Source organism: Paenibacillus sp. J45TS6, assembly GCF_018403285.1.
GTDB lineage: Bacteria > Bacillota > Bacilli > Paenibacillales > Paenibacillaceae > Paenibacillus.
In genome coordinates, this window is the sequence record NZ_BOSJ01000001.1 from 519042 (window position 1) to 573295 (window position 54254).

The 54254-nt window shown below is 43.7% G+C and carries 49 protein-coding genes, 2 pseudogenes and 1 other annotated feature (1 of these 52 only partly in view); of the genes and pseudogenes, 6 read left to right on the top strand and 45 right to left on the bottom strand.

Going from position 1 to position 54254, the window contains the following annotated elements; genetic code table 11:
• Both addB and KJS58_RS02535 read right to left on the bottom strand, forming a co-directional pair.
• Positions 1-800 carry the 5' end (the start) of a helicase-exonuclease AddAB subunit AddB gene (gene addB / locus KJS58_RS02530; protein WP_213530129.1) on the bottom strand. Its footprint begins 2713 nt before the window's first position, so the window shows 800 of its 3513 coding nt (coding positions 1-800); the start codon lies at positions 798-800; its stop codon lies off the left edge, out of view.
• Between the two features lie 291 nt (positions 801-1091).
• On the bottom strand, positions 1092-2456 hold the full coding sequence (locus KJS58_RS02535; RefSeq protein ID WP_213530131.1) for a class I SAM-dependent rRNA methyltransferase: 1365 nt from the start codon (positions 2454-2456) through the stop codon (positions 1092-1094).
• Positions 2457-2586: 130 nt separating this feature from the next.
• Between KJS58_RS02535 and KJS58_RS02540 the strand changes: the two genes are divergently transcribed.
• Complete coding sequence (locus tag KJS58_RS02540; protein ID WP_213530133.1) at positions 2587-3552, top strand: Na/Pi cotransporter family protein; 966 nt, start codon at positions 2587-2589, stop codon at positions 3550-3552.
• A 55-nt stretch (positions 3553-3607) separates the two neighbouring features.
• Here KJS58_RS02540 and KJS58_RS02545 read toward each other — a convergent pair whose 3' ends face one another.
• The 18 genes from KJS58_RS02545 to gpr all read right to left on the bottom strand — a co-directional run bounded on the left by KJS58_RS02545 (position 3608) and on the right by gpr (position 21640).
• Entirely contained in the window at positions 3608-4045 is a 438-nt protein-coding gene (locus KJS58_RS02545) for an NUDIX hydrolase (protein WP_213530282.1), read from the bottom strand.
• A gap of 94 nt (positions 4046-4139) precedes the next feature.
• A complete protein-coding gene (mtaB, locus tag KJS58_RS02550) occupies positions 4140-5483 on the bottom strand; it encodes a tRNA (N(6)-L-threonylcarbamoyladenosine(37)-C(2))-methylthiotransferase MtaB (RefSeq protein WP_213530135.1) in 1344 nt (447 codons plus the stop codon).
• A gap of 2 nt (positions 5484-5485) precedes the next feature.
• Positions 5486-6256 carry a 16S rRNA (uracil(1498)-N(3))-methyltransferase gene (locus KJS58_RS02555; RefSeq protein ID WP_213530137.1) on the bottom strand — a complete coding sequence of 257 codons (771 nt, stop codon included), beginning with the start codon at positions 6254-6256 and terminating at the stop codon, positions 5486-5488.
• Positions 6257-6436: 180 nt separating this feature from the next.
• A complete protein-coding gene (locus tag KJS58_RS02560) occupies positions 6437-7114 on the bottom strand; it encodes a site-2 protease family protein (protein ID WP_213530139.1) in 678 nt (225 codons plus the stop codon).
• A 3-nt stretch (positions 7115-7117) separates the two neighbouring features.
• Positions 7118-8080 (bottom strand): 50S ribosomal protein L11 methyltransferase, encoded by a 963-nt coding sequence (gene prmA, locus KJS58_RS02565; protein WP_213530141.1) that lies wholly within the window; start codon positions 8078-8080, stop codon positions 7118-7120.
• 165 nt (positions 8081-8245) lie between these two features.
• Positions 8246-8443, bottom strand: a complete 198-nt coding sequence (locus KJS58_RS02570) for a YfhD family protein (RefSeq protein WP_213530143.1) — start codon at positions 8441-8443, stop codon at positions 8246-8248.
• 31 nt (positions 8444-8474) lie between these two features.
• On the bottom strand, positions 8475-8837 hold the full coding sequence (locus KJS58_RS02575) for a hypothetical protein (protein WP_213530145.1): 363 nt from the start codon (positions 8835-8837) through the stop codon (positions 8475-8477).
• A 139-nt stretch (positions 8838-8976) separates the two neighbouring features.
• Positions 8977-10101, bottom strand: a complete 1125-nt coding sequence (dnaJ, locus tag KJS58_RS02580; RefSeq protein ID WP_160034082.1) for a molecular chaperone DnaJ — start codon at positions 10099-10101, stop codon at positions 8977-8979.
• A 149-nt stretch (positions 10102-10250) separates the two neighbouring features.
• Positions 10251-12092 (bottom strand): molecular chaperone DnaK, encoded by a 1842-nt coding sequence (gene dnaK, locus KJS58_RS02585; RefSeq protein WP_213530147.1) that lies wholly within the window; start codon positions 12090-12092, stop codon positions 10251-10253.
• A gap of 398 nt (positions 12093-12490) precedes the next feature.
• Positions 12491-13087 carry a nucleotide exchange factor GrpE gene (gene grpE / locus KJS58_RS02590; protein WP_213530149.1) on the bottom strand — a complete coding sequence of 199 codons (597 nt, stop codon included), beginning with the start codon at positions 13085-13087 and terminating at the stop codon, positions 12491-12493.
• Between the two features lie 196 nt (positions 13088-13283).
• Positions 13284-14315: a heat-inducible transcriptional repressor HrcA gene (gene hrcA / locus KJS58_RS02595; RefSeq protein ID WP_213530151.1), complete on the bottom strand. Its 1032-nt coding sequence runs from the start codon at positions 14313-14315 to the stop codon at positions 13284-13286.
• A 132-nt stretch (positions 14316-14447) separates the two neighbouring features.
• Positions 14448-14609 (bottom strand): hypothetical protein, encoded by a 162-nt coding sequence (locus tag KJS58_RS02600; RefSeq protein WP_213530153.1) that lies wholly within the window; start codon positions 14607-14609, stop codon positions 14448-14450.
• Between the two features lie 187 nt (positions 14610-14796).
• Positions 14797-15261: an N-acetyltransferase gene (locus KJS58_RS02605; protein WP_213530155.1), complete on the bottom strand. Its 465-nt coding sequence runs from the start codon at positions 15259-15261 to the stop codon at positions 14797-14799.
• A 75-nt stretch (positions 15262-15336) separates the two neighbouring features.
• Positions 15337-16518, bottom strand: a complete 1182-nt coding sequence (hemW, locus tag KJS58_RS02610; protein ID WP_213530157.1) for a radical SAM family heme chaperone HemW — start codon at positions 16516-16518, stop codon at positions 15337-15339.
• A 294-nt stretch (positions 16519-16812) separates the two neighbouring features.
• Positions 16813-18627 (bottom strand): translation elongation factor 4, encoded by a 1815-nt coding sequence (lepA, locus tag KJS58_RS02615; RefSeq protein WP_213530159.1) that lies wholly within the window; start codon positions 18625-18627, stop codon positions 16813-16815.
• 124 nt (positions 18628-18751) lie between these two features.
• Positions 18752-19111 carry a DUF3679 domain-containing protein gene (locus KJS58_RS02620; RefSeq protein WP_213530161.1) on the bottom strand — a complete coding sequence of 120 codons (360 nt, stop codon included), beginning with the start codon at positions 19109-19111 and terminating at the stop codon, positions 18752-18754.
• Positions 19112-19140: 29 nt separating this feature from the next.
• On the bottom strand, positions 19141-20427 hold the full coding sequence (locus KJS58_RS02625; RefSeq protein ID WP_213530163.1) for a stage II sporulation protein P: 1287 nt from the start codon (positions 20425-20427) through the stop codon (positions 19141-19143).
• 211 nt (positions 20428-20638) lie between these two features.
• Positions 20639-21640, bottom strand: coding sequence for a GPR endopeptidase (gpr, locus tag KJS58_RS02630; protein WP_213530165.1), 1002 nt, complete (start codon positions 21638-21640; stop codon positions 20639-20641).
• Positions 21641-21838: 198 nt separating this feature from the next.
• Here gpr and rpsT point away from each other — a divergent pair, with 198 nt between their 5' ends.
• A complete protein-coding gene (rpsT, locus tag KJS58_RS02635; RefSeq protein WP_160034046.1) occupies positions 21839-22108 on the top strand; it encodes a 30S ribosomal protein S20 in 270 nt (89 codons plus the stop codon).
• 230 nt (positions 22109-22338) lie between these two features.
• Here rpsT and holA read toward each other — a convergent pair whose 3' ends face one another.
• The 6 genes from holA to KJS58_RS02665 all read right to left on the bottom strand — a co-directional run bounded on the left by holA (position 22339) and on the right by KJS58_RS02665 (position 30504).
• Positions 22339-23361 (bottom strand): DNA polymerase III subunit delta, encoded by a 1023-nt coding sequence (holA, locus tag KJS58_RS02640; RefSeq protein WP_213530167.1) that lies wholly within the window; start codon positions 23359-23361, stop codon positions 22339-22341.
• Positions 23362-23664: 303 nt separating this feature from the next.
• A complete protein-coding gene (locus KJS58_RS02645) occupies positions 23665-25023 on the bottom strand; it encodes a zf-HC2 domain-containing protein (protein WP_213530169.1) in 1359 nt (452 codons plus the stop codon).
• Positions 25024-25569 (bottom strand): RNA polymerase sigma factor, encoded by a 546-nt coding sequence (locus tag KJS58_RS02650; protein WP_213530171.1) that lies wholly within the window; start codon positions 25567-25569, stop codon positions 25024-25026.
• Positions 25570-26137: 568 nt separating this feature from the next.
• Positions 26138-26842: a DUF1961 family protein gene (locus tag KJS58_RS02655; RefSeq protein ID WP_213530173.1), complete on the bottom strand. Its 705-nt coding sequence runs from the start codon at positions 26840-26842 to the stop codon at positions 26138-26140.
• Positions 26843-26851: 9 nt separating this feature from the next.
• Positions 26852-29473, bottom strand: coding sequence for an exo-rhamnogalacturonan lyase family protein (locus tag KJS58_RS02660; RefSeq protein ID WP_283771231.1), 2622 nt, complete (start codon positions 29471-29473; stop codon positions 26852-26854).
• Positions 29474-29526: 53 nt separating this feature from the next.
• Positions 29527-30504, bottom strand: a complete 978-nt coding sequence (locus tag KJS58_RS02665; RefSeq protein WP_213530175.1) for a helix-turn-helix transcriptional regulator — start codon at positions 30502-30504, stop codon at positions 29527-29529.
• A 117-nt stretch (positions 30505-30621) separates the two neighbouring features.
• Here KJS58_RS02665 and KJS58_RS02670 point away from each other — a divergent pair, with 117 nt between their 5' ends.
• Together KJS58_RS02670 and KJS58_RS02675 are read left to right on the top strand one after the other, a co-directional pair.
• Positions 30622-31533 (top strand): SDR family oxidoreductase, encoded by a 912-nt coding sequence (locus tag KJS58_RS02670; protein WP_213530177.1) that lies wholly within the window; start codon positions 30622-30624, stop codon positions 31531-31533.
• Positions 31534-31780: 247 nt separating this feature from the next.
• Positions 31781-32230, top strand: a complete 450-nt coding sequence (locus tag KJS58_RS02675) for a hypothetical protein (RefSeq protein ID WP_213530179.1) — start codon at positions 31781-31783, stop codon at positions 32228-32230.
• Between the two features lie 104 nt (positions 32231-32334).
• On the opposite strand, the gene KJS58_RS02680 is transcribed toward KJS58_RS02675, so the two are convergent.
• From KJS58_RS02680 to KJS58_RS02690, 3 genes are all read right to left on the bottom strand, one after another.
• Entirely contained in the window at positions 32335-35196 is a 2862-nt protein-coding gene (locus KJS58_RS02680; RefSeq protein ID WP_213530181.1) for a ComEC/Rec2 family competence protein, read from the bottom strand.
• Between the two features lie 120 nt (positions 35197-35316).
• A complete protein-coding gene (locus tag KJS58_RS02685; protein ID WP_213530183.1) occupies positions 35317-35835 on the bottom strand; it encodes a deoxycytidylate deaminase in 519 nt (172 codons plus the stop codon).
• An 81-nt stretch (positions 35836-35916) separates the two neighbouring features.
• Positions 35917-36501, bottom strand: coding sequence for a ComEA family DNA-binding protein (locus tag KJS58_RS02690; protein ID WP_249716846.1), 585 nt, complete (start codon positions 36499-36501; stop codon positions 35917-35919).
• A 117-nt stretch (positions 36502-36618) separates the two neighbouring features.
• Here KJS58_RS02690 and comER point away from each other — a divergent pair.
• Positions 36619-37482 (top strand): annotated as a pseudogene (gene comER, locus KJS58_RS02695) (late competence protein ComER); the annotation flags it as partial.
• Here comER and leuS read toward each other — a convergent pair.
• The 16 genes from leuS to KJS58_RS02775 all read right to left on the bottom strand — a co-directional run bounded on the left by leuS (position 37463) and on the right by KJS58_RS02775 (position 53649).
• The gene (gene leuS, locus KJS58_RS02700; RefSeq protein ID WP_213530189.1) at positions 37463-39901 is read right to left on the bottom strand and encodes a leucine--tRNA ligase; all 2439 of its coding nucleotides are present in this window, start codon (positions 39899-39901) and stop codon (positions 37463-37465) included. The pseudogene comER and the gene leuS sit on opposite strands and share 20 nt — an antisense overlap.
• Positions 39902-40019: 118 nt before the next feature.
• Positions 40020-40257, bottom strand: a binding site (T-box leader).
• Between the two features lie 131 nt (positions 40258-40388).
• On the bottom strand, positions 40389-42083 hold the full coding sequence (locus KJS58_RS02705; RefSeq protein ID WP_213530191.1) for a M3 family oligoendopeptidase: 1695 nt from the start codon (positions 42081-42083) through the stop codon (positions 40389-40391).
• 144 nt (positions 42084-42227) lie between these two features.
• Positions 42228-43001: a class I SAM-dependent DNA methyltransferase gene (locus KJS58_RS02710; protein WP_213530193.1), complete on the bottom strand. Its 774-nt coding sequence runs from the start codon at positions 42999-43001 to the stop codon at positions 42228-42230.
• A gap of 74 nt (positions 43002-43075) precedes the next feature.
• Positions 43076-43249 (bottom strand): hypothetical protein, encoded by a 174-nt coding sequence (locus KJS58_RS02715; RefSeq protein WP_213530195.1) that lies wholly within the window; start codon positions 43247-43249, stop codon positions 43076-43078.
• Positions 43250-43486: 237 nt separating this feature from the next.
• Positions 43487-43672, bottom strand: a complete 186-nt coding sequence (locus tag KJS58_RS02720) for a hypothetical protein (RefSeq protein WP_213530197.1) — start codon at positions 43670-43672, stop codon at positions 43487-43489.
• 58 nt (positions 43673-43730) lie between these two features.
• Positions 43731-44627: a CvfB family protein gene (locus tag KJS58_RS02725; RefSeq protein ID WP_213530199.1), complete on the bottom strand. Its 897-nt coding sequence runs from the start codon at positions 44625-44627 to the stop codon at positions 43731-43733.
• Positions 44624-44971, bottom strand: a complete 348-nt coding sequence (gene rsfS, locus KJS58_RS02730; protein WP_213530201.1) for a ribosome silencing factor — start codon at positions 44969-44971, stop codon at positions 44624-44626. Before rsfS ends, KJS58_RS02725 begins: the two co-directional genes overlap by 4 nt.
• Before the next feature lie 3 nt (positions 44972-44974).
• Positions 44975-45580, bottom strand: coding sequence for a bis(5'-nucleosyl)-tetraphosphatase (symmetrical) YqeK (gene yqeK, locus KJS58_RS02735; RefSeq protein ID WP_213530203.1), 606 nt, complete (start codon positions 45578-45580; stop codon positions 44975-44977).
• Positions 45561-46154, bottom strand: coding sequence for a nicotinate-nucleotide adenylyltransferase (locus KJS58_RS02740; protein WP_213530205.1), 594 nt, complete (start codon positions 46152-46154; stop codon positions 45561-45563). Before KJS58_RS02740 ends, yqeK begins: the two co-directional genes overlap by 20 nt.
• 39 nt (positions 46155-46193) lie before the next feature.
• A complete protein-coding gene (gene yhbY / locus KJS58_RS02745; protein WP_213530207.1) occupies positions 46194-46490 on the bottom strand; it encodes a ribosome assembly RNA-binding protein YhbY in 297 nt (98 codons plus the stop codon).
• Between the two features lie 100 nt (positions 46491-46590).
• Entirely contained in the window at positions 46591-47451 is an 861-nt protein-coding gene (aroE, locus tag KJS58_RS02750) for a shikimate dehydrogenase (protein WP_213530209.1), read from the bottom strand.
• A gap of 41 nt (positions 47452-47492) precedes the next feature.
• Positions 47493-48617: a ribosome biogenesis GTPase YqeH gene (yqeH, locus tag KJS58_RS02755; RefSeq protein ID WP_213530211.1), complete on the bottom strand. Its 1125-nt coding sequence runs from the start codon at positions 48615-48617 to the stop codon at positions 47493-47495.
• Positions 48614-49141: a YqeG family HAD IIIA-type phosphatase gene (locus KJS58_RS02760; protein ID WP_213530212.1), complete on the bottom strand. Its 528-nt coding sequence runs from the start codon at positions 49139-49141 to the stop codon at positions 48614-48616. Before KJS58_RS02760 ends, yqeH begins: the two co-directional genes overlap by 4 nt.
• Before the next feature lie 81 nt (positions 49142-49222).
• Entirely contained in the window at positions 49223-51442 is a 2220-nt protein-coding gene (locus KJS58_RS02765) for a DUF4129 domain-containing transglutaminase family protein (RefSeq protein ID WP_213530214.1), read from the bottom strand.
• Positions 51439-52650: a DUF58 domain-containing protein gene (locus KJS58_RS02770; protein WP_374705772.1), complete on the bottom strand. Its 1212-nt coding sequence runs from the start codon at positions 52648-52650 to the stop codon at positions 51439-51441. The genes KJS58_RS02765 and KJS58_RS02770 overlap by 4 nt, the downstream gene beginning before the upstream one ends.
• 42 nt (positions 52651-52692) lie before the next feature.
• On the bottom strand, positions 52693-53649 hold the full coding sequence (locus KJS58_RS02775) for an AAA family ATPase (protein WP_213530218.1): 957 nt from the start codon (positions 53647-53649) through the stop codon (positions 52693-52695).
• 370 nt (positions 53650-54019) lie between these two features.
• On the opposite strand from KJS58_RS02775, the pseudogene KJS58_RS02780 reads away from it, so the two are divergent.
• A pseudogene (locus KJS58_RS02780) lies at positions 54020-54254 on the top strand (IS3-like element ISBsp3 family transposase); the annotation flags it as partial.

Consider the following 54254-nt stretch of genomic DNA (forward strand, 5'->3'; position numbering starts at 1 on the left):
GATGCTATCCCATTCAGCTTGATATAAGCCGAAGCCGACTGATAGAACAAATTTAACTCTTGTGGTTGTTCCCCTTCCCCGTAAGGACGGTCCAGTGTTAAGGCAATGGTTACGGATCTAGCATGAATAATAAGCTGCCGAATCACCGCAAGTTCCTGCGGAGTAAAACTGCGAAACCCATCAATCCATATATCTGCCTCTTTCACATAATCCGACTCAGGAAGCTGACCAGCAAGTTTCACGAGTGTATCCTCTTCGTCCATATGAAAACGAGAGACTTCTGCTTCAAAATCACGATAGATGGCAGCAATATCATGCATTTTATGACGTAAAATCGTTCCTGCTCCCGGAAGCTGTTCTGCATTTTCAAGCTCTTCTTTGATGGCCCGTTCCGGTTCTCCGTAGCGTTTCAGTTCGGCAAACAGATTGTTTAAATGCCCTACAAACCCCATCTGACCACCTGATGCGGAGAAAATTTTCAGTTCATCTTTGCGCCGTTGTACAATTTTGTACAGCAGCATTTTTTTACCTTCCGAACCAACGGGAATCAGCGCAGAACCGCTCGTTTCCTGCATAATCCGGTAACTAAGTCTTCGGAAATCGAGTACCTGAGCCCGAACTGAACCTTTAATCTCCCCAGAGCGAATCAGCGCTGTCTCCGTCTGAAAGGAGGCTTGTTCTGGAACAATCAAAATGATGGGTTTCCCTCCAGGATTCTGACGAAGTTCTTCCGTGATCTCCTTGATGATCGAACTGCTTTTTCCAGTGCCTGCACGGCCTATAAGCATATGAAGAGGCAATGGTCACCCCTCGCTTTCTCTCATTTTTTATGTGTAAAATAACTATTGTTCATCTATGAACTAGCTATAAAATATCTATGAAAACATCTATGAAAACAGGAGAATATCTCTCGATATGCTCTCTTAACATTCTGTCCTTCAGTATACCATACCTCTGCGAATAGGAACATGCGTTTGGTAATAGAAGCCAATGAAGCAGGCTCCATGCAAAAAAGCACCTGCTGCTCTTAGAAATGAAGAGTAGACAGATGCTTTTTTCTAATCTAACCGCTTGCGGCTGATTCTTATTTATTATTTTGAACGCACTTCAAAAATGGCGAATTTCAGATAATGCCCTTCTTCTACACCTAAAATTTGTGGATGATCTTTACCTGCTGCGCGCCATTCGAGCAGACGCAAAATTTTACCCGCATCTGCAGCTGCATCTTGAATGGTTTCAAGAAACAGATCAGGACGCATATGATAAGAACAACTTGCGGTGACAAGATATCCGCCTTCGTTAACAAGCTTCATCCCATGCAGGTTAATATCCTTGTATCCACGAACAGCTCCTTTTACTGCGCCTCGTGTTTTCGCAAAAGCTGGAGGATCGAGAATAACAACATCAAAAGTTCGTCCGCCTCCTGCGGTCATTGCTTTGGAAGTGTCGACTTTTTTATCACCTTTCGCACGTTCCGCACGTTCTTCAAGCCCTTTTACTTGATTTCTCAAATACTGGAACGCATCGTCCACAACGAATTCAACACGGTCTTCAAAGCCATTCAGCTTCACATTCTCACGTGCACTCTCAATGGCATGTTCCGATATATCAAGACAAGTCACTTGTTTGGCACCATATTTACAAGCATTCAGCGTAAAGCTGCCTGTATGGGAGAAACATTCGAGAACCGTAGCTCCGTCCCAATAAGGGAAGGTGACTTCTTTTCCACTTTTATTAACAGGTACGCGTGTCATTTCTCCGTCTTTTTCTACTTCTTGCAAGGTAATTCCACTTCGATGACCCCAGCCCTTCATCAGCGGCTGAATGGCAGCTCTATTTTCGCGTTGATCAAAGAAATAACCTGTCTTCTGTCCTTGCTCGATATCGACTTTGATAAGCAGTCCATTCTCAGTTACAGTTACATGCCGCGGACATTCCCCGTAGAGCAGCCCTTTGACTTGCTCCAATCCTTCCAGCTCTCTAACACCTACATCGCTGCGCTCGTAAATCCCTTTTGGCTTCACTACTTCCACCAAAGCTTCTACGATTACGTCACGGCACTGATCCATAGCGAGCGTCAGCAGCTGTACAACAAGCACATCTCCAAATCGATCAACGGTCAAGCCGGGCACAAAATCAGCTTCGCCATAAATCAAGCGATATGCGTCGCCGCCCGTTACAAAACGTTCCCGGTGCTGTAGTGCCTGCTCAAATCTACTTACAAAGAAGGCTTTGTCCATCGCTGTAATGGGTTCATAAGACACTACCCTCACTGTAATTTGTGAAGCCGGATTATAATAACCGGTAGCAAGATAACGGCCTTGATGATTCTTCACTTCTACCAGTTCGCCTGGCTGAGGCTGGCCTTCTACCGACTCTATCTCATTTTTAAATATCCAGGGATGTCCCTGTTCAATACGTTTCTTACGGCTTTTCGTAAGGACTACAGATGCCAAAATACGTACAACTCCTTTTATCAATCAAAACTAGATCTCATGGGAGGTCCCCCTGCTTGTCATGGTCGTCCCTTTTTGCACATAAGATGGAAGAAGAGACAAGTCGTGCGAGAGAAGGTGCATACCCCCTATGATTAGATCTGTTGTGTTTCCACTCATTTATGGTCTTATCCTGTTCTTCGCAGGGATGAAACTAATGGAAGCCTCCCTCCATAAGGCAGGCGGACGTTCTCTTGCCACTTCTTTGGAACGGGCTACTTCCACTCCCCTTAAGGGTATGTTGTTCAGTACAGGCATTACGGCTGTGCTTCAAAGCAGTACAGCTGTCACGGTGCTGACCATTGGTTTAGTTAACGCGAGACTCCTTAGTTACGCAAGAACACTCAGCATTATTCTCGGCAGTAATATTGGTACCTGTATTACCACAGAACTGCTAAGTCTCCAGATTGGAAAATACGCTTTACCGATGTTACTTTTCTTTTTGGGAGCATGGGCAATAACCGTCATGCTAGGAGAAACAAAGGCAGCTAGCCGCGTTTCTGCTTCGATATGGAACATCCAGTACGTGCTTCTTGCAGGGGCAGGTTTTTCTCTTGTTATGTTAGGTATATTCATCATGCAAAAAGCAGGCCCCGCCTTGGAACAAGGAGGGCTTTTCCCTTGGTTTATTCACCAAGCGAGTCACAGCGTCTGGTGGGGCGTGATCGCGGGGGCATGTCTTACCGCCATTGTTCACAGCAGTGCGGCAGTGATCGGCATGGCCATTGGACTTGCCAGCTCTGGTGTACTCCCCCCAGAAGTGGGAATCGCGATTGTACTCGGTTCCAATGTCGGAACCTGTGTTACCGCGGTCATGGCCGCAGCCGGTGGAAGCAGAGCCGGTCATTTTGTCGCTTGGTCTCACGTCTTACTAAACGTCTCAGGAGCGCTGCTGTTTATCCCAATGATTCACTGGCTTTATGAAGCAGCTGCTTATTTCACCAGTGATCCCGGTGCACAGATTGCCCATGCACAGACCATTTTTAATATCGTATGTTCCCTGCTCGCCCTACCGCTCTGTTATCTTAAAATATGGGATCGTTTAGAGCAAAGATAAACACACCTGGAATTATTTTTGCATCGAAATCACTACGCATACTAAAAAATACAGCCTACTTTACTTCAACACCAAGCTTTTGAAGTGCCTGTTTCAAAATTTTATCGTTGTTATCATAGCCATTTTGCTTTTGCTTTTCCCAAGCTTCCAGCGGTTTATACCATGCGACACCTTTAATTTCTTCAATCTGTGGCTGCAAATCTCCACTCAGTGCTTCTACGAGGTAATAGTGAACTTCTTTATCGACGGTTCCAAGTGAAGAATGTTCATACGTATATTTAATAACATCTACGGGTTCAATGATTTTGCCGATCATTCCTGTTTCTTCCTGAATTTCACGCAGTGCCGTTTCTTCAATCGTTTCCCCTGGCTCCATTTTACCTTTTGCAAGTGAGATTTTTGCATATCTGTCTACGATCAATTGGATTTCAAGGCCTTCTTCTGTATTTCGGTATACGACTCCACCCGCTGAAATTTCTTTAGCTGCCATAATGTCGATTCCCCTCTCTTTGGACAAACAAGGATTTCAGCAACCTAGGGATTGAGGTGGTTCCTCTTCCTAAGCAGTGAAATCCTTGCCATCTTTTTTATATTATAATCTTAGCTTGGTTTTCCAACACACGTACAAGTTGTCCTTCGCTTGCGTCCACACCAGCCTTCGTCATTTTGACACGGCACAGCTGACCTACTAATTCTTCGGAACCGTCAAACTCCATTTGGATGTAGTTATCACTATATCCATGCAGTCTGCCGCTGACTCTGCCTTCTTTTGCGTTTCCTTCCGGAATGACTTCCAGCACCTCGCCCACAAATTTCTGAGCATAAGCCAGCTTCATGGAGTCAGATAATTGCAAAAGTTCCTGAACGCGTGCATTCTTCACATCTTCATCTACTTGATCTTCCATGCGCGCTGCCGGAGTACCTGTACGTTTGGAATAAGGGAACACATGCATTTCTGAGAAATTGATGGCTTTCATGAGTTCGTAACCATTTCTGTACATCTCATCTGTTTCCCCCGGGAACCCAACGATTACATCCGTTGTAATCCCTACATCCGGCATTGCTTCACGGATACGCAGCATTTTGTTATAGAACTGTTCTGTCGTATACTTACGGCGCATCCGTTTCAGGACGTTATCATCCCCCGCTTGGAGCGGAATATGAAAATGACGGCACATTTTTGATGAGCGGTTTAGCACATCGAGCATACGATCGTCAATTTGGCTAGCCTCAATGGAACTGATCCGAATACGTTCTAGACCATCTACACGGTCTAAATCCCATAAGAGGCTCGACAAGTCATAATTGTCCAAATCATCGCCATAACCGCCTGTATGAATACCAGTTAATACAATCTCCTTGTATCCGGCTTCTACGAGCTGATGAGCCTGCGTAATAATACTCTGCGAATCACGGCTGCGAGATAACCCTCTTGCCCATGGAATAATGCAGAACGTACAGAAATTGTTGCATCCATCTTGAATTTTCAAGAATGCCCGCGTACGGTCTGCAAAATCAGGTACGTCCATTTCTTCAAACACACGTGTCTTCATAATATTCCGTACTGCATTAACCGGCTCACGAGTTTGCTTGATTTGGTTGACGTACGGGATGATTTTATCACGGTCCTGGTTACCTACAACAAGGTCTACTCCGGGAATATCCATAATCTCAGCTGGTGAAGTTTGTGCATAGCAACCTGTTACTGCAATAATAGCATTAGGATTACGGCGAACAGCGCGGCGAATAATCTGCCGACTCTTTTTGTCGCCTGTGTTCGTAACCGTACAAGTGTTAATCAGATAGACATCGGCTGTCTGAGAATCAAAATCTACTTGCTCGTATCCTGCATCTTTAAATTGTTGCCAAATGGCTTCAGTATCATAAAAGTTAACTTTACAACCCAAGGTGTAAAACGCCACGGATGGCATAATTACATTCCTCCCATTTCCTCAGTTTCATATAAGATACATGTTAAAGCCAGCATCCCGGCCGTTTCTGCTCGCAAAATTCGCTTACCTAGTCCAACTGACTTTGCTCCCGCTGCTTCCGCTGCTTCTGACTCCCCTGTAGTAAACCCACCTTCTGGACCCACGATCACAAGAACACGGGGATCTATACTTGGATCTGCTTTCAGTTTGTCAGCAAATGGCTTCACCACATCGCGCAGCTGCAATCCTTGTTCTTTTTCATAACAATAACATACGAGATCATAGTCTTCAAAAGAAGCCAAAAGTTCTTTCCATGACTTTGATTCCGTGATTTCTGGAACTTTGTTACGATGGCTTTGCTCGGCTGCTTCCTTGGCAATCTTCCGCCAGCGCTCCAGACGTTTGCCTTCTTTCTTGGCATCATACTGCACGATGGTTCGCTCCGAGACGAAAGGAACAAACACGGCAGCTCCAATTTCAGTGCATTTCTGGATAACAAGTTCCATCTTGTCCCCTTTAGGCAAGCTTTGGGCGATGGTTACCGAAACTTTAGGTTCATGGTCCATAGGCAGCCACTCTATGATAGACACCGTTACTTGTGAAGCTTCGATCTCCGAAATTTCAGCCAGCGCTTCCCGGGAAACTCCGTCGCTTACGATCAGCTTATCCCCTGGCTTGCCGCGCATCACCTTCGTAATATGTCTTACATCGTCGCCAGTAATGGTTGCTTTATGTTCTTCTAGCTGACTTGGTTCAATAAAATAACGCTGCATGGATCTATGATCACCTGTCTTTTCATATCAATGGTTTAGATTAAAATACAGTGCTTGTCATGAAATGACCACATTACATGTTACAACTTTTCATGCCTTCTGACTACCCTTAAAAGACTGGCAGCAGTGACTTCCTGGGCTGTGTGCCCATCCATCCCTGCCACCCCTTCTTATCTATGATCAAGCAAAAATCGTCATGATCATATGTGCGATTCCCACATACCAACTCATTGACAACTCATATAGCGGAGTAATGGTGTAACGGCTCAGCGGGGTAATGACGAGAATCAAGAAAATCAACATAGACCATTGTTCCAATTTGTGCAGACTCATTCGCGCGGAAGGAGACACAAGTTCCTCGACAATTCGGTACCCGTCAAGCGGAGGGAGAGGAATAAGGTTAAAGAAAAACAAGAAAAAGTTCGTTACATTAAAAATAGAGAAAAAAGTGGAAATAGCAAAAACAATTCTTTGATTCTCGATGGATTCCATAACTCCAAACTGAACAAGAAGTGCATAAGTAATCGTACCGAGAACAGCAAGAAGCAAGTTGCTCAGAGGTCCAGCCGCTGACACAACCACACTCATCATACGGCGTTTCTCAAAGTTATCCCGATTTACTGGGATGGGACGTGCCCATCCAAATCCGGCAATGACAAGCAGCAACAGTCCAAAAAGATCAAAATGAACTGCTGGATTGAGTGTCATACGTCCGAGCAATCTTGCGGTTGGATCCCCAAATTTATTAGCAAAATACGCATGAGAAAACTCATGGACCGTAAATGCAATAATAATCGTCAGAATAAAGAAAGGAAGACGATCCAGGTCGTAGAAGAAAAACTGATTAAGAAAGTCCATTCTTTATTTCCTCGACACAAAAGCAAGCCAATCATCTTCACGGTGAATATCGATGATGTCGAAACCGGCTTCTTTCAGTGCTTTCTCTACAATTTCTTCTTTGTTTTTCCAGATACCCGAAGCGATATATAAACCGCCTGGTTTCAAGCCCTGATACACATCTCCGACAAAGAGCAAAATCACTTCAGCAAGAATGTTAGCAACAACCACATCAACAGGCATGCTTACTCCAAGTGCATTATCCTGTTTGTCCAGTATGGACAGCAGGTCACTTTCATAGACTGTAATGTCGCGTTCGAGTCCGTTCAGGCGGCTGTTTTCTTCGGCACTTTGCACGGCAACCGGATCAAGATCAAGCGCTAGCACATGTTTCGCTCCAAGTTTTACTGCACCAATCGCCAGAATTCCCGATCCCGTTCCTACGTCGATAATTTCCTCCCCGCCTTGGAGATATTGCTCAAGCGCACGCAGACATAGAGAAGTCGTTGGATGTGCTCCTGTTCCAAAAGCCATTCCTGGGTCAATCTCGATAATTTTCTCAGCAGGGCTTGCAGGTACGTATTCCTCCCATGTAGGCTTAATGACCAACTGATTTGATACTTTTAGTGGTTTGAAATATTGTTTCCACGCATTTGCCCAGCTGTCTTCATCTACTTGCTGTACCAAAATATCTGCCTTCCCAGCATCAATATTAAACTCCTTCAGTTCTTCGATCCGAGGATGAATGGTGTTCGTTACTTCTGTCATATCCACTGTATCTGCAAAATACCCTTTAATCACAGCTTCGCCTTCAGGAATATCGTTCAGCGGTTGATCATAAAGTTCTCCATACTCCGTTGATCTCTTTTTGTTCAGTGTCCCTGATTCTTCAATGGATACACCGCCTGCACCTGCTTCGTGCAGAAAATTGGAGATCATCTCCACGGCTTCTTCCGTTGTATGTATTGTTATTTCATTCCAGATCATAAGTTTATAATTTCCTCCCCTATCTTCATCTTTCTCATTGTACTATATATCCTGCAAAGAGCACAAAGACTCTATGTTCATCATGTTCACAGTTATGTCCAGGTGCTTATCAGATTATAGCAGCACATAAAAAAGCACCGGCCTTGAGCCGATGCTTCGCTTCTTCTATTTCTGTTTGAATCTGAAATCATGTAAATCTTTCGTTTGACGACGGTCCGCTGCCGCACTGCGGTTCAAAGCTTCAATATCTTCCATATCCGCTTCTACACTGCTGAATTCCACATCTTCAACCTTCGAGGATTGTAGTTCTTTTATTTTTTCTGTTTTTGTCATCACTTTATCAATCCGTTTATTATGTGACATTTGATCTTCCTCCTTACAATGAATTTTTGTATTAAATAAAGCCACCTGATTGCTCGATAATGGCTAGTGCCTCATGATGAGAAGATTCGTCAACAACCACAGTTAACAGAATATCTTTTCCTGTTGGACCACCTCCGCCTCCATCACTCATTCCGCTCGCTGTAACGTCGGCAGCGGCAAGAACTCCTGCATCTTTCGTAAACGTGCCATCCTGGGTCACAGAAGCCAAGCTGCTCATGGTACTTGTCAAAATCGGATCATTACTGCCTTCACCCGCATATCTGCTGAAACGGTCAATTGACATGTGTTCCACTTTTAATCCTTGCAGCTTTGCAGCAACGCTCTGAGCTTGTTCAGGGGTATTGAAGTAAGCGAGAATATTTTTTTCTGTCACGTCAGTACACCGCCTTTTTTTCATCTCATAAGGAATCCAATGATCATGTAAAGTTCAAGATTAGAATACCGCATAACCCGTTTTTTTATACGCAAAAAAGACTGCTCATTCTTAAGATGAACAGTCTTTTTCCTACCTATTAATCTCCACGAAACGCACGTTTTACACGATCAAAGAAAGATTGCTCATTCTCATGCGTTTGTTCTCCGTTCAGTGCAGCAAATTCACGAAGCAAATCTTTCTGTTCTTCGCTTAGTTTGCTTGGAGTGACAACGACAACTTTTACATGCTGATCTCCTTGGCCGCTTCCGCGAAGATGAGGAACACCTTTTCCTTTGAGTCGGAAATAAGTTCCGGTCTGCGTACCTGCCGGGATTTTCAGCTTCACTTTTTCTCGCAAGGTCGGAATTTCAATCTCATCCCCAAGTGCGGCTTGCGCAAACGTCAGTGGAATTTCACAGTAGATATCATTTCCTTCTCTTTCGAAGAAGTCATGTGATTTCACACGAATTACGATATATAGATCGCCCGCAGGACCTCCGCGTAATCCACCTTCACCTTCACCACTCATACGCAGCTGAGCACCATCATCCACACCTGCAGGAATCTTAACGTGAATCTTGCGTTGTTTCCGAACTTTACCGCTTCCTTGGCAAGTCGTACATTTTTCCTTAATGATTTTCCCAGAACCTCCACAGTTGGAGCAAGCACGGCGATTCACCATACGTCCGAATGGAGTATTCTGTACCACCTCTTCTTGACCGCTGCCATGACATACGGAACAAGTCTCTGGTTTCGTTCCTGGTTTTGCACCGGAACCATGACATGTATCGCAGCTCTCTGTCCGCGGGATCGTAATATCGGATTCTTTACCGAATACCGCTTCCTTGAACTCAATAGTCATCGTGTACTGAAGATCATTACCTCGCTGCGGTGCATTTGGATCTCTCCGTCCGCCGCCTCCGCCGCCAAAGAACATATCGAAAATGTCGCCGAATCCACCAAAGTCTTGAGCTCCGCCAAAGCCGCCCATCCCTTGATTCGGATCGACATGACCATATTGATCATATGTTGCCCGCTTCTGTCCGTCACTAAGAACGTCATAAGCTTCTTTTACTTCCTTGAATTTCGTTTCCGCATCGGCTGCCTTGTTCACATCCGGGTGATATTGACGGGCCAGCTTACGGTATGCTTTTTTAATTTCATCTTCACCAGCGTTTTTACTAACGCCTAGTACCTCATAGTAGTCACGCTTATCAGCCACTCTTCCACCCCCATACCTTTTACAAACATAACTATAAACATAACGTATATACGTGACAAAAGGAAGAATCAAAGCACGAAATTACTCCGGCTTTGACCTTCCCATGCTTGTCACTTGTAAGGCTTATGATCGTTTTTACAAACGATTATTTATTTTTTATCCTCATCTACAACTTCATAGTCAGCATCAACGACATTATCGCGTCCGCCTGCATTTTGCTGTGCGTCTGCACCTGCACCTTGCGCTTCAGCTGCTTGCTGAGCTTGCTCATACAGTTTTACAGACAGTTGCTGAACGATTTCAGTAAGTTCCTCTGTAGCTGCTTTGATTTCTTCAGCGTTATCGGACTCAAGCGTTTTTTGCAGTTTTTCTTTCGCTGCATTCGCTTTTTCTACTTCGCCTGCATCTGCTTTTTCGCCGAGGTCTTTAATTGTTTTATCTACAGAGTAGATTAATTGGTCAGCCGTATTTTTCACTTCAACAAGTTCTCTGCGTTTTTTATCTTCTTCTGCATGAAGTTCAGCGTCTTTCATCATTTGTTCAACTTCTGCATCTGACAAACCGCTGGAAGATGTGATTGTGATTTTTTGGGTTTTATTTGTACCTTTGTCTGTAGCAGATACGTTAACAATACCGTTCGCATCGATGTCAAAAGTAACTTCGATTTGAGGTACACCGCGTGGTGCTGGAGGAATATCTCCCAGCATAAAGCGTCCGAGTGTTTTGTTACCCGCTGCCATTTCGCGTTCCCCTTGAAGTACGTGGATTTCAACGCTTGGTTGGTTATCCGCATAAGTAGAGAACACTTGGGATTTACTAGTTGGGATCGTTGTGTTACGTTCGATCATTTTCGTAAATACTCCGCCTGCAGTTTCAATACCAAGGGACAATGGAGTTACGTCAAGAAGAACAACGTCTTTTACGTCCCCAGTAAGTACGCCGGCTTGTACTGCTGCACCAAGAGCAACAACTTCGTCTGGGTTAACGCCTTTATGAGGGTCTTTACCAGTGAGTCTCTTAATTGCTTCTTGTACTGCTGGGATACGAGTCGATCCACCAACAAGTACAACTTTGTCGATATCGTTAGCTGTCATACCTGCATCACTCAAAGCTTGACGAGTTGGGCCGAGTGTACGCTCTACCAGGTTCGCAGAAATTTCTTCGAATTTCGCACGAGTCAAGTTCATTTCCAAGTGTTGCGGTACGCCGTCTGCTACCGTAATGAACGGAAGGGAAATTGTTGTTGTCAGTACGCCGGACAACTCTTTTTTCGCTTTTTCTGCAGCGTCTTTCAGACGTTGTACAGCTGCTTTATCTTTGCTCAGATCAATACCTTGATCTTTTTTGAATTCACTTACCATGTAATCAATGATGACTTGGTCAAAATCGTCACCACCAAGGCTGTTGTCACCGCTGGTTGCTTTTACTTCGAAGAATCCATCACCAAGTTCAAGGATAGATACGTCAAACGTACCGCCGCCTAGGTCATATACAAGGATCGTTTGATCTTCGGATTTTTCAAGACCGTAAGCAAGTGCTGCAGCTGTTGGCTCGTTGACAATACGAAGAACTTCAAGACCTGCAATTTTACCAGCATCTTTTGTTGCTTGACGTTGACCGTCATTAAAGTAAGCTGGAACTGTGATAACCGCTTGAGTTACCGGTTGGCCTAGATAAGCCTCTGCATCAGATTTCAGTTTTTGCAAGATCATTGCTGAAATTTCTTGAGCGGAGTAATCTTTTCCATCAATTGTTTCTTTATGGCTCGTACCCATATGACGTTTGATAGAGCTGATCGTACGATCAGGGTTTGTGATTGCTTGACGTTTTGCAGTTTCACCTACAACACGTTCACCATCTTTTTTAAAACCTACTACGGAAGGGGTAGTACGTCCGCCTTCTGGGTTAGGGATGACTACAGCTTCGCCGCCTTCCATAACTGCTACGCAAGAGTTTGTGGTTCCAAGGTCAATACCAATAACTTTACTCATGGATAATATCCTCCTTCTGTATGTGCAGGCTTTTAAGGCCCATTTATTCAATGTATATCATTCGTAGAAAGTCAGTGACTTACCCCGAATTATTTATTGGAAATCTATAAACATGTAAAACGTTGAACACGTTAGAACATCTAAGTAATACATGTGAGACATTCAAAATGTTAAAACATTAAAGATTAGAATCATCTGAAACATTTAGAACATTTAGAACACAACATTAAAAAGATTAAAAACATTAAAAACACAAAAAGATTAAAAAGATTTAAAACATTCAAACACAGAGTATAAACATTTCATGCAGTCTTTTCGACTGGCACCGAAATGTTCATACCTAAGTTTATGTCAATCAATGATTTCGCCATTCTTTCGAATGGCTTGGATCATTGATTTTACATACTTACTTTAACCATCGCAGGGCGAAGTACTCTATCTTTAATCATGTAGCCTTTTTGTACTTCTTCCACTACGAATCCTTCTTCATACTCATCACTTTCAACCTGCATGATCGCTTGGTGGAATTCCGGATTAAACGGCTGACCCACCGTGTTCATAACAGTAAGACCCTCCGCTCCGAGGACACCCTCCAGCTGGCGGAAGATCATGTTCACTCCTTTAATCAAGGAGTCCGTATCTGTATTAGAATCAGCAGTGCTCATCGCACGTTCAAAGTTATCAATGACAGGTACAAGTTCAGTGATCAGCTTCGTCGTAGCATACTTCGCTAGATCTTCCTTCTCCTTTTGAGTACGGCGACGGAAGTTATCGAAATCAGCTTGTGTACGTAAGTAACGTTTCTCGTTCTCTTCAGCAAGTGCTTTGAATTTAGCAACCTCAGGATCAAGTACCTCTGCTTCAGTTCCCTCCTGTGCTGATTCAGCAGAATCATTCACCGGGTTTTGTTCCTCTGCAGCTTGATCAGCTTCATTCACTACGTTTTCTTGCGGAGTGTTTTCTTCTTTGTCTACAAATGTTTGTTCATCTTTCAAGATGTTCACCTCCTTAAAATAGGAATAAGTCTACTACTCTGATAACGCGGTCCTCTATTCATTCCACATAAGAACGATACAGACCTGCGTTAGTCCATAGATTTCATTATTAATCGAATCTTGTCTATTCTAAACAGGGCCTATATTTAAAAGAAGACAAGAATTAGAATTACCAACTGACTATTTCTCATCACAATTATTTAAAACGATGCGTTAACACGGCGGTCAAATCTTTAGATAACACATTAAGAATACTGATCACTTTCGCATATTCCATACGAGTTGGGCCCAAGATTCCAATGGTCCCAAGAGCCTCACCTTCTACAGAATAAGTCGCTGTAATCAGACTGCAATTGGAAAAGGCTTCATGCTTATTCTCGGTGCCGATCCGAACCTGTACACCTGTTGTACCCATCTTAGGTGTCATCATTTTCAGCATGGTCGGTGTCTCTTCCAAAAGATCGAAGATATCTTTTACTTTCTCCACATCTCTAAACTCCGGCTGGTTGAGCATATTCGTTGTACCGCTGAGATAAAGACGATGGTCGGATTCTCCATCGAGTGCCGAGTCAAGCAAGTGCATAAACCCTTCATAATGGGAGATGTGTTTCTCCATCTCTTTTGCAATCTCGGTGTGCAGTCTAGCTTTCAATTTATATAAAGGTACTCCCACCAGTTTGCTGTTCAGCAAATTCACTACTCGCTCCATCTCAGATAATGGAATGCCGGGAGGAAGACTAACGGTCTTATTCTCCACTTGGCCTGTGCTGGTTACGATAATCGCCACTGCTAAATTCTCACCCAACGGTAAAAGCTGAAAATGACGAAGCGAGGTATGAAACACCTCTGGACCCAGCAGGATCGAAGTATAATTGGTCATATGAGATAGGATGGTCGAAGCATGCTGAATCACTTGTTCCATCGCATTTAATTTTTCAGCGAAAAAAGATTTGAGCTGTTGAAGCTCAGAGGGCTCCGTTTCATTCCAGGGAACCAAATGGTCAACATAATAACGATATCCTTTATGTGAAGGAATGCGGCCGGCAGATGTATGCGGCTGCTCCAAAAATCCCATTTCCTCCAGGTCAGACATTTCGTTACGGATTGTTGCCGGACTAAATCCAACATCGCCCCTTTTTGAAATGCTACGGGATCCCACGGGTTCCGCCGAACGGATATAATCGTCAACAATAGCATTCAAGATCAGTCGTTGTCGCTCGGTTAACATACGTGTGCCCCTCCCTAAATTAAATGTGGTGTTTTTCATCGTTAGCACTCAACTCTAACGAGTGCTAATCAATAATACAAAAATACCAAACAGACCTGAACGTTGTCAAGTCAGTTTGGTCTTTTAAGATACCTAACTCACACCTATACCAGCACTGATTGCAAAAATAGTGATAAACACAAGCAGACCAAGTGTAAGCCATTTTTTATTCCACTGTTCCAGGACCATAGATAATAAGATGAAAAAGAAAAAAATAGCACTGCCAATCAGACCAATATATGCAAGCATCTGCATAGAGCGTTATCTCCTTTTCAGACGGTATTAGTAAACATACCCTCCTACTATATCAGCCGCTCATGAGGCGTCTGTTACATTTATCACAATTTATACTTTAACCAAATGCAGGCTTTGGATGCATAATAGCCGCGAAGGAAATCAGAATAAAACTCTTCTTTTTCCTCCGCAGCTAATTGGTCTGCTTCTATTCACTTAGTATTTTTAATACGGCAATTTCGTCACAGCAACTTTGTTTACTGCAGTGAACGCAATCCGTCCATACCTTTTCCGGGAAAATCTCTTTGCTTACAATAGCGAAACCATTCTTTTCGAAAAAAGATACCTCATACGTAAGAGCCATGATTTTCGGTATTTGAAGTTCTCTGGCTTCCTCTACAAGTTTGTCTAACAGCAAGGAACCAATCCCTTGGCCTTTGTGACCCTCCGAGATTCCAAGCGATCTGACTTCCACCAGATCATTCCCCAATTGGCATAAAGAGCCGCATCCAACGACGTTTCCATCGACTTCAGCCACAACAAAAAGATCTATCTGCCTCTCCAGCACGTCTCGCGAGCGGGGAAGCATAATTCCTCTCTCTGCATAGCCTTTAATCATCAGGTATAATGAATCAACATCTTCGGGCGACGCTTTTCTGCATACCGCGGTCATGATTTTCTCTCCTCCTATGTATGATCCATCAATATTTGTATAAATATACAACATGACGCATAGAAGTTCAAGATATTATTTAACGGTTATCGCACCTATGAATTCCGCAAACACTTCATTCCCGTACAGGACTCCCTGGCTGCTTAAGCGATACATGTCACCTTCCGCTTCCAAGAGCCCTGCATGCAACATTTTATGCAGTGGTTTGGCAAATATGTCTTCCATCTTCACATTAAATTGCTGTTCAAATCGTGTACTTGAGACACCCTCTAGCATACGAAGCCCTACCATCAAGAAATCTTCCATTGCTTCTTCTCTAGTAATAGTGAAGGTTTCAAGCCGCGGCAGTCCTTTTTCAGTCGCTTCATTGTAAGGATTAACCCCGCGAACATTCATATGGCGCTGTCTTTGGACGTATCCATGAGCTCCCGCTCCAAGACCATAATAATCTTCATTTCTCCAATAAGTAATATTATGACGGCTTTCTTTGCCTGGTTTAGCAAAGTTACTAATCTCATATTGATTGTATCCCGCTTCCTTCATACGTTCCATTAACAAGAGATACATTTGAAGTTCATGATCTTCACTTGGCAGCGGCAGCTGGTTCTTTTGGAACATGGTGTGGAATAGTGTATTCTCTTCAACTTTAAGTCCGTAGATTGAATAATGGGGAAGATCCAGTTCCAGCGCACGTGTAATACTGTCAGAAAGCATCTCTACCGTCTGATTTGGCAAACCAAACATTAAATCAATAGAGAGGTTCGTCAGACCGGTTTTGCGTGCATTTTCAAGACTGCGATATACATCATCTATATTATGGATGCGGCCGATCCCTGTTAACAGTTCATTTTGGAAAGCTTGTACTCCAAAACTAACCCGGTTTACTCCGCCTTCTTTCATTACTGCCATTTTCTCTAGATCCGTCGTACCTGGATTTGCTTCCATTGAGAATTCAATGTCGTCTGACCAGTTAGGGAAATAAGTACGAACTGTTTTCAAAAAATAAGCCATTTCATCCGGTTTTAGTACAGTAGGTGTACCTCCCCCGACAAAAATCGTTTTAATCTCACCCGGAGGCGTTTGTGTTACTGTATATTCCATCTCCCGCTCGAGCGCTTCTAAATATTTCATAACCGGCTGATCTTTCAGAACATACGAGTTGAAGTCACAGTAGAAACATTTATTGGTGCAAAAAGGAATATGAATATACACCGCTTGAGGTGCGGATTGTTGCCCAGCTAGCTTCTCGTGAGTCACGCGGGTATACCCCCTTATATTTATACATCGTGTAAGGAATCATTGTATCGTTATTATAGAAAAAAGGAAAGCCAGCGCGGCTTTCCTTTTCGAATGCTTAACATGAAAAGACTACAATCGTACAATCATGCGTAACTTTTCCTAATGCAAGATTGAAAGAATTGTTCAATCATTCATTCACAATTTTCATGGTGCCCGAATGAGTCAATCGTACAATCAACCATTCATGCACACTATTCGTGGTGCACCGAATGGTTGATTGTAGGTCAAATGAGATGTCTTAAAAATTGATGATTAATCATCAATTTTTAAGACGGCCATAAACGCTTCCTGCGGAACCTCAACATTACCAACCTGCTTCATCCGCTTCTTACCTTCTTTTTGCTTCTCAAGCAGTTTCCGTTTACGTGAAATGTCACCGCCGTAACATTTAGACAGCACGTTTTTACGCATCGCCTTAATCGTCTCCCGCGCTACTACTTTCGTACCTACGGAAGCCTGAATTGGCACCTCAAACATTTGACGTGGAATAAGTCCGCGCAGCTTCTCACAAATAACCCGGCCGCGTTGATATGCACGTTCGCGGTGAACGATAAAGGACAGAGCATCAACCTGCTCTCCGTTCAGCAAAATATCCATCTTCACTAGGTTCGACACGCGATACCCGCAAACTTCGTAATCGTAGGACGCATATCCCTTTGTGCTTGATTTCAACTGATCAAAGAAATCATATACAATTTCCGCAAGCGGAATCTCATACGTAATCGTTACACGGTTCGCATCGAGATACTCCATGTTAAGGTATTCTCCACGTTTGTTCTGGCAAAGTTCCATAACCGTACCTACATAATCATTCGGTACAATAATATCTGCCTTTACATATGGTTCCTCGACATGATCAATTCGTCCGATTTCCGGATAATTGGATGGGTTATCAATCTCGATCACTTCACCATTCGTCAGCTTAATGCGGTAAATAACGCTTGGTGCTGTCGTAATGAGTGGAATGTTGAATTCTCGTTCAATCCGCTCTTGAATAACATCCATATGAAGCAGTCCCAAGAATCCACAACGGAAACCAAATCCAAGTGCGCTGGATGTTTCCGGTTCAAAGCTAAGGGATGCATCATTAAGTTGCAGCTTCTCTAATGCTTCTCGTAGATCATTATAGTCCGATGTCTCAATTGGGTAGAGACCGCAGTATACCATCGGATTGATTTTACGATATCCTGGCAATGGTTCTGGCGCAGGGTTCTTGGCATCGGTAATTGTATCCCCGACACGTGTATCTCCGACATGCTTGATTCCTGCTACGACAAAACCTACATCACCAACGTTAAGCTCGTCCACAATCGTCATACGCGGCATAAATGAGCCAACTTCAATGACTTCAAAAGTCTTGTTCGTTGCCATCATTTTGATCTTCGAACCGGCTTTGATCTTCCCGTCAACGACGCGAATATATACAATAACCCCTTTATAAGGATCATAGTGCGAGTCGAAAATAAGTGCCTTCAGCGGCTTATCTGGATCGCCCGTAGGTGCAGGAACCCCCGTAACAACTTGCTCGAGAATCTCCTTGATTCCAATTCCTGCTTTCGCAGAAGCGAGAACCGCATCACTTGCGTCAAGACCAATTACATCTTCAATCTCCTGTTTAACCCTATCCGGGTCTGCACTTGGAAGATCGATCTTGTTAATAACCGGAAGGATCTCAAGGTTATTATCAAGTGCCAAATACACATTCGCCAGCGTCTGAGCTTCAATGCCCTGTGCCGCATCCACCACAAGAAGCGCACCTTCACAAGCAGCAAGACTTCTCGATACCTCGTACGTAAAATCGACGTGTCCCGGTGTATCAATCAGGTTAAGAAGATATTCTTCACCGTCATCTGCTTTGTAAGTAAGTCGCACCGCTTGCAGTTTAATGGTAATCCCGCGTTCCCGCTCCAGATCCATCTGGTCAAGTACCTGCTCCTGCATTTCGCGCGAAGTCAGTGCACCCGTGTACTCTAGAATACGGTCAGCCAAAGTAGATTTACCATGGTCTATATGTGCAATAATACTAAAGTTTCTAATTTTTCGTTGTCTTGCTTGAATGTCTGTCATGCCTTACCCCCACAAACAGCCTAATGTCAATCATCTCATTATAGCAGTAAGCGGAACAGCCTTCAATAAGAGGAGAGCCAAAGTTGTTCTTATCAGGAAAATCTCCTGTTTTTTCCACGATTATCTAATCCGTTATACCGTTAAATAGCGAAACCACCCAGCGAATCCCGCTTTGGGAAGCTTGCTGCAAGAGTCCGGCCGTCTTTTCCGCAAATCGATCGACTGCCGGTTCTTTTCCCGGTTCGGTTACGAGTACCTCTCTCGGGGTAATGACCTGTGGTCTAGTCTGTACTATTACCGGTTTTTCCTCTAATAATACGGTTTCCTGCTGCATTACTGGCTTTGTTAATTCCCCGGCAGATGGCAATTCTGTCCCTTGCTCATCCACTTTATCAAGACCTGATCCAGCGATCTGCATTCCAAGCAGTATTCCAAATAGGATAAGTACCATAAACATGAATAATCTTTTTGCAAAAGAGGTCATACTATTTCCTCCGTCCATGAATTCGTGGTCTAGCCCTTATTTGAACTGCTTGGATTCTGATCTGTGCTTGCTTTATCGATCTTCTGGTCTTCCATATATACTTCCGCGATAATGTCTGCCAAAGCTTCTGATGTACGTTTAAGCTCTGCATCGGTATTATCAATACCGCCAATCTCTATTAAAATACTGTTCTCGGACAAGGACTGGTTATATTCACCATTGTTTCCTCCTCCGCCATTCTTTCCCCATACCCCTCTTGAAAGGCCTGGGTACAATTTTTCCATTTTTTTATGGATTTTCGCTGCATAAGCTTCGTTCTTTTCCCAATTGGGATTATCATGACCAATGATGAAAAAGACTTTGGCATAGCTCTTTCCGTTGATCGTTGCTGTTGATTTATCGTGCCGAGAAGAATCCCGATGAATATCGATGAGATACGTAAGATCATCATTCGCGGCCATTGCTGCTTTAACCGTTTCTCTTGAATATTTATAAGAATAATTCCAGTTGTAATCTTTTTTCGTAGCTACATAATCTTCTGTCTCATGGACAACACCAATCCCTTGTGACTCCAGCCGCTTCATAAGGTAACTTCCTGGCAAAAACACATTTGCACTTGCTTTCGGGGAGGAAGGGTTATTGCTCTTCGTTCCCAGCAGCGGATTATAGGCTTCATGCGGGTGAGTATGATAGATGAGCACCGTTTTCTTTTTTGCTTCAGCAGGGCTCTGATTTTCCGTAACCTTACCTGGTACTTCTGTGCCAGGATCGGTGTTACTAGGAGCCGGTGACTCACCTGGATCAGGACTCGGTTCAGGATCAGGTTCAGCTTGGCCTGGTGTTTTCCCGCTGGACTCAGCAACGTACCCTGGATCAGGCTGATAGTCTTGCGGAGCCTCTGCCTTCTCGTTGCCTGAACCAATACGCAGCAGTACCGGTTCGTTAGTCCCCATACCTGGAACCTGACTTGCAATAAGGCTTTTCGGATTCAGTGGATCTACACCTGTTAGCATTTCAAACACAAAGGAAGTGATTTGTTCCCCCGTTATTTCGGATTGTTGCTTGCCCTGAGCAAGATGAGGCAGTTCCATTCCGAGCATATCCATGAAAATCCCGCTTGATATTGAACCTGCAAAACCTTTCATGGACGATATGGAAGAGGTATTCAGTTTTCTCTCCGCCATCCCTCCAAGACCTAACACAACAAAAAATAAAGCGGAAACCATTATAAGCAGCATGAGTGCTTTTCCTGTTGCTAACATCCTAAGAACGCCAGCTCTCCATTTTGCCACATTCCATGTTTGTATTTTATTCATTCGAACTTGTCCACCTCCGTAAGCACTTATAGCCGAAAGTAACGTCTATGCTTTTCGTTATGAGCGTAAGAGATTCACCCGTCCTTCTTGCAAATCTCTCATACTTCAAAACTATGAACCGGAGGAAACAAGTAGAACTAAAATAATAGAAACAAAAAAGAAGACCGATAGATTCGGCCTTCTGATTCGGTCTTCACTTCGCCATTCTTTGTTAGTGGGTATAAGAAGCTACGTTACTAAGATCAACGGCTTCATGAAGTGCCGCATTTAGTCCGCTTGCAATAATATTTGCGATATCTTCAATAAAATCATCGATTTCTTTTGGTGTGACAATCAGATCATGACCAAGCGGCTCAAGTACTTCTTTAACGAGACCCAGTCGCTCCTGTTCACTTATATCATTAAGTACACCAAGAATTTGACGACCGGAGTTTGTTTCTTTGGCAAAATGAGCCTTCATCAGCTCAAACGTTGTATTCACGATAGTCGAAGCGTAACAAACGGTTGGTACGCCAATGGCTATACATGGAACACCTAAAATTTCCTTTGTGATTCCTTTTCGTTTGTTACCAATTCCGGACCCAGGGTGAATGCCAATGTCGGCAACCTGAATCGTCGTGTTGATGCGTTCGAGTGATCTGGAAGCAAGAGAGTCAATCGCGATGATCAGATCCGGTCTTGTTCGCTCCACAATTCCTTGCACCGTCTCGCTGGTTTCAATCCCGGTCAGGCCAAGCACCCCCGGAGCAATTGCACTTACATTTCGGTATCCTGGGGAAACCTGGTCTGGCATGAGTTCGAAATATTGACGAGTCACCATCGTATTCTCAACAACCAGCGGACCCAGTGAATCCGGGGTGACATTCCAGTTACCTAACCCAACTATTAGCACCTTAGCCGTTTTCGATATTCCAATTTTCGCAATAAAATCTTCCATTTCTTTCGTGAACGTGGCCGTTACTTTCTCCTGAAGTGTCGTATCACCATTGCGAAGTTTTGGAACTTCCAGTGTGACATAGTGTCCAATAATACGTCCGATTCGATTCGAACCTTCTTCATTCAGTACATCTAGTCTGGTAACTTTGATATCTCCAAACTGCTCTACTTCTTCCTCTACGCCCGGAATGGGGGAACGATCATGCATTTGAGCCAGTTCTCTAGCTTCGACTGCTAAATCAGTACGTACGCCATATTTTTGCAAATCCAGTGTCATTTGGTTATGATCCTCCCTCAAAATACAGATATCTTGTAGTTTGTGACAACGGCCTTTAATTATTCAATTGTTTTTCCAATTTTGTTTTGTAGGCTTATCTCATGTTATCCTTGCTTTTTAAGGGGGCTCGTGCTAGAATATTTTAAGTTGTGAAAGGTTTGTATTTCATAAGTATTGCCTTAACAGGAGGTGAATGTAATGCCAAACATCAAATCCGCTGTAAAACGCGTGAAAACAAATGATAAACGTCGTGCTTTGAACGCGTCCCAGAAGTCTGCTCTTCGCACTTCCGTTAAAGCTGCTGACCAAGCTCTGGCTACTAACGAAGTTGAAACAGCTAAAGCTGCGATTCAAGCTGCTTCCAGAAGCCTGGACAAAGCTGTAACTAAAGGTCTTGTTCATAAAAATGCTGCAGCTCGTAAGAAATCCCGCTTGGCCAAAAAATTGAACGCTCTTACTAACGCGTAAGCAGCGCTTTCCATAACGACTAGGCAAAAAACCTGAACAGCTCTGCTGATCAGGTTTTTTTAGTATGTCCTCCATCCGCAAGAAATACTTATCTTCTTTTCTCTCCCCTTAAACTGAGCCGAACCTGGCATAATCAACTAAAAAACAGCGCCGAAGAGACGCTGTTTCGATCTGTCTAGTATTTTTCAAGATAAAAAGAACAGGGAGTGAATAGATACTACTCAGGCGAGTTACGAATTACTTCCAAGTCTTAGTAAAAATAACTCTAAGCCAAGCACTTTATCGATAGCCCCTGTTTTCATCTGATAATCAAGATCAGCAAGGGACTTCAAAATGAGCCGAAGCCGGTCTGCTGGGAATTTTTTTGACTGCTCCCCTGCTATTTTGACCGCATAGGGATGCAGCCCGAGTTGACTTGCGATTTGCTGCTGTGAATAGCTTTGTGCTCCCAGCTCTTTCACTTGCAAAATAATCCGGAATTGTCTTGAGATCAGGGCGGCAATTTTGATGGGTTCTTCTTTTTGCTTCAGGAGTTCATAGAAGATGTCCAGTGCTTTTCCTAATCTAAGATTCGCAATATCTTCGACCATGGCAAAAATATTTTGTTCCGTATTTCGAGCGACCAGATCCTCCACATTCAGCTTGGATAAAGTTCCTCCCTCACCCGCATACAAACAAAGTTTGTCTACTTCGGCTGACAAGGTCTGCAGGCTTGTACCTGCACGCTGTATAAGAGTCTCCGCTGCTTCTTGTCCCATCGTTACCTTACGGCTGGCTGCTTGCTTCACTAGCCAACTCGTCAGTTCTTCTCCATGTATCGGTCCAAAAGAGAGCACAGTCGCTTTACTCTTCGTCGTTTTCACAATTTTTTTACGTTCGTCAAGCTTCTCTCCCTGTACCAGGAAAACAAGAATGCTGTAATCCACAGGATTATCAAGATAGGTAATTAATGTCTCCATCTTGTGCTCTATTTTTGTATCTTTCCCCGCTGTAAATAAATTCTGATCCCGAACAAAGATTAACTTGCGGGGAACAAGAAAGGGAACCGTCTCTGCTTCTTCAATGATCTGTTCAATCGGGGTTTCTGCCGTATCATAAGAAGCCATCGCAAAATCACGATGTTCTTCTTCAATAAGCTGTTCCTTAAGTATATCGGTAAACTGTTTAATACTATATTTTTCAGTTCCGTACAACAAGTATACGCTAGCCGGCTCTCCCTTTCGAATCGCTTTAACGGCCGTCTTTACGTCCATTCACGTACACACCTCCATCCCTTCTATCCTATCAGAAATTAAGGAAACAACAAAGGGACCTGTTCTGCTAATTTCAAGCAGAACCAGGTCCCCATGTCAACGCATCTATATAAACGAAGGTCCGAATAATGGCTCTAGAAACCATCCGGCCCGCGGTCATACGACGCTTTCCCTTAAAAACTCCGTATAAGGAGTTACCCTATACATATTCATACCAGGTGCTTATGGTGCTTGAATGATGACTCTATTTTCATCATTCTTATCATTTGTGCTATAGTCTATTTCTATTAGATCATTCAGAAGCTACCTCTTGTTGTCGGTGGATTGTGTTTCAGTTTGCGAAGAAGAATGGGTGGTGCTACTGTCTTCTATCTTTTCAGCTGGTTTTTGATCTTCCTTGGTAATGCCATAACTATACTTCGTCGCTTTTCCGTCCTGCTCTATTTCGTAATGATAGGTCAAGCTATCTTCTGACCAGCTGCCTTTTACGAAGGTAGATTGAATCTCAATCTCTTGCAAAAGTATTCTTTGGTCTTTCTTTGCCCCGTCCAGACGATAAATACTCAGCTTCTTGTCTTTATAACCTGCCAAGTAAAGCCCGTCAGGGGAAAGCCATTTCGGTGAGACCGAAGTTGCTAGACTTGGAAAATTCTCATCCAAAGAGAGCATACTTATGCTTGAGGTATCATCACTGCTGAGCGGCTCTTCACTCTCCGTATTGGAAACACTTGTGTCTGGCACTAGAGACTTTTCTGTTTCTGGCGGTGTTTTTTGTGAAGCAGGATCTTCTTTAGAAACAGTTCCTTTGCTGTCCAATTTTGGATTCTCAGTCTTCTTGTTAGAAGTACCTGAAGAAACCGAATTGTTTGATGAAGGTGCAAATTTATCATTATTTTTATCTAATGAAGAATTCGGTACCGCTTTCTGATCAGCTGATGGATTCTCTTTTGGCGCAGCAGAATTAGGAGAAACAGACTTGGATTTATCAGGATCCGTAGTGATTGAACTGGATTCATCCGGATTTGCAGGCACACTAGCGGGTGCCGGCTGCCCTGCGTCCACATTCGGTTTTGCTTGTGAATTCGCCTCAGAAGACACCTCGGAATCAGGTTTCTCTAGTCCCGGCTTCTCATCAACAGGTTGAGGAGAGATCGTATTTTCTTCTTCCTGAATTCCCCCGCCACTTCCCGTTACTGTGCTCGGTCCGAGCTCATTTAAGCTGTAGTTCTTATCGATCTCCGCCTGATTTAATTCTTGCGGCTGATGTTGATACACAGCAACTCCAAGAACTACAGCTGCCGCTGCTGTACCCATAAGTATTCGTCCCAATCGGGTCTTCCTAAAGCTTCTTGAAACATTTCCGGTATGCACAGACAGAGGTATCATATTATCCTCTTTTTTCATTTCTTGAATGGTGCTGCCTTGCTCTTTACGACCTCGATCTATCTCATCAAGCTGTGGCATAATTCGATCTACCAAGCTGAACGGAGGAGATACATCCGGCAATTTTTCGAGATCGTGAGATAGTTTTTGAAGAATTTGAAACTTTTCAGAGCAGCTATCGCATGTTTTTATATGTGCTAGTAACTCTTCTTTCTCTTTATCATTCAGATCATGATCAATATATCGGTGCATACGCTCTACCACCTCTTGGCATCTCATCTACGTTACACCACCTTTCTGATACTCCTGTAGTAGATTTTGCAATTGCTGTCTTGCCCTAAACAAATAAGATTTCACCGTATTCAGCGGCAAATCCAAACAGTCTGCAATTTCATTGTAAGAGAGTTCTTGCAAATACCTGAGTACAATAACCGTGCGATGATGCTCGGGGAGTTGACTGATCGCCTCTTGTACATCTTGTGAAACATAAGTAAGCATCACTTCATGTTCTACATCTTGACGTCCCTCAAATACCATCTCATGTTCATCAATCGAAACCGTAGGCTTTGTTCTTCTGAATTTATCTATACAAATATTTGTTACTATACGCTGTACCCACGTTTTAAACTGTGCTTTTTCTTCGTACGAGTTGATCTTGGTATATATTCGAATAAGTGCTTCTTGTGCAGCGTCTAGTGCATCTTGTTCATTATTTAAAATATAATAAGCAGTTTTGTAGACGTGCTGTTCTATATCTCTCAATAGGGTAATTAATGCGTCGCGATCGCCTGATTGAGCGGCTCTGATGAGTCCCTGCTCTACCACAAAGGATCCCCCTCTCCTTGTATCTTTACTGACGTGCCACAATATAAAATTGTTGCAACATTATGCCAAATTTATACGTTTTATTATCACGCTAAGGATCATATGTAATTTTAACCAAAAATAAGGTAATTGAAGTAAAAGCTTCCTATAGAATATCAAATATATAGGTCTTCGTCATTATTATTTCCAGTTAACTATTTGTATGAATGGTTTTAAAAGGTATATATACCCAAATACTAGTTTATTCACAAAAGACACAAAAAAGCCGACTTCTTTTACAAAGAAAGAGAAACCAATGTAAAAGTAGGTCCGCATGTTAGAGTATTTTCTTATTTCACTGAATGATTTCTGGCCTTTCGTACGCAGCCGAAACGAGGATTGAATTCATAAAATGGAAATCAAGTTAAATCTCTACTTCTTTATATCGGCAGATTGCCAATTAATTTGAAGAGGGAGCAATTATTTTTTTGCAAAATAAAAAAGCCTCCTGAGAAACAGATCTTCTCCGAGGCTTAAATCTATGAAACTTAGATGCTATTGGCTTGAATCAATAGTGTAAGCAGTGATTTTAATGTTCGTTATGGTTCTCACGTAGGAGGCCATATACCTCCAAATTGCTATACTCCGCTATAAATGGTGCCATCTGCCGAAATCCGATTTTGCCGCCTCCTAGTAATGGACCGTAAGTAACGCCGTCGTCCTCCCACGTAAATATGGGCAGATCATTAACGGCAAATGTGATCTTGGGGCCCTGTTTAACCACGAGCATCCGGTACGGCCCATCACTGTCAAGCACGGAAGGAATAGGGTCAGCACCTTGTGCAACGAGGTGGAATCCATAGCTTTTACGCAAATTGCACGTATGAAATCTGCGTTCTTCCTGCCACATTCTACGGAAATAACTAACATGCAATGCGTTCATCGCACCGTGATGGTACTGATCGTATTCGCCAGTTCGTACAGGAAGGGAAGGATCAAATAGATCTTTGTCTCCTTCGCCAGAAGCTGAGAAAAACAAAATGGCAAGCCCCGGCTCCCGTATCGGCCAAAAATCCCAAGCCACTGCTACATCGGCCGGAAACTCTTTCTCACACCAGAATACCAGGTTCGCCTTTTGCCCTTCTTTGTGGTCCCTTACGCTCTCCAGTCTCATTCGTTTCATTGGAAAGGTAACAGCCCCATCACCTTCCATCCGAAAAGATTTCACTTCTTCAGGGGATGCCAGGCGATTCTCATAAATGAGGCTCCATTCCTTTGGAATTAATACGCTCATCTTATACCCTCACTCCTTAAGCACGGGATGATCTTCCTTTTCAATTCGGGGTATTTCCGGTAAATGCTCCGCTATAAGGACTAGACTAATTATCGTGTTGAGTGACCACTGAGCGGCTTCGTTCGTGTTAATCCAATCGATTTCTTCAAGCGGCCCAACATGCACAGCCTGCACTGCTTCATTCTGCAGTTGAACACGGGCATAGGAGTTGTCCAGCAAAATGGACCATGCTTGTTCCGCGGTGGACCTGTCCTGCTTATAGTACGCACCAAAAGCAGCCATCGCAATGCTAAGAACGGGATGTGCAAAACGATTCGTACTAACCTCACCAAAGGTGATGGTATCTTTCTGTTCCTGTGACAAATTGTAGTAAACGCCGAAATCAGCCATCATTTGTTCCCAAATCGGATCTTTCAGCAAGTCAGCCAATTCGAACCACACCTGCGGTGCTCCCATACAAATCATCAAATGGCGACCCCAATTGTCATCGCCCATCGGTGTTAAACGGCCCGTGTTCGGATCGTATCCGTAAGTGGGTCCAGAGATTAGACCGTATCGTGCTGCTTTGATGCTATCAATGCCAGTAATGATTTTGTCTCGATATGCGGTATCCTCATAGCGTTCCCATCTCGTCATCCAGTTGGAACTGAATGCCGCCCAATCCGGACCCACCCGGATATGTGTTGGATGCTCGTCCTTCGGAAAATAAGCACGCATTGGGTCGAGATGGACCGTTGTATAGTCTGAATCCTTCACTTCGTCCATGATATCACCAATCCGTTCATCAGCCGTCAAATAATAGTAATACCGGTGGAGTCCCGCCATCCCAATGCGTGCTTCCTTGCAGCCACATCCCCAGTGGACCACGTTATGACGAGAACCAAGACCCGCATACTCCCCAAAATGATAAACATCGACCTCGCTTGTATGCCTAGTCATCGCTTCGGCGAGACGAAACAGATCTTCTCTTCCGGAACGCAGAAAGAGAACCCACAGCCACATATTCGGCACAAGCTCCGTATTCTGCCAGGCACAACCTCCCAGATCGTAATTCCATACATGGCGGACAGGATCGTAGCTGTGCATGAAATCCCCATAATCCCAAAATCCATACCAGCCCCGCTGCTGGACTTCTCGCTGATAGAACGCCGCAACACCATCCAGTTGATCCTCAAGATAAGCCTTTGAAGGGGAGCTTCGATCAGGAAGACTCCATATACCGAAGGCACGCACTTCATGCAAATAGGCAGGCTCACATACAAGCAGCGAAGGAGACTCCAGTTCAGCCGTCATTTTTTCCAGCATCTCTGTTCCAGGTGTTTCAGATACACACCACAACATCAACTCACTCGTATTACCAATTCCATAAGGCGTTGCTCTTAGCTCTTCAGCTCCTTCATAGGAAGATTCAACATGTGTTTCCGTATCATAATGACGCAGATCCATAGCGGGTGCATCGGGTGACCAAAACCACACGGTAAAAGAAGCTTGATCCCGTGACGTATGAGTAAGTTCCAGTCCTGAGGGGCACTTTTGCCAAAAATTCCGCAAGCCTGCTGCAATTCCACCGCCTTCACTCCCAATAAAGCCGAGTCCGCCTGAATGCCGCCCGTCTACTGCCTTTAGCCAGCAACACTCCTCTTTTGTCCGCTTCGAGATCCTATAATGTTCGGCACTGTCTTGCACGAGCTTAAAATCATCCCATGTAGCGGAGTCATGAAGTAAACCTATAAAATAAGCATCCTCATCAGGCTGAAAATACACATTTTCACCCTTCGTTTGTTTTTCAAACCGTTCACGATATTTCCCTTGGGTACGCCGTGTATGCAGCGTCTTAGGTGATTCGCTGAAATAACCGCTGTCGCCCGCAAACCGGACATGGCGGTTATATAACGGTGCTCTCATTGGAACGGAAAAAGCAATACCCACTCCTTTGATGTAGTCTTCATTGGGATCTCCATCATAAAGCAATGTATGAACGATACGAATCGTTTCCTGCCCAGCATAGAAATAAAGACGAATCGTAAAGGGGAGCCATTCAAGATCCCCTGATGTGCTGCGATGCTTGCCATCCAGTTTGACGACAGCCCGGATCGGACCATCCTGTTCCACGACGGTTTTACTGATAACGCTATGAAACTTCTCTTCACGGACAACCCTCACGCCTGCAGCTTCCGATGATATCAATTCCTTGATGCAGACTAGCTCCCCATGACTGCAAAGTTCAATCCCGCTGCGGGTAATGGACTGAATTAGAGCGGAACCTTGCTTAGCAACCGTGCACTCGATGATCCCCGTATCGATGACGAAGGAAGTATCCGTCTTTTCCACGGTAATCTTATGAGCTGATTCAGTAGTCTCGCCCTTGGCAATCGTATAGTTGCTGCTACCTTCCGTGTCACTGCCGGTTCCCACTACAGCAGCATGTGCAGTCCATTTGACGCTGCGATCCGGCCAATAGGCCGTTACCCAGCTTTGCACCGGCACCTCGATCCCTTTACTGTCCCGGAGCGATATTGGCTCTTCCCGGGTAAGCTCGCCTTCCCTCCATGGAATTCCCCATGTCACGCCGACAGGCATCTTCGCCGGCTCCTTCAACCAACGAAGACTAACGGATTTTTGTAAATTCAATCATGCTCGCCTCCTTTCTCTCTTTAATTCACTATTCTAGTTCCACTATCCTTTTACTCTTCAGGATGAATACCGTCATGATTATAAAAATCAATAATAGACCTCGCCATCTGAATTACTTGTTCTTTTAGCTGGAGAGGCTGAATAACTCGAATCTGATTACCAAATCCTAAAATAAATGACTTCGCTTCCTCTTCGGTATCGAAGTTTAGCTTAACCGAAATCCATGATCCCTCTTGTTTCTTCAGATCTGCTATTTTTACAAACCGTCCTGTAAACTTGAGTCTTGCTAGAATATCAGGAGAAACTTCCACTTGAGCTTCATAACTTGGCAAACTACGAATAAATTGCTGTTTTGTTTCTTGCCAGTAACTAGCTAACTGAAAACCATCTGGTCTTTCAAACGGCTCGTCCAGCTTTTCAGCAGAAATGACCCTGGATGCTCTATAGTTTCTTATTTCTCCTTCGGAAGCGGCAACTACATACCAGGTATCTCCTTTAGCTACTAGACCCAAAGGTTCCACAATGCGTGTAACCACTGTTCCATCAGCCCGTTCATATTCGATCTTTATTTTATGTTGATCCCATACCGCTTGGTGCAGTAACTCAAACACTTGAATCACTTCAATAGAGGGACGCCAAGCACTAGAGTCAATATGAAGCCGATTCGTAACATCTTTCACCTCACTGTGCAGATTCTTTGGAATACTGGCGATGAGTTTTTCCCGGGCTTCGGTCCAGTCTTGTAGATAGCCGAGATCCTTTAGAAGATGCTGAGAAGGAGATAGAAATAAAGACATGATTTCTTCTTTTTTCAATCCCGTAAGACGAGTTCGATAATTCTCCATCAACTGCCAGCCTCCATACTTTCCCCGCCTAGCTACAACAGGAATCCCTGCCACACTTAAAGCTTCCATATCCCGATGTATTGTCCGTTCTGTCACTTCCAATTGTTGGGCCAATTCCTTCGTAGTCAATCTCTCTTGGTTCTGTAATAACAATAGAATTCGAATCAATCGATCTGCCCGCACCGTATATCACCCTTACTTTTTATATAAAAGAAATGATCTCTTCTCTTCTTAATATGACAATAGATGTCTACATTCATGAGTATACTATACTCAATACCGAATAGGAGCTGAGGCTATATGAAACCATTAGAGGGAAAAGTTGCACTCGTTGCAGGTGGAACCCGCGGAGCAGGTCGAGGAATTGCTATGGAACTAGGTGCGGCAGGCGCAACCGTATATGTAACGGGTCGAACAACCAAAAAGCAGATTTCAGAATATGGACGTCCGGAAACGATTGAAGAGACTGCGGAATTAGTAACTGAACTTGGGGGGATTGGTATTCCGGTTCAAGTAGACCATCTAGTCCCCGAACAAGTAGCATCTTTAATAGAGAAAATAGAAAAAGAGCAAGGAAAACTTGATATCCTGGTAAACGATATATGGGGCGGGGAATACTTGACGGAGTGGGATACACCGGTGTGGCAGCACTCTCTCGATAAAGGCTTACGAATGCTTCGTCTTGGGGTAGAAACACACTTAATTACAAGTCACTATGCCTTGAAATTGCTTATTCAAAATAAAGGAGGCCTCGTGGTAGAAATCACCGATGGGACGGCCGATTATAATGCGGATCGCTACCGTTTGTCCCTATTTTATGATCTGACAAAGCAATCAGTCATTCGAATGGCAAAATCGCTTGCTCACGAACTCGCCCCTCATGAATGTACAGTTCTTGCTATTACACCAGGCTGGATGCGATCAGAAATCATGCTTGAAGTCTTTGGTGTCACCGAGGAGAACTGGAGAGATGGCACGAAAAAAGACCCGCACTTTATCATCTCTGAATCTCCGCGTTATATTGGACGAGCGGTTGCCGCGGTAGCGATGGATGAAAACAAACATGAACTAAACGGCAGCTCCTGTTCCAGCGGAGAGCTGGCAAAGAGATACCATTTTACAGATATAGATGGATCACAGCCAGACTGCTTCCGCTATCTACAAGAAGTACAAGAAGCGGGAAAACCGGCAAACGCTGAAGGGTATCGTTAATCTTAATGCAATCTATTCATACTTAGAAAGAAGGAACCCCGGCCGAAAAATGACCTCGTACCGGGGCTTCTGAATACTAGTCCTATTTCTCACTGTCTAAAATACTTCTCGTCTGGATCTCCCCATCCTAAACCTGATTCCAAATTACTGCTATAATATCCAAATATTATTTGTCTTACTTCCTGTTTTTGCTAGAATAAAGTAAGACTCTTCATTCATTTGATATTGAAAACGGAGGTCAGCATCCATGACGACAAATAATCTAAGAGCTGATAGACCAAGCGGAAAGATTGCTTCGGCTATATTCACTGCCATTTTATTATCTATTGTCACAGGTCTTTATCGGTATGTGCCTTTGGATGAAAGATTGGCAGATGTACACTATTATTCTTTTGGTTACACATTTACGATAACACTACTCATTAACCTTGCTATTTTCCTTTTTTTAATTATGCCACTCTCTATATTGGTGGACGGATTGCTCATGTACAGAAGAAGAAATAACAAGTATTTTATCTTACTTTTAACTTTCGAATATTGTCTTTTAGGCTTAATAAGCGGGGTTATCTTTTCGGCATTCATTCTGAATTTTGATACTTTTACTGCTCAAACTATTTATATCACTGTAGGTTCACTTGTGTTCTTAGCCTTCCAGTTGATATTCAATAGAATTTTCCCTACTACAAGAAGAAAGTAAAGCCAAGAGTGGATTTTCGTTTTCACTCAGAGCATTCCATAACTCTTTCAACCCTTACCTCTTCTCTTCATTGCTTTTGGTCGCTGATCCACTTTTGTCTTCGCCTATTTCTCACTGCCTAAAACACTCCTCGTCTGGATCTCCCCATCCCGAACCCGAATTTGGACCTCTCCCATCATATCCGTTCTAAAAATTTCACTTCTGTGATCTTCCAACCTCTCTGTGACAATCGGGTGAGGATGACCATACGTATTATTTACTCCTGCCGAGATAACGGAAAGACGAGGCTGAAAGTAGTTCAGCCATTCTTCCGTCGTTGAAGATTTGCTCCCATGATGAGCAACTTTTAGTACATCGATCGGAACTGTTTTGCTGTTGTTGCTGTTATTGCTGCTAATACTGCTATTACTATTGCTGTTGGAGCGACTTTCGTCAGCTGAGTTTTTTATTCTATCCAAAATATCAAGTTCCGCAGCGCTGTCTACATCGCCTGTAAACAGAAAAGATACCCCCTCCATCTCCATCAAAAATACAACAGACACATGGTTTTGCTCTTCGAGAACAGGCAGTGCGGATATTTCTCCCATATCGTCTGAAGATGTATGAAGGATATTCTCCTCAGGAGCAATAAAAGAAAGAGTGGTCTCTGAATCAGGGCGATACTCCATTCCGTCATAAACTTCATACATCGTCACTTTTTGTTCCAATACTGTATGTATAAGTTCTTGATAAAAAGGTTTATCCGTTATCGTCCCATTACTTATGAACTTAGACACGGGTATATTTTCAAATACAGCTTGCAGTCCTCCCGCATGATCCTGATCCGCATGGCTTAGAATGACCGCATCGAGTTTATGAACTCCTCGCTTTTTAAGCAGTGGCACGAGTAGTGATTTGCCTACTTCATATGGATCTCTTCGCTGTTTCCAGCTCGCCTGCTGTCCAAACTGAATGGTGCCTCCACCATCAACAAGAATATGCTTGCCTGTTGGCGTAGTGATCAGCATACTATCTCCTTGCCCCACATCAATAAATGCAACCGTTCCTTCCCCCTTGCGATAGGGACCTTGATAACTAATCGTTAGACCTGCTAACAAAACAATAGATAAGATAATCACCGTGATTCTCTTCACAAAAGTAAAAGGTTCCCGTGCATAATATCCTGCGCCTTGGACTGAAAATAGACTTTCCAGCTCCGGCCAAGCGGATGAAATCTGTACGGCTTGAAATACCTGTTGCAGACGGGTGCCACCGCTAAGTAAACCTTGTTTTTTCTCGTTATTCAGCACAGGGACAAATCCATTAGCAAAAGAAAAAGTGTGACTCATCCTCTTTACATCCGGCTGTACCGATTGCAACAGCGGCGTGAGCGGAACCGTATCCTCTGAACTCAAAGGGATCGGCTGTTTGCTTATCTTCCATTCCTTAAGCAGTTGGAAGAGGTAATATAGCAATAAATAATAACTCAGGACGATTATAAAGTGAGGTTTAGCCCAAATAAGCACAAACTGATCAAAGGTATTTAGCCAGGTTACAAAATCAAAGGTTAGTTGATTCAGCCAAGAGACAATCCATACGATCGGTTTCACTGCAGGTTCCCATATGTAAACAAGCAACAGCACAAGTGCGCCGAGCGGGAGAATAAGAAAACTAATAAAACTGACAAGTAGGAAATTGGCACCAAATGATAAAAGGGAAAACTGATTAAAATAAAACACCGTCATTGGAAAAGATAGCAACTGAGCCGCAATGGTGATGACAGCTGTTCCCGACAGCCACTTAGGCCAAGCATTAAAGTGAGGCTGAAGCAGCGGAACAAAGATCATAAGACCCGCTGTCACTAAAAAAGAGAGCTGAAAACTGACATTTACCAGCATATACGGATCCATCCACAACATGATAAGAGCAGTGAGGCAAAGAATATTGAGCCCATCTTTCATCAGACCCTGCCTCGTCATATACAGCCCCATCATCGACATTATACCTGCTCTCACTACAGAGGGAGATGAACCCGACAACAACACATAAAACGGGATCAGCAGAAAAGTCACAACAAGTGCCGTCTCCTTACTGAGCCGAAGAAGAGATAACAATAACAGCAGTCCCGAAACATAAATTGCGACATGCATTCCAGATATAGCGAGAATATGGGTAAGCCCGAGTTTAGAAAAATCCCCGTACGTATCTGCATCAATCTCATCACCAATACCGATAACAAGACCTTTCATGTATCCGGCATGAGGTTCCTCAAACATAGATTCCATTTGGCTTCCTAGTTCTTTTCGAGCTGAATCACTCAGTCGGAGTACGATATACTTACTAAACCACGTTTCAAGAGGCTCATGGGCAATTCCTTCTGCACCTTTTCCTTTGAGCAACCAGTGAATATGAAGACGCTGTAAATACTGTCCATAATCAAAACTCCCAAAATTCCTCGCTCCCCCCGGGATCTCCAAGGTGCCTGTAAATTGAATCTGATCTCCTCGTTTCCATCCCTCTGCTATCTCTTGCTCTCCTTCTTCCAGCAGCTTAAGCTGAACTTGCACCTTCTCCTTAATTTCAGAGAGTTTATCTTCCACTTTCTCATTACCGGACCCTAGCGGGCGGACACCCTGAAGTGAAAGTACAAATTGTGCCCGGTCTCCGTCGACTTTGACTTTAGAGGCAATCGTCCCCTCCACCTCAACGGACATCCCGACTACTTCAGCAGGTATCACGTTAAGCGTGGTCGGCAGTTTGCTCACGTTACGCACTTCTGTCCACTCCATATAACAAGAAGACACAAGAACAGCCATCAGCAAAACTAGCGAATATACTCCTTGTATTCGTTGCAAATAGAGGAATATACCAAGCAGCAATAAGACTCCGAGGAGGATCCTGATCAGGGACCATCCATTATAGAGATAAGCTGCCGAACTCCCCATAATCCAGCACACACAAAATAAGGCAAGCGGCCTCCCTTTCAAAGTCCTTTTCCTCCTCAAAAAGAAAAGAAGAACCCTATAAAGAGCCAGCTTTGACACTGTTCTTCATAAGGTTCTTCCTTATTATTTCGATCCTTGTATTCTATTGTTGATCTTATATCTCTAATTAAGCACCGTCATTATAGTTTCTTTTGGAGGTTCATAGGTGCTCAGTGAACGGAAGGTAATCCCTTTTTGCTCCATCATTTGACGCACTTTTGATGTATCTTTCGGATATGGCCGGTGATATACAATCTCAACGATTCCACTGTTCGCAAGCATATTAGCGCAAGTCCAGCAAGGTTCATCTGTTACATAAACACTTGAACCTTCCCGGTCCGCACGATCAGTAAACAGCAGCAAATTTTGCTCTGCATGAATCGTGCGCACGCAGCGCTGTTTCTTGATCATTTCTTCCTTGCCGTCTTTAACGATTAATTCGTACTCTTCCGAAATCATACATCCTGCTTCCAAACAGTCCGGCACACCCATAGGCGCTCCATTATATGCGGTTCCAAGCAGCTTCTTCCCCTGAACGAGAACTGCACCTACATGTCTGCGCGAACACCGGGAACGAGTAGATACCATATAAGCAATATCCATGAAGTACGTATCCCAGTCTTTTCTTACCCCCGTATTCATCCTTCTCCACTTCTCCTTACCTCTAAGTTTGTTTAAATGTTTGCAATGTAAGCATTCAGAAAGTCTCGATAAAATAATACTCTAATCTATCACAACATAGGGTGACATTTTCTCAAGCATCTTCATCCCGATCCCCTTGACCTTGGTCAGGTCACTCGGTTTGGTAAAGGAGCCGTGTTCTGTACGATAATCAATAATTGCTTGTGCTTTCTTCTCACCAATACCAGGTAGATTCATCAATTCTTCACGTGATGCTGTATTTACGGCTATTCTGCCATCTGTATTGGCTGAAGATGGAGCGCTCTGACTCTGAGTACCTTGTTCTTCTATAGAAGTAGTCTCGGCAGGCTTTACTGTTTCCTCTTGCGTCGGTTTTGCATCAACTTCATTAGGTCCTGTCTTATCAATTTCTACTTTTTCTATTTCTTTTTCTATCTCTTTCTCTACAGTAGGAACTGCCGGCTGTATTTCCGGTAAAGTAGTTTTATCCGAAACTGCTGGGCTCTCCTCCTGCTGTGTCACTGCTGTCGTATCACTCACCGATATAGCTGCCCTGTCATTAATAGCAGTCCATTCCGCAGGCGCCGGGTCACTCTTTCCTCCGAACAAGATTAAACCACTCCCAAGGAAAGCCCCAATCGTTAACAGCACTGTCGCTTTCTTCACCGTATTCAAAACCTCCCAAACGATTATCATACCTAGGTAAAACTTATCGTCATGTCGTCCAAGTCTTGATGCATACATTAAGAAGAACGTGCCCGCGCCAGTACCGTAAAGCAAGAAAGGGGGAACCTCAAGATGTTGAAGGTCGGATTTATAGGAACCGGCAGCATGGGAAGTTTACTCATTAACGCCTTCCTTGCTTCCGGAGCACTTGACGCGTATCAAATTACTGCAAGCAATCGAACCCGTGAAAAAGTCGTAAACTTAGCTTCTCTGCATCCAGGTCTTTATCCAGCAGAAACCAATCGTGAAACTGCCGAAAGAAGCAACATTGTATTTCTTTGTATCAAACCGCATGAATTTAAAGAAGTCATCGAATATATTAAACCCGTCGTTACTCCTGATCAGATCATGATCTCGATTACGAGTCCTGTTCAAATCAGACACTTGGAATCCGTCTTACCATGTAAAATCACGAAAATCATTCCGAGTATTACTCACTTAACCGGCAGCGGCGCTTCCTTATGTATTCATGGAAATCGAATGAATGATGAAGACAAAAAACGGGTTGAGATGCTATTCAGCTACATTAGCAGACCGATACGCGTGGAAGAAACCTATACCCGAATCAGCTCTGATTTTAGCAGCTGCGGACCTGCCTTTGTTGCCTTTTTTCTGGAACAATGGATTGATGCAGCAGTTCGCAAGACGGGAATCACTTCAGATGAAGCGACTCGTCTTGCGAGTGAAATGCTGCTTGGTACAGGTAAATTACTAGCAGAAGGAGCTGTGACTCCGTCACAGCTCCAAGAACGTGTTGCCGTACCCGGCGGTATAACCGCCAAAGCCTTGAACCTGCTTGATTCAAGCCTCGCGGGTGTATTTGATCAGCTCATTCAGGTCACGCACGCGAAGTACGAAAAAGACCTGGAAGCGCTAGATGCTGAATTTGGTGCAGGTGAGATTAACCGGCAACAATATTAACCAGTTTGCCTGGTACTGCAATCACCTTACGGATGGTTTTGCCTTCTAGTGCTTCCTTGATTGCAGGAATCTCTAAGCTGAACGCTTCAAGACCTTTTGCATCAAGATCAGCTGCAACGCTTGCGCGCTGTACGATTTTACCGTTAATTTGAATTACGATTTCTACTTCTGCATCAACGGTTAGTGCCTCATCATACTGCGGCCAGGATACATAGCTGATGCTCTCTTCGTGACCAAGACGTGACCACAACTCTTCTGCGATATGCGGAGCAAGAGGAGCAAGCATCTGTACAAAGTTCTCCATTGCTTCGCGTGGCAGACGGTCTGCTTTGTACGCATCATTAGTGAAGATCATCAGCTGACTGATCGCTGTATTAAAGCGTAGATGCTCGAGATCATCGGTAACTTTCTTAATTGTTTTGTGCCATGTACGTTTGAAATCGTCATCTCCGCCATCGCCAATTTTCTCATTAAGCGTACCATCTTCATTAATAAACAAACGCCACACACGTGCTAGGAAACGATAAGCTCCTTCTACGCCATTCTCGTTCCAAGGTTTGGTTGCCTCAAGCGGCCCCATAAACATTTCGTAAATCCGCAGCGTATCTGCACCGTATTTATCCACAATCTCATCTGGATTAATTACGTTGCCGCGGGACTTACTCATTTTCTCATTATTGGTTCCAAGAATCATTCCTTGGTTTACGAGTTTATGGAATGGTTCTTTCGTATCAACGATGCCTAGATCATACAGAACTTTATGCCAGAAACGTGCATAGAGCAAGTGAAGTACCGCATGTTCTGCTCCGCCAATGTACAAGTCAACTGGCAACCATTCACGTTGTTTTTCTTTGGATACCAGTTCCTTATCATTGTGCGGATCAATAAAGCGCAGGTAATACCAGCAGCTTCCAGCCCATTGCGGCATGGTATTGGTCTCACGGCGCGCCTTCATTCCTGTTTCTGGATCGATTGTGTTTACCCAGTCCGTTGCATTTGCAAGCGGTGATTCGCCCGTACCGGACGGTTTGATCTCATCCATCTCTGGAAGCACAAGCGGAAGTTCACTTTCAGGTACAGTTTTCATCGTACCGTCTTCCAGATGCAGAATTGGAATAGGTTCACCCCAATAACGCTGACGGCTAAAGAGCCAGTCACGAAGTCTATACGTTACTTTTCCTTCGCCTTTTCCATTCTCCTCAAGCCATGCGATTGCTTTGGCAATAGCTTCTTCATTCTCAAGACCATCCAGCATACCGGAATTTACGTGTGGGCCATCACCCGTGTAGGCTTCTTTTTCCACATCTCCGCCCGATACCACTTCAATGATTTCAAGACCAAATTGTTTTGCAAATTCCCAGTCACGAGAATCATGTGCAGGCACTGCCATAATCGCACCTGTTCCGTAACCAGCAAGGACATAATCCGCAATCCATACCGGCACTTTTGCACCGCTGATTGGATTGATCGCATACGCGCCAGTAAATACACCTGTTTTTTCTTTCGCAAGATCCGTACGCTCAAGGTCACTCTTACGTGCCGCTTGATCTTGATATGCTTTCACCGCAGCCTGTTGCTCCGGTTTCGTGATCTTCTCCACCAGTTCGTGTTCAGGAGCAAGAACTGCATAAGTTGCACCGAACAGCGTGTCTGGGCGTGTCGTAAATACTTTCAGCTGTTCTTCATGTCCTTCCAGCTCAAACGTCACTTCCGCACCTTTGGAGCGTCCGATCCAGTTACGCTGCATATCTTTAATGCTCTCTGCCCAGTCCAGTTCATCCAGATCATCAAGAAGACGGTCTGCGTATTCAGTAATTTTCAGTACCCATTGACGCATTGGTTTACGTACGACAGGGAAGCCTCCACGCTCACTTTTCCCATCAATTACTTCTTCGTTTGCAAGAACCGTTCCAAGCTCTTCACACCAGTTCACCGGAACTTCAGATACATAAGCAAGACCACGTTTGTACAGCTGGATAAAGATCCACTGTGTCCACTTGTAGTAGTCAGGATCTGTCGTGCTGATCTCACGATCCCAGTCATATGAAAATCCAAGTGATTTAATCTGACGGCGGAAGTTATTTACATTCTTCACCGTTATATCACGCGGATGTTCTCCTGTATCAATCGCATGCTGTTCTGCCGGAAGTCCAAAAGCATCCCAACCCATCGGATGAAGAACATTATATCCGCGCATTCTTTTGTAGCGAGATACGATATCAGTCGCTGTATATCCTTCTGGATGTCCTACATGGAGACCTGCTCCTGAAGGATAAGGGAACATATCAAGGGCATAAAACTTCGGTTTATCTGCCTCTTCCCCTGTTTTAAATGTTTTGTTAGCATCCCAATATTGTTGCCATTTCGGCTCAATGGATTGCGGTTGATAGCCGTGCTTCGGCTGTTCTTTCTGACTCAATGTCCATCCTCCTCGTCATATGAAACGTTAGAACCGGATCACGCCTTGAGCATGTCATACCATGCCAAAACGTATCACGGACCAACAAAAAAACCTCCGCATCCCATAGCGTGTCATCGCTAGGGACGAGAGGTTAGATTCCCGTGGTACCACCCTAGTTAGCGGACATACGTGCTTCGCTGTCCACTCCCTTAAGCACCCTGTAACGGTGGTGAACCGATGAGGCTTACCCTATAAATATAGCCTGACCTCATATCTCCAAGGCGAGTTCATACAACCATGGCAACCAGCTTGCACCACCCGCTGGCTCTCTGTTATGCATAGGTTCTATTACTATTCCTCTTCATCGAAAACATTTTAAGTTTAATCGCAATCATTATACAAGACTGTAACAGATAAAGTCAAATAACGCTGTAAACTCCTGTCATACCTTTTGTTTTTAAGAAGAAAATAGCCAGTAGAAAGAGATCCTGCTGATCCTCTCAATTTATAGGGCTTTGTCATCTATAGAATTAAGATATTCTTCAATACTCGTAATTACAGAAGTTACACACCCGTCTTTAAACGGAGAAATAAGACCTGCCTCTTCCACCAGTTTGGTAAAGGATAAACTTCCTCCTAATTTGCACAAGTGCAAATAATTCGTCCAAGCTGCTTGATAATCCTCTCTGGACTGCTTCCAGAACTGGAATGCACAGATTTGAGCCAGTGTGTAATCGATATAATAGAATGGAGATTGGTAAATGTGAGCTTGTTTTTGCCAGAAACCACCTTGATCGAAATAGAGGTTGCTCTCGTAATTACGATGCGGCAGATATTTACGCTCAATCTCACGCCAAGCTTGTTTACGCTCTGCCGGAGTTGCATCTGGATTACTGTAGACATAATGCTGGAATTCATCCACGGAAACACCATAAGGAATAAATAGAAGAGCACTCGACAAATGATCAAATTTATACTTTTCCACTTCATTTTCAAAGAAGAGATTCATCCACGGCCAGGTTAAGAACTCCATACTCATGGAATGAATTTCAGCCGCTTCATATGTAGGAAATAAATATTCAGGCACTTCGTAATTTCGGCTTTGGTACACCTGAAATGCATGGCCTGCTTCGTGCGTGAGGACATCAATATCATCTGAAGTCCCATTGAAATTGGAGAAAATAAAAGGAGACTTGTAATCATAAATAAAGGTACAGTAACCTCCGCTCTGTTTCCCCTTTTTGCTAACCAGATCCATCAGTTCATGGTCCAGCATGTAATTGAAAAACTCGCTCATTTCCGGGGCTAGTTCGTCGTACATTTTTTTGCCGTTTTGAACAATCCATTCCGGATTTCCCTTTGGCGCTGCATTTCCTGATGGGAATACGATATTCTCGTCGTAATAATAGAGCTCATCTACCCCGACACGCTCGCGTTGACGCTCTTTTAGCTTCGTAGCTACCGGAACAATCTCCTCTAGCACTTGTTTACGGAAGCTCGACACCATATCAGCGTTATAGTCCGTTCGATTCATTCTGGCATAACCCATCTCCACAAAGCTCGGAAATCCAAGTTTCTTCGCCATCTTGGTTCTTACCTTCACCAGTTCATCGTAAATCCGGTCAAGCTGCTCTTCATGTTCGCTCAAAAAAGCAGTGCGTGCTTCTTCCGCACGTTTACGCATGTTTCGATCTGTAGACCGCATGAAAGGAGCAAGCTGCGATAAGGTACGTTCTTCCCCTTCAAAAAAAATCTTAGCCGAAGCAATCAGTTTCGAGTATTCCGTCGTCAGTTTATTCTCTTGTTGCAAGTCACCGATAATGTCCGGACTAAATGTTTTGATCGTAAGCTCTGCGATCTGAAATAACTGTTTACCGTATTTTTTCTCCAACTCAGCTCTAAAAGGGGAACTCACAAGCGCTTCGTAAAATTCAGTCGAATATTTCTGGAACATAGGCGATGTTTCATCGAAAAAATCTTGCTCCGCCTTATAAAATTCGTCATTGGTATCTACGGAATGGCGAATTGACACCAGCGTTTCCTGTGTGGATAAAGCCCCGCGCAGTTTGTTGATCGCCACCATAGCTGCTTCCTGTTCATCTGCATTTTTTGCTTCACGGAACGTGGCGAGCAGCCCATTAAACTCTTCTTCAAAACGTGCCACATTCGGCCGTTCATAAGCATATTCACTAAATTTCATTTACTAAACACCTGCCCTTAATCCCCATTTTCTATCCATTATATCCTAAATGATTTCTCGGTTCTATGTGTAGTTATCATATAATTGAATTATGGTAAAAAAAAAGCATCCTTCTCTATAAATCAAGAAAAGATGCTTTGGACTCTACTTTTTAACGGCTACAAAAAATAAACGCGATGTATTCTCATTTGCTGGTTCCCATTCAAAATCCCCATAAATATTCACATCATGGAAACCTGCTTCAACCAGCTGCCTCTTCATCCATTCCGGATCATATGCTCTCTGATTATGAACTTCTTCAAAACGGTGATATACATCGGGTCCGCTGCCCTCTGCCCGCGTAAAAATGCTTAAATGATGTTCAATTTCATAACTGGAACGATCTAAATCACAAGTCCATATATATGAAATTGATTTTTCATCTAACACAAAAGGCTGCTCTTCCTCATAACGAATAAAAGTGCTCGGGTGATGTACATCAAACAGGAACGTACCTCCTGACTTGAGACCTTGAAACGTTTTTTGGAACGTGCGGATAATATCTTCTTCTTTTAGCAAATAATTAATACTGTCACAAAAAGAAATAACGGTATCAACGGGTTCCGGCAGTTCCCAGTTTCGCATATCCTGGTGGATCCAGCGGATCGTTCCTTCACGGAAGAAACGGTTTCCCTGCGGAGTTTCTTCTAGCTTCTGCCGTGCTACGGACAGCATATCAGCGGAAAGGTCAATTCCCGTTACTTCAAATCCGGATTTAACTAAAGGAATGGTCAGAGAACCGGTACCACAGCCGAGTTCTACAACACTTTTAGGTATTCCATGCTTCTCCCAAGCAATTCTAGCAAATCGAATCCATTCGGGATAAGGCATATCTTCCATCAGTTCATCATATACGTAAGCAAATTTGCGATAGGACATAGGGAACACCTCCTGAGAAAACTTGATGTTAACAATAAGGTTGAAAATAAAGTGAAAGTGTGGGCAGGATTCTGCTATTCGCGCGATTCCTGATTTATGGCTCCAGTGGATGGATGGTTCTTACGAGCGCTGTTGTTTTCGGATTTCCAGATTGTATAAAACCAGCCAAGGTAGAAATCCGATAACAAAGGCGCCCGCTTCGCTTCGATAGAACCATTCCATCCACTTCCGCTTCCTACTACTTCCACTTTGTTTTCAAAAATATGGTTGCCCCTAAGTTTAGAGGGGCAACTGGGTGAGTTCCTGCAGTTTTACTGGCAGGAACTTGTGAGTCAAGGGCAAAACCCAGCATGATTTGGACGCTACGCTTCTCTCCAATCATGGTCAAGAGCTAGTTACTGCTAGCCAATGACAAAACATCCTTCATGATTTGACGTTACGCTTTGCTTCTCTCGAATCATGAACTTCTTCAAAGACAAAACCCATCATGATTGGACACTACGCTTCGCTTCTCTCGAATCATGAACTTCTTCAAAGACAAAACCCACCATGATTTGGACACTACGCTCCGCTTCTCTCGAATCATGAACTTCTTCAAAGACAAAACCCAGCATGATTTGGACACTACGCTCCGCTTCTCTCAAATCATGAAAGACAAAACATCCTTTCATGAAAAGCAAAGAGCCCTTAAAGGGCTCGTTTACTCCATTACAACATAAGGTTGCTTGCTTATTCTTCAGACGCTTCTTCTTTTTTAACAAGATACGTCCAGTTTTCATCCTGAGTCACGAGGCCGTCTTTCATAAGCTTGCCCATGGCACGCTTGAAAGCAGACTTACTCATTCCGAATTTACTTTTTATAATATCCGGCGGTGTCTGGTCAGAATAAGGCATGGCTCCGTTTGGCCGTTCCTTAATAAATTCAAGGATACGCTCAGCGTCTTCATTACGTCCGATTTCCTTACGTTGAGTCATAGAAAGATTCACTCTTCCATCCTCACGAACAAGGGTTACACGAACGCTTACTTTCTCTCCTAGTCTCAGCATACGAGTTCGCTCGGAAGAGTGAATCATCCCAATCGCGCCAAAACCTAATACTCCGCCGTCTACAAGCACAAAAGTACCCATCTGCAGCGGTTTATACACGGTTGCTTCTACCCATTCATTCATCCAGGTCGTCGGTGCATGGAACGTCAAAGGATCAAGTTCTCTTTCCCCTGCAAGTTTTGCGCGAAGGCGTCCTTGCCGGTCATGCTCCATAATGACAAAGACCTCATCTCCAACTTGCGGATGAAGCTCCCTCATTTCGGGAAGCTCGCGAATCGGCAGCAACAACTGACGTCCAAGTCCCATTTCTAGAAAACAACCCAGTCTTGGATGTACGTCAGCTACTACCAGCTTCGCCATTTCACCCAAGGTGAGGTAAGGTTTTTTCATTGTTGCCGCTGGTCGATCATCGGTATCGAAAAATAGAAAAACTTCCACTTCTTCTCCGACTTTAATATCTCGCGTCAGCTCTGAATAGTGCAGCAATACATCTTCACTGCCTGTTGATAAAAAATATCCATACGGGGATACTTCCCGGGATACCGGGAGTGTAACTACCGTTCCTGCTACTAAACTCATACTTTATTCACCACTTTAGCATCTGACCAAAGTCTTTCAATATTATAATATTCCCGCTCATCGCGGTGGAACACGTGCACCACCACATCACCAAGATCCATCAGTACCCAGCGTGCAGAATTCATTCCTTCTAGTCCTTTTATCTGAACTCCGGATTCTTGCACCCGTTTACGGATTTCTGTAGCGATGGCTTGTACCTGTGTATCTGAATTCCCGTGACAAACAACAAAATAATCAGCAACAAGTGAAACCCCTTTAAGATCAAGGGCTACAATGTTCATCGCTTTTTTATCATCTGCCGCCTCTACTGCAATCTGAAGTAATTCCTTGGATGAGATACTCATGAATCAACCTCCGATTTTGAATGTATTGGATTTATCCATTAGCTTAATTTGCTCAATTAAATCATTACGAGTAAAAATCGTTAAAGGATAGATGATCTTTCTCTGAGAAACAAGGTGAGTAATGGTACCATCAAATCCGGCTAAAAGAGCTTCTTCGAGGCTATGCTCTGCAAGTTCACGTATCCGGTCCACTCCAGGGAAGTCTCGTCCCGGCTCCATATAATCTGCAAGACACACCACTTTATCCAGAAGACTCATTCCTACACGTCCGGAAGTATGCCACTTAATTGCACTCAGAACTTCAGGATCTGTCACTTTATACTCATGTTCCGCTACAAAAGCACCGACTTCTGAATGCCACAACTGTTTATCATGAAGAAGAAGATCTTGATTCAAGTTATTCTCCCGAATGATCTTTTCCATCTCTTTGACAGGCCAGTACTTCGTTACATCATGCAAAATAGCAGCAAGATCCGCTTTAACCGGATCTGCTCCGAATCGTTCAGCAAGCACTACCGCTGTTTGCATGACACCTTCTGTATGTTTCCAGCGCTGAGGAGGCATCTGTTCGGAGACGGCTTTAATTAATTCATCTCGATTTAGACTCATATAATCCGCTCCTTGTAATATACGTAAGGACCGAGTCAGGTACCATGAACCGCACCGATTTGCCGCCTGCTAAACGTCTTCTGATCGCAGTTGATGAAATATCAACCAGCGGCATCTCTGCAAGAAGCACGCGGCTTTGCAAAAATTCCGGAAGATCATCCAAATGCAGATCAAATCCGGGCCTGCCTACACCGATAAAGGTAATCTGCTGGACAAGCTCTTCAATCCGCTCCCACTTCGGCAAATAATTCACCATATCTGCACCGATGATAAAATAAAAAGTGGTATTCGGATGTTTTTTTTGCAAGAGCTGGATTGTATCAATGGTATAGGATACCCCTCCGCGAACGACTTCAATATCAAGCGTTGAATAATCTTGATAACCCTCCGTCGCAAGTCTGGTCATATCCAGCCTTTGTTCGCCTGATGCTCCTGCTGCTTGTTTATGCGGTGGAATGTGAGAAGGCATGAACCATACCTCGTCAAGCTTATAAGCATCCTTCACCGTCTCTGCCGCAAGCAAATGCCCCATATGAATAGGGTCGAACGTACCGCCCATGATACCTACCTTCATACGGCCTACTCCTTTTACATCACATAATCTATTCTTTGTTTAGTTTCGCGGCAATTCAATCTGCTTATTATCGCGTGACTCTTTATATAGAGTAATCGTGTTTCCAAGAATTTGAACAAGTTCACTGCCTGTACGCTCTGCCAGTTCAGCTGCTACTTCTTTTTTATCATCCAGGTTATTGCTCAAGATGGAAATTTTCATGAGTTCACGTTTTTCAATTGCTTCTTCAATATGACGGAACAGGTGCTCATTCGTGCCGCCTTTACCAATTTGGAACACAGGATCCAAGTGATGTGCCTGTGAACGTAAAAATCTTTTTTGTTTACCCGTTAACATTGTATTAACCCCTTATAATATGCATTTTCTGTTGGAATCTGCATTCCTCTAATGTTTGTCCATTCGTATGACAGAATATGAGGAATACAGACTACGATAATTAAAAACTTTCTAGTACTGCTTTTCTCATGGCGTGAACAGGTGCAGGAATACCAAACCAATGTTCAAAAGCGATCGCCCCTTGGTATACAAACATACCAAGTCCACCGTGAATGATACATTTCTTTTCTTTTGCTATGGAAAGCAGCTTTGTCTCCAGTGGATTATATATAAGATCGCTTACTACAATCCCTTCTGACAAAGCGTCTGGATCAATAGGAGTTTCGTGCAGATTAGGATGCATCCCTACCGAAGTCGTATTAATGATAATATCCGCATGTAAAAGTGCTTGATGTGCCTCCGATATAGGTAGTCCTTGGACTTGTCCCATCGCTTTGAAATCGGCAGCCATCTTCTCAGCGCGTTCAATGGTTCGATTAAGGATGGTGATCGAAGCCGGGCTTTCCAGAAGCAGTGCATACACAATCCCCCGGGCAGCACCGCCAGCACCAATCACGACAATATGTTTTCCCTCTAGCGAAGAGATGGCTTCTTCTTTTAACGATCTGACATAACCGGTTCCATCCGTATTATATCCGATTAGCCTGCCCTCTTCATGAATCACGGTATTAACTGCGCCCGTAAGCTTTGCACTGTCATCGAGTTCATCCATATAAGACATGATCTCTACTTTATGGGGAATTGTCACGTTTACGCCGCGAAATCCCATTGACTTTATTCCTTTAACAGCTGCATCAAGGCCCTCCGGTTTCACATGCAAGGGGACATAATCCCCATGCAAACCTGTATCATAAAGTGCTGCTTGATGCATAGCGGGAGACTTACTGTGTGCAATCGGGTCACCCATCACCCCAAGAAGTGTATACCCACTAGGCTTAAGTCCTTGTACTTTGTTTGACATCCTGTCTCCCCCTGTGAACTCCCATGTTCAGATAGAGCTAATCAGATTAAGGAAGGACGAACCATAACACGAACTCCGCGCGGTGCATGTACTGCAACGAGAGCTCCTTCCTGTCCGTTCACTTTGATCCAGCCAAGACCGGAAATAAAGACATCATTGCGACTTCCTTTTTTAATGCGGAAATCATGACGCGTCCATTCTGGAATATCTTCCATATCCTCACGAGATGGAGGGGACAATAGTTCGCCTGCATGATCTTTATAAAGTTCATCTGCACGCTCCAGTTTGGTCCGGTGAATCTTAATTGCATTGTTGATGTAACAAGTGAAAGACTGACGCTCTCCTTCGATAAAATCAAATCGTGCCAGTCCGCCAAAGAACAGAGTTTGTCCGCTGTTCAGCTGATAGACAGCTGGTTTAAGCGGCTTATCCGGCATAATGGCAGATAAGTCTTTGCGCGATACAATCTCGCTATAACGCCATGGATATACGATACCTGGCGTATCAATGATGGATGCTCCATCATCAAGAGGAATATGGACCATATCCAGCGTTGTCCCTGGATATCTAGAAGTTGTAAGTTCCTGGTCTAAATCACTGTAATCGCGAATCAATCGGTTAATGAGTGTTGATTTTCCAACATTCGTCGCACCAACGACGTATACATCACGATCTCCGCGATGTTCGTTAACGGATTCAAGGAGTCTATCGAAACCTTGATTCTGTTTAGCACTGCACAACACGATATCTACAGTTTTCAGCCCTTGCGCTTTAGCTTGCATCTGAACCCAGTTACGAACCTTATTCCAATTCGTTACTTTAGGAAGCAAGTCTGTTTTGTTTACCGCAAGCAATACCGGATTGTTACCGACAAAGCGCTGCAGTGCTGAAATCATACTGCCTTCAAAATCGAACAAATCGACAATATGAATAACGAGTGCATCTTTATCTCCGATTTTACTGAGCAGAGCCAGGAATTCATCCTGATCCACCGTAACGGAAGATGCCTCGCTATAATTTTTAATACGAAAACAACGCTGGCAAATGACAGGATCGCGATCCAGCGCTTTAATGGGTGTATATCCCGGCAGCTCAGGTTGTTCTGTCTGCAGTAGAATACCGCATCCGCTGCATCTTCCTTTTGTGCCGTCATGCATATGATTCATTTTTTCTTTTCCTCCTCAAGCCATAGGCCTTTCCTGCGTAGACTGGATAACGCAATACGTTCGATCCGTCTGTTAATCTTCGTCATAATCCCTTCGTCTGCAATTGCAATAGGCAGCACCAGAACGGTATAGAGTCCTAGTCTGTTTCCTCCAAACACGTCCGTAAGCATCTGATCTCCGACTACAATCGTCTGCTCTTCTGTTAATTCCATCATTTTCATTGCTTTGCGAAACGGGGTGTTCGAGGGCTTTCGTGCCTCATGTACATACTCAATCTTTAAGGGAGTAGCAAAGGTAGACACCCGAGTCAACTTGTTGTTGGAAACAATGACCAGTTTAAACCCAGCATCTCTCACCTTCTCAAACCAAGCGATGAGTTCCGGGGTTGCTTCAGGTGCCTTGGCTCCCACAAGTGTGTTATCAAGATCTGTAATAATTCCGCGATATCCACGTTCATATAATGCTTCCAAATCAATATCAAACACGGTTTCCACCTGGAGTTTTGGTATTAGCCTTTTAAACAACATGTTCACCTCAATTTCATACGACAAACTATAACATAATCTGTACAGTTAGTAAAAAGGCAAAACGGACACGGGGAAAGCTTAAACCCGTGCCGATTTCAGCCTTTTCTTCATTTGTCCAGCTATGTCTTGTACCTCTTGCCAAGCATTCTCCTGCACATGATCCGGGCTATACCTTGCCATTTCAAATTGTCTTAGCAGTTCAGAGAGTTCAGCTGCGACTACAGGAACTTCCTGTTCCCATCTTGTAACCGATTCTCGAAGCGTTTCGTGCTGCTCTCGGCGCAATCCTTTACGCCGAACCGTACGAATCCACCGCTCTGTTTCTACGACGACTTTTTGATCCGGTGTTAACGGCTTACCTAATCTTAATCTAAGCACATAGAAATGCAGTATATATCGATTGCGCCATATAATATATCCTGCCCATAGGATTAATACAGATACAGCGGTCCATCCAATAATCGGACTTACGGTAAAATCAGCATCCTTTTCATCTGCAATCGGTTCTGGTGTTTCTTCTGGCTGAACCTCTTCTTCTTCCTCAGGTGTTTCCTCTGGATCTGCATCTTCTGCACTGGTAAGGAGCGGCATATTAAATCCCGGAGTAGCTTCCACCGGAATCCAGCCGTATTCCTCTCCAAAATACACTTCAGCCCAGGAGTGAGCATCTGCATTTGTTACCACGTATGACATGGAAGACATCTCACCGTTGTTCTGTGAGAACGCAGCATCCTCAGCAAAATCAGCCTGACCAGGAGCATAGCCCTTTACCCATCTTGCTGGAATATCTAAGGAACGTGCCATCATGACAAGTGAAGTCGAGAAATAATCACAATATCCTTCTTTTATTTCAAACAGAAAACCATCTACGAAGTCATTGCTTTGTTTTAACGATAGATCGGGATTGTTTGTGTAACTGAAATTGGTTGTTAGATAGTTTTGCAGTAAACTGACTTTTTCATACGGATATTCTGAAGTTGCTGTAATTTCTTTTGCAAGCTCGGTAACTCGCTCAGGGAAACGATTAGGAATCTGTAAGTAATCAGAATTAATCTCATCTGTTCCGTACAGTTCTTCGTATGTTTTAGCTTTGATCGTGTCCACTGGAATTAACGGTACTTCGGACTGAATCGTATAGGTTCTAGGAAAAGGCGTATCACGGCTCCCATCCCAGTGAAGCTCAGCTTGTTCACTTTTCCATAATAGCGTATTCGCTTCGCTCTCTCCATCAACTGAGACCACTTCATTAATCGCATACGCGCCGAAAAGAACAGGATACACCTTATCATTAAGCATTGTGACAGATTGGGTTACTTGCTTCGTATTTCCCCGAGCCGCAGCGCCGTCGTTATTAAGTTCACTTCCCAGATCTGCATCATCAAAAGATCGACGTGAAAAAGAAGGTTCCTGCCAACCTGTACCGGAATACTCATCCCGTGTTTCACCACGCCAGTAACTCCGTTCTGTCGTATATATCGTCATAACAGGAGAATAATCATAATTAAAACCACCGCCGAGCTGATTATCTTCTCTGCTATATCCAGATTCAGAGTTAGTAAAGTTTCCATTCTCCCCATTGGAAGAAAAATTCGTCGGGGCAATATCTCCTCTATATTTAACCCACGCCGTGTAAGGGTCCGTCAAAATAGGAGGTATGATCGGCATATTTACACCGACAACGATAATCAGAGAAAAGATAACAATTACGTTGGCAACAATTTTAAAAGGATTGCGTCGTAATCTTTTCCAACCTAAAGGATATTTGATCTGGAATGACCGAAGATGTAGACATACAAGCCAAGCCATACCTGCAAATGCAGTCCAAGCTACTTCTTTCCATAGGACAGCAGGCGTGAAAGAATCTAGAATGCCTAGAGCAACAATGTTCAAACCAAGAAACATCAGCACTTTTCTTGCATCCGTTATGAGCCGGATGATACACTCCATCATCACCCACGTACAAATTGCAAACCAAACATAAGGATTCAGGCTAGCAATAAAGGCAGTAAGGTTCTCAGGTAAGGTGCCATTTGGTATAAAAACACCGTAAAAAGATAATACATAATATAAAACAAATCCGATAAGGATGAATTTCAGAACCATTCGAATACTTGTACGAAATGGAATAATCATCTCACAGATGGCTACACTGATTAATGTGACGGCGACAAGTGCGGTCGTCTGCTGGAACCAGATAGGCTCTGTATAAGAGACCCACTGCATCCCGATGATAACAATCCATAATAATGCGAATGCGTCATACCAGGAACGTTTTTGTCTGCTAGAAAAGATCCTCATGCATTCCCTCCTCCTAGAACTGAGGGCAGTTCTTGCAAATCAGACACCCTATACCCTTTTATTCCTCGAGTACGAAGCATTGAGATCCATTCGCTTTCTGACTTTGGTTCGGATTTGCTGATGATTTGAATGTGACAAGCCGTCATCCCTCGGGAACCTGCAAAACGCAATGTTTCCATGATCTCTGAATTATGCTCGGCCGAAATGAGAACAAAAAATGCACCTTGCGGAAAGAAACGAATCGATTCCTGCACGCCCGAGAGTAAATTTCCAGTTCCACTCGAATCCAGATCGACTAGATGGTGCATCATTTTATAACGATCATTCAAGCTATCGGTCGGCTGAAAACAAGTTGTTTTCTCGCTAAGGGTACACAGACCCATTCCCATCCGCTCTCGGCTGCCGTATTCGAGAAGTGAGGCTGCCGTAGAAACGGCAAGTTCATACTGTTCTGAATTTTTATAGCCAAGTGCTCGTGAGTCTAAGATAATCATCGTTTTCGGCACGGACTCATGTTCAAATTCCTTCGATTTCCACTGCCCTGTTTTTGCTGTGGCATTCCAGTGAATCCGAGATAACCGGTCTCCATACACATAATCACGAACGCCATTAATTTGTGTTGTCTCTCGGCGAGACTTCATCATTGCTGTCTGCGGACCAGATAACTTGGAGTTCCGATCATACAGCTGCCAGTAAGGGACAAAAACGGTTCTCGGCAGTACTCTGAACGAACCTTGAGCTTGGAATTTCCCTTTATGCTCGATCAGTCCGAAAATATCTTCACTCACACATTCTGTATCTGTAAAATGATATTTCCCGCGTTCAAGCGGCGGGGTTTGAAAAACAAGCGTACCGTTTCCTCGCATATTGGGAATCAGACTTTCTTCAAATGACCAAGATTCTCCATTATGGCGTTTTAATACTTCTCTAATTACAACATAGGGCAATGGAAGTATTCCGGGAATTTGTAAATCCAGCCGTACCTGAACTTGATCGCCCGCATGAAGCAGATCCGCATGTTCGTTACCCGAAGTTAATTTTCGTTCACCCTTCGTTCGGCCAGTTCCGTTAAACTTGCCAAGCACTAAATATATACTCAGTAAACTGACCATACCAAAAAGCATAATCGATGTTTTACCGCCTTGAAATAAAACGTAAAACAGACATGTAATCCATACTAGCAGCACCACCCATAGTCTGGATTTCATAAATTGCAACGGCCTAAACCGCCCCAGTTTCAGCATGTAATATCAGCGCTCCATCGAGACAGGAACTTTTTCGTTTCGAAGCACCTGTGCAAGCACGGTTTCCTGACTGACATTATCAAGCCTAGCTTCTGGTTTCAGTACGATCCGGTGCGAGATCACATAAGGAGCTAGAACCTTCACATCATCAGGAATGACGTAATCTCTTTCATGCAAAAAGGCGTAGCTTTTCACTGCGTTCATAAATGAGATTGCGGCACGCGGACTCGCACCAAGCAGTGCTGCCGGATGTTCCCTTGTTCTGCGGACGATCCCAAGTAAATAATCGGTAACCGCTTCTTCCATGTACACACTGCGAATTTCCTCTTGAATGGATGCGATTTCTTCCATTGTAGTAACTGGAGTAAGTTTGTCTGCCGGTTGTCCCTGCTGATGTTCTTTTAATAGATACTTCTCCGTCTCTGCGTCCGGATAACCGAGGCTAAACTTCAGCATAAATCGATCCAGCTGTGCTTCTGGAAGTGTATATGTTCCTTCAAAATCAATCGGGTTCTGGGTGGCACAAAGCATAAACGGTTTAGGAAGATCATATGTATCCCCATCTACGGTTACACTGCGTTCTTCCATAACTTCAAGCAAAGCGGACTGAGATTTGGTCGTCGCCCGGTTGATTTCATCAGCAAGAAGGATATTCGTCATCACAGGACCAGGTCTAAAGTAGAAACGTTCATCCCGTGGATGAAATACGGAGACCCCTGTAATGTCACTTGGCAAGATATCAGGATTACACTGAATTCGGCGATACTCTCCCTTCATCGAACGAGCGAGTGCTTTAATCATCTGTGTTTTTCCTGTTCCAGGAACGTCTTCTATAAGCACATGCCCTCCAGCTAATAAAGCCGTCAAAAGCAACTTAATTTCAAATGATTTGCCTAATATAGTAGATTCGAGATTCGATTTGACTCTGGATATAGTATGTACTGATTCCTTAGTCACAGGCATTTATTGTATTACCTCCTAATAGGCAGTAGTTTTTCCTTATATTGTACATGAAATAAGTGCGGAAAGTACAATTTATAACTAGGATTTGATGATAAAAGAATGAATCCTTATTGTCCATTTCATACAAAAATAGGGAAGTGTGGATAGTGTAACTTACATCGGGTAGTGCAAGCAAGCTGGAACACTATCAAATGAAAGAAAGATAGAGTGGCCTCTCCATTATAAAAAAAAAAGAAACCTCATGATTTTTTGAACTGAACCCCGAATGGTAGACACTTAAAAAGTGACTACCATTCGGGGTTTTTCTATTTTCTTTCTAGAAAAGTCCCGTTATACTAACATTACAATTTTTTAGAACGGAGTATTTTTCATGAGTAAGATCATCTTTAATGAACACCAACAAAGACAATTAGAGGCCAATCCAAATGTTAGAATCGTGACAGATCGAACGATTCAATATACCCCTGACTTCAAACTACTAGCGGTTAAACAAAACCAAGCTGGCAAAGGACCGGCAGAAATTTTCACAGAAGCTGGATTTGATTTGAAGGTGATTGGCCTAAGTAAAGCACGAAGTGCTTTAGATCGTTGGCGCAGAACCTTTC

Bases quoted from the DNA above. Each gene is read 5' to 3' on its own strand.
- KJS58_RS02540 (WP_213530133.1), top strand. From the start codon at position 2,587: ATGATTAGATCTGTTGTGTTTCCACTCATTTATGGTCTTATCCTGTTC.
- mtaB (WP_213530135.1), bottom strand. From the start codon at position 5,483: ATGCCATCCGTGGCGTTTTACACCTTGGGTTGTAAAGTTAACTTTTAT.
- KJS58_RS02555 (WP_213530137.1), bottom strand. From the start codon at position 6,256: ATGCAGCGTTATTTTATTGAACCAAGTCAGCTAGAAGAACATAAAGCA.
- KJS58_RS02560 (WP_213530139.1), bottom strand. From the start codon at position 7,114: ATGGACTTTCTTAATCAGTTTTTCTTCTACGACCTGGATCGTCTTCCT.
- prmA (WP_213530141.1), bottom strand. From the start codon at position 8,080: ATGATCTGGAATGAAATAACAATACATACAACGGAAGAAGCCGTGGAG.
- KJS58_RS02570 (WP_213530143.1), bottom strand. From the start codon at position 8,443: ATGTCACATAATAAACGGATTGATAAAGTGATGACAAAAACAGAAAAA.
- dnaK (WP_213530147.1), bottom strand. From the start codon at position 12,092: ATGAGTAAAGTTATTGGTATTGACCTTGGAACCACAAACTCTTGCGTA.
- hrcA (WP_213530151.1), bottom strand. From the start codon at position 14,315: ATGTTAACCGAGCGACAACGACTGATCTTGAATGCTATTGTTGACGAT.
- KJS58_RS02600 (WP_213530153.1), bottom strand. From the start codon at position 14,609: ATGCAGATGCTTGCATATATTGGTCTGATTGGCAGTGCTATTTTTTTC.
- KJS58_RS02605 (WP_213530155.1), bottom strand. From the start codon at position 15,261: ATGACCGCGGTATGCAGAAAAGCGTCGCCCGAAGATGTTGATTCATTA.
- lepA (WP_213530159.1), bottom strand. From the start codon at position 18,627: ATGACAGACATTCAAGCAAGACAACGAAAAATTAGAAACTTTAGTATT.
- KJS58_RS02620 (WP_213530161.1), bottom strand. From the start codon at position 19,111: ATGACCTCTTTTGCAAAAAGATTATTCATGTTTATGGTACTTATCCTA.
- KJS58_RS02625 (WP_213530163.1), bottom strand. From the start codon at position 20,427: ATGAATAAAATACAAACATGGAATGTGGCAAAATGGAGAGCTGGCGTT.
- gpr (WP_213530165.1), bottom strand. From the start codon at position 21,640: ATGACACTGGATTTGCAAAAATATGGCGTACGTACTGATTTAGCAGTC.
- rpsT (WP_160034046.1), top strand. From the start codon at position 21,839: ATGCCAAACATCAAATCCGCTGTAAAACGCGTGAAAACAAATGATAAA.
- holA (WP_213530167.1), bottom strand. From the start codon at position 23,361: ATGGACGTAAAGACGGCCGTTAAAGCGATTCGAAAGGGAGAGCCGGCT.
- KJS58_RS02645 (WP_213530169.1), bottom strand. From the start codon at position 25,023: ATGAGATGCCAAGAGGTGGTAGAGCGTATGCACCGATATATTGATCAT.
- KJS58_RS02655 (WP_213530173.1), bottom strand. From the start codon at position 26,842: ATGAGCGTATTAATTCCAAAGGAATGGAGCCTCATTTATGAGAATCGC.
- KJS58_RS02670 (WP_213530177.1), top strand. From the start codon at position 30,622: ATGAAACCATTAGAGGGAAAAGTTGCACTCGTTGCAGGTGGAACCCGC.
- KJS58_RS02675 (WP_213530179.1), top strand. From the start codon at position 31,781: ATGACGACAAATAATCTAAGAGCTGATAGACCAAGCGGAAAGATTGCT.
- KJS58_RS02685 (WP_213530183.1), bottom strand. From the start codon at position 35,835: ATGAATACGGGGGTAAGAAAAGACTGGGATACGTACTTCATGGATATT.
- KJS58_RS02705 (WP_213530191.1), bottom strand. From the start codon at position 42,083: ATGAAATTTAGTGAATATGCTTATGAACGGCCGAATGTGGCACGTTTT.
- KJS58_RS02710 (WP_213530193.1), bottom strand. From the start codon at position 43,001: ATGTCCTATCGCAAATTTGCTTACGTATATGATGAACTGATGGAAGAT.
- KJS58_RS02720 (WP_213530197.1), bottom strand. From the start codon at position 43,672: ATGAAAGGATGTTTTGTCTTTCATGATTTGAGAGAAGCGGAGCGTAGT.
- KJS58_RS02725 (WP_213530199.1), bottom strand. From the start codon at position 44,627: ATGAGTTTAGTAGCAGGAACGGTAGTTACACTCCCGGTATCCCGGGAA.
- rsfS (WP_213530201.1), bottom strand. From the start codon at position 44,971: ATGAGTATCTCATCCAAGGAATTACTTCAGATTGCAGTAGAGGCGGCA.
- yqeK (WP_213530203.1), bottom strand. From the start codon at position 45,580: ATGAGTCTAAATCGAGATGAATTAATTAAAGCCGTCTCCGAACAGATG.
- KJS58_RS02740 (WP_213530205.1), bottom strand. From the start codon at position 46,154: ATGAAGGTAGGTATCATGGGCGGTACGTTCGACCCTATTCATATGGGG.
- yhbY (WP_213530207.1), bottom strand. From the start codon at position 46,490: ATGTTAACGGGTAAACAAAAAAGATTTTTACGTTCACAGGCACATCAC.
- aroE (WP_213530209.1), bottom strand. From the start codon at position 47,451: ATGTCAAACAAAGTACAAGGACTTAAGCCTAGTGGGTATACACTTCTT.
- yqeH (WP_213530211.1), bottom strand. From the start codon at position 48,617: ATGAATCATATGCATGACGGCACAAAAGGAAGATGCAGCGGATGCGGT.
- KJS58_RS02765 (WP_213530214.1), bottom strand. From the start codon at position 51,442: ATGAGGATCTTTTCTAGCAGACAAAAACGTTCCTGGTATGACGCATTC.
- KJS58_RS02770 (WP_374705772.1), bottom strand. From the start codon at position 52,650: ATGAAATCCAGACTATGGGTGGTGCTGCTAGTATGGATTACATGTCTG.
- KJS58_RS02775 (WP_213530218.1), bottom strand. From the start codon at position 53,649: ATGCCTGTGACTAAGGAATCAGTACATACTATATCCAGAGTCAAATCG.